Origin of the sequence: Paraburkholderia tropica, assembly GCF_900109265.1 — a bacterium.
GTDB classification, from domain to species: domain Bacteria; phylum Pseudomonadota; class Gammaproteobacteria; order Burkholderiales; family Burkholderiaceae; genus Paraburkholderia; species Paraburkholderia tropica.
This window is the reverse complement of record NZ_FNZM01000003.1, coordinates 1-57,671: the sequence shown is the minus strand read 5'-3', so window position 1 is coordinate 57,671 and position 57,671 is coordinate 1. Positions and strand designations below refer to the sequence as shown.

Annotated in this window: 49 protein-coding genes (1 of these 49 running past the window's edge); 28 read left to right on the top strand and 21 right to left on the bottom strand. The window is 64.4% G+C overall.

All coding sequences use genetic code 11. The features are described from left to right. From BMY06_RS04835 to BMY06_RS04810, 6 genes are all read left to right on the top strand, one after another. Positions 1-580: the 3' portion of a molybdopterin-dependent oxidoreductase gene (locus BMY06_RS04835; protein ID WP_074981827.1), read on the top strand. It extends 206 nt beyond the left edge of the window; only the last 580 of its 786 coding nucleotides appear in the window; its start codon lies beyond the left edge, outside the window; it ends in the stop codon at positions 578-580. A gap of 85 nt (positions 581-665) precedes the next feature. Then, on the top strand, positions 666-941 hold the full coding sequence (locus BMY06_RS04830) for a pentapeptide MXKDX repeat protein (RefSeq protein WP_074981826.1): 276 nt from the start codon (positions 666-668) through the stop codon (positions 939-941). 283 nt (positions 942-1,224) lie between these two features. Next, positions 1,225-2,319: an LLM class flavin-dependent oxidoreductase gene (locus BMY06_RS04825; protein ID WP_074981824.1), complete on the top strand. Its 1,095-nt coding sequence runs from the start codon at positions 1,225-1,227 to the stop codon at positions 2,317-2,319. Positions 2,320-2,339: 20 nt separating this feature from the next. Further along, a complete protein-coding gene (locus BMY06_RS04820; RefSeq protein ID WP_074982159.1) occupies positions 2,340-3,152 on the top strand; it encodes a class II aldolase/adducin family protein in 813 nt (270 codons plus the stop codon). Beyond that, positions 3,152-3,748: a cysteine dioxygenase family protein gene (locus BMY06_RS04815; protein WP_074981822.1), complete on the top strand. Its 597-nt coding sequence runs from the start codon at positions 3,152-3,154 to the stop codon at positions 3,746-3,748. The genes BMY06_RS04820 and BMY06_RS04815 overlap by 1 nt, the downstream gene beginning before the upstream one ends. Further along, positions 3,745-5,352, top strand: a complete 1,608-nt coding sequence (locus tag BMY06_RS04810) for a rhodanese-related sulfurtransferase (protein ID WP_074981820.1) — start codon at positions 3,745-3,747, stop codon at positions 5,350-5,352. The genes BMY06_RS04815 and BMY06_RS04810 overlap by 4 nt, the downstream gene beginning before the upstream one ends. Positions 5,353-5,401: 49 nt before the next feature. On the opposite strand, the gene BMY06_RS04805 is transcribed toward BMY06_RS04810, so the two are convergent. After that, positions 5,402-6,313 (bottom strand): LysR family transcriptional regulator, encoded by a 912-nt coding sequence (locus tag BMY06_RS04805; protein WP_065061509.1) that lies wholly within the window; start codon positions 6,311-6,313, stop codon positions 5,402-5,404. Positions 6,314-6,493: 180 nt separating this feature from the next. On the opposite strand from BMY06_RS04805, the gene BMY06_RS04800 reads away from it, so the two are divergent. Both BMY06_RS04800 and BMY06_RS04795 read left to right on the top strand, forming a co-directional pair. After that, positions 6,494-7,453 carry an ABC transporter substrate-binding protein gene (locus BMY06_RS04800; RefSeq protein WP_074981818.1) on the top strand — a complete coding sequence of 320 codons (960 nt, stop codon included), beginning with the start codon at positions 6,494-6,496 and terminating at the stop codon, positions 7,451-7,453. 232 nt (positions 7,454-7,685) lie between these two features. Then, the gene (locus BMY06_RS04795; RefSeq protein WP_065061507.1) at positions 7,686-8,771 is read left to right on the top strand and encodes a porin; all 1,086 of its coding nucleotides are present in this window, start codon (positions 7,686-7,688) and stop codon (positions 8,769-8,771) included. A 109-nt stretch (positions 8,772-8,880) separates the two neighbouring features. Here the strand turns inward: BMY06_RS04795 and BMY06_RS04790 are convergent, their stop codons facing one another. Together BMY06_RS04790 and BMY06_RS04785 are read right to left on the bottom strand one after the other, a co-directional pair. Beyond that, a complete protein-coding gene (locus BMY06_RS04790) occupies positions 8,881-10,437 on the bottom strand; it encodes an amino acid permease (protein ID WP_074981816.1) in 1,557 nt (518 codons plus the stop codon). A 560-nt stretch (positions 10,438-10,997) separates the two neighbouring features. Continuing rightward, on the bottom strand, positions 10,998-12,233 hold the full coding sequence (locus tag BMY06_RS04785) for a DUF1444 family protein (RefSeq protein WP_074981814.1): 1,236 nt from the start codon (positions 12,231-12,233) through the stop codon (positions 10,998-11,000). 238 nt (positions 12,234-12,471) lie between these two features. On the opposite strand from BMY06_RS04785, the gene BMY06_RS04780 reads away from it, so the two are divergent. After that, positions 12,472-12,960, top strand: coding sequence for a cupin domain-containing protein (locus BMY06_RS04780; protein ID WP_065061504.1), 489 nt, complete (start codon positions 12,472-12,474; stop codon positions 12,958-12,960). A gap of 129 nt (positions 12,961-13,089) precedes the next feature. Beyond that, the gene (locus BMY06_RS04775; RefSeq protein ID WP_065061548.1) at positions 13,090-13,521 is read left to right on the top strand and encodes a MarR family winged helix-turn-helix transcriptional regulator; all 432 of its coding nucleotides are present in this window, start codon (positions 13,090-13,092) and stop codon (positions 13,519-13,521) included. Here BMY06_RS04775 and BMY06_RS04770 read toward each other — a convergent pair whose 3' ends face one another. After that, entirely contained in the window at positions 13,522-14,304 is a 783-nt protein-coding gene (locus BMY06_RS04770) for an enoyl-CoA hydratase (RefSeq protein WP_074981813.1), read from the bottom strand. A gap of 207 nt (positions 14,305-14,511) precedes the next feature. On the opposite strand from BMY06_RS04770, the gene BMY06_RS04765 reads away from it, so the two are divergent. The 3 genes from BMY06_RS04765 (at position 14,512) to BMY06_RS04755 (ending at position 16,746) form a co-directional block, all read left to right on the top strand. Next, positions 14,512-15,234, top strand: a complete 723-nt coding sequence (locus BMY06_RS04765; RefSeq protein ID WP_065061502.1) for a GNAT family N-acetyltransferase — start codon at positions 14,512-14,514, stop codon at positions 15,232-15,234. After that, positions 15,231-15,689 carry a GNAT family N-acetyltransferase gene (locus tag BMY06_RS04760; protein WP_065061501.1) on the top strand — a complete coding sequence of 153 codons (459 nt, stop codon included), beginning with the start codon at positions 15,231-15,233 and terminating at the stop codon, positions 15,687-15,689. Before BMY06_RS04765 ends, BMY06_RS04760 begins: the two co-directional genes overlap by 4 nt. A gap of 202 nt (positions 15,690-15,891) precedes the next feature. Further along, positions 15,892-16,746 carry an alpha/beta fold hydrolase gene (locus tag BMY06_RS04755; RefSeq protein ID WP_074981811.1) on the top strand — a complete coding sequence of 285 codons (855 nt, stop codon included), beginning with the start codon at positions 15,892-15,894 and terminating at the stop codon, positions 16,744-16,746. A gap of 52 nt (positions 16,747-16,798) precedes the next feature. Here BMY06_RS04755 and BMY06_RS04750 read toward each other — a convergent pair whose 3' ends face one another. The 5 genes from BMY06_RS04750 to BMY06_RS04730 all read right to left on the bottom strand — a co-directional run bounded on the left by BMY06_RS04750 (position 16,799) and on the right by BMY06_RS04730 (position 21,404). Beyond that, positions 16,799-17,845 (bottom strand): ABC transporter substrate-binding protein, encoded by a 1,047-nt coding sequence (locus BMY06_RS04750; RefSeq protein WP_065061499.1) that lies wholly within the window; start codon positions 17,843-17,845, stop codon positions 16,799-16,801. A gap of 50 nt (positions 17,846-17,895) precedes the next feature. Beyond that, positions 17,896-18,762, bottom strand: a complete 867-nt coding sequence (locus BMY06_RS04745) for an ABC transporter ATP-binding protein (protein ID WP_065061498.1) — start codon at positions 18,760-18,762, stop codon at positions 17,896-17,898. Then, a complete protein-coding gene (locus tag BMY06_RS04740) occupies positions 18,756-19,793 on the bottom strand; it encodes an ABC transporter permease (protein ID WP_080180892.1) in 1,038 nt (345 codons plus the stop codon). The genes BMY06_RS04745 and BMY06_RS04740 overlap by 7 nt, the downstream gene beginning before the upstream one ends. A 25-nt stretch (positions 19,794-19,818) precedes the next feature. Further along, positions 19,819-20,820, bottom strand: a complete 1,002-nt coding sequence (locus BMY06_RS04735) for an ABC transporter substrate-binding protein (protein WP_074981809.1) — start codon at positions 20,818-20,820, stop codon at positions 19,819-19,821. A 158-nt stretch (positions 20,821-20,978) separates the two neighbouring features. After that, positions 20,979-21,404 (bottom strand): VOC family protein, encoded by a 426-nt coding sequence (locus tag BMY06_RS04730; protein WP_065061495.1) that lies wholly within the window; start codon positions 21,402-21,404, stop codon positions 20,979-20,981. A 113-nt stretch (positions 21,405-21,517) separates the two neighbouring features. On the opposite strand from BMY06_RS04730, the gene BMY06_RS04725 reads away from it, so the two are divergent. Then, the gene (locus BMY06_RS04725; RefSeq protein ID WP_074981807.1) at positions 21,518-22,393 is read left to right on the top strand and encodes a LysR family transcriptional regulator; all 876 of its coding nucleotides are present in this window, start codon (positions 21,518-21,520) and stop codon (positions 22,391-22,393) included. 113 nt (positions 22,394-22,506) lie between these two features. On the opposite strand, the gene BMY06_RS04720 is transcribed toward BMY06_RS04725, so the two are convergent. Next, positions 22,507-24,618, bottom strand: a complete 2,112-nt coding sequence (locus BMY06_RS04720; protein WP_074981805.1) for a phosphocholine-specific phospholipase C — start codon at positions 24,616-24,618, stop codon at positions 22,507-22,509. A gap of 92 nt (positions 24,619-24,710) precedes the next feature. Next, positions 24,711-25,076 (bottom strand): hypothetical protein, encoded by a 366-nt coding sequence (locus BMY06_RS04715; protein WP_124263265.1) that lies wholly within the window; start codon positions 25,074-25,076, stop codon positions 24,711-24,713. Positions 25,077-25,471: 395 nt separating this feature from the next. On the opposite strand from BMY06_RS04715, the gene BMY06_RS04710 reads away from it, so the two are divergent. From BMY06_RS04710 to BMY06_RS04700, 3 genes are all read left to right on the top strand, one after another. Next, positions 25,472-26,731 (top strand): DUF2252 family protein, encoded by a 1,260-nt coding sequence (locus BMY06_RS04710; RefSeq protein ID WP_065061491.1) that lies wholly within the window; start codon positions 25,472-25,474, stop codon positions 26,729-26,731. A 180-nt stretch (positions 26,732-26,911) separates the two neighbouring features. Beyond that, on the top strand, positions 26,912-27,976 hold the full coding sequence (gene zapE / locus BMY06_RS04705) for a cell division protein ZapE (protein WP_074982158.1): 1,065 nt from the start codon (positions 26,912-26,914) through the stop codon (positions 27,974-27,976). Between the two features lie 97 nt (positions 27,977-28,073). Then, on the top strand, positions 28,074-28,676 hold the full coding sequence (locus tag BMY06_RS04700) for a flavin reductase family protein (RefSeq protein WP_065061490.1): 603 nt from the start codon (positions 28,074-28,076) through the stop codon (positions 28,674-28,676). 2,485 nt (positions 28,677-31,161) lie between these two features. On the opposite strand, the gene BMY06_RS04695 is transcribed toward BMY06_RS04700, so the two are convergent. Beyond that, positions 31,162-32,157, bottom strand: a complete 996-nt coding sequence (locus BMY06_RS04695) for a ParB/RepB/Spo0J family partition protein (protein ID WP_065061546.1) — start codon at positions 32,155-32,157, stop codon at positions 31,162-31,164. Then, positions 32,154-33,362 carry an AAA family ATPase gene (locus BMY06_RS04690; RefSeq protein ID WP_065061489.1) on the bottom strand — a complete coding sequence of 403 codons (1,209 nt, stop codon included), beginning with the start codon at positions 33,360-33,362 and terminating at the stop codon, positions 32,154-32,156. Before BMY06_RS04690 ends, BMY06_RS04695 begins: the two co-directional genes overlap by 4 nt. Before the next feature lie 1,414 nt (positions 33,363-34,776). Between BMY06_RS04690 and BMY06_RS04685 the strand changes: the two genes are divergently transcribed. After that, entirely contained in the window at positions 34,777-36,105 is a 1,329-nt protein-coding gene (locus tag BMY06_RS04685; protein WP_234774693.1) for a replication initiation protein, read from the top strand. Between the two features lie 279 nt (positions 36,106-36,384). Here BMY06_RS04685 and BMY06_RS04680 read toward each other — a convergent pair whose 3' ends face one another. The 3 genes from BMY06_RS04680 to BMY06_RS04670 form a co-directional block, all read right to left on the bottom strand. Continuing rightward, positions 36,385-36,867, bottom strand: coding sequence for an SET domain-containing protein (locus BMY06_RS04680; protein ID WP_074981800.1), 483 nt, complete (start codon positions 36,865-36,867; stop codon positions 36,385-36,387). 158 nt (positions 36,868-37,025) lie between these two features. Then, complete coding sequence (locus BMY06_RS04675; RefSeq protein WP_074981798.1) at positions 37,026-37,418, bottom strand: YybH family protein; 393 nt, start codon at positions 37,416-37,418, stop codon at positions 37,026-37,028. 1 nt (position 37,419) lies between these two features. Further along, positions 37,420-38,316, bottom strand: coding sequence for a helix-turn-helix domain-containing protein (locus BMY06_RS04670; protein WP_074981796.1), 897 nt, complete (start codon positions 38,314-38,316; stop codon positions 37,420-37,422). Between the two features lie 149 nt (positions 38,317-38,465). On the opposite strand from BMY06_RS04670, the gene BMY06_RS04665 reads away from it, so the two are divergent. From BMY06_RS04665 to BMY06_RS04635, 7 genes are all read left to right on the top strand, one after another. Beyond that, positions 38,466-39,317: an SDR family NAD(P)-dependent oxidoreductase gene (locus BMY06_RS04665; protein ID WP_065061484.1), complete on the top strand. Its 852-nt coding sequence runs from the start codon at positions 38,466-38,468 to the stop codon at positions 39,315-39,317. A gap of 40 nt (positions 39,318-39,357) precedes the next feature. Further along, positions 39,358-41,142, top strand: coding sequence for an FAD-dependent oxidoreductase (locus BMY06_RS04660; protein WP_074981793.1), 1,785 nt, complete (start codon positions 39,358-39,360; stop codon positions 41,140-41,142). A 23-nt stretch (positions 41,143-41,165) separates the two neighbouring features. Beyond that, positions 41,166-41,501, top strand: a complete 336-nt coding sequence (locus tag BMY06_RS04655) for an NIPSNAP family protein (protein WP_074982156.1) — start codon at positions 41,166-41,168, stop codon at positions 41,499-41,501. Between the two features lie 384 nt (positions 41,502-41,885). Further along, entirely contained in the window at positions 41,886-42,434 is a 549-nt protein-coding gene (locus BMY06_RS04650) for an acyloxyacyl hydrolase (protein WP_065061482.1), read from the top strand. A gap of 416 nt (positions 42,435-42,850) precedes the next feature. Further along, positions 42,851-43,672: an acetoacetate decarboxylase gene (locus BMY06_RS04645; RefSeq protein ID WP_080180891.1), complete on the top strand. Its 822-nt coding sequence runs from the start codon at positions 42,851-42,853 to the stop codon at positions 43,670-43,672. Positions 43,673-43,718: 46 nt separating this feature from the next. Then, positions 43,719-44,501, top strand: a complete 783-nt coding sequence (locus tag BMY06_RS04640) for a 3-hydroxybutyrate dehydrogenase (RefSeq protein WP_065061481.1) — start codon at positions 43,719-43,721, stop codon at positions 44,499-44,501. Between the two features lie 18 nt (positions 44,502-44,519). Then, a complete protein-coding gene (locus tag BMY06_RS04635) occupies positions 44,520-45,791 on the top strand; it encodes a DUF3734 domain-containing protein (protein ID WP_065061480.1) in 1,272 nt (423 codons plus the stop codon). A 53-nt stretch (positions 45,792-45,844) separates the two neighbouring features. Here BMY06_RS04635 and BMY06_RS04630 read toward each other — a convergent pair whose 3' ends face one another. From BMY06_RS04630 to BMY06_RS04610, 5 genes are all read right to left on the bottom strand, one after another. Further along, the gene (locus BMY06_RS04630) at positions 45,845-47,077 is read right to left on the bottom strand and encodes a mechanosensitive ion channel family protein (protein WP_074981791.1); all 1,233 of its coding nucleotides are present in this window, start codon (positions 47,075-47,077) and stop codon (positions 45,845-45,847) included. Between the two features lie 179 nt (positions 47,078-47,256). Next, complete coding sequence (locus BMY06_RS04625) at positions 47,257-48,135, bottom strand: crotonase/enoyl-CoA hydratase family protein (protein ID WP_074981789.1); 879 nt, start codon at positions 48,133-48,135, stop codon at positions 47,257-47,259. Continuing rightward, on the bottom strand, positions 48,132-48,995 hold the full coding sequence (locus tag BMY06_RS04620) for a crotonase/enoyl-CoA hydratase family protein (protein WP_074981788.1): 864 nt from the start codon (positions 48,993-48,995) through the stop codon (positions 48,132-48,134). The genes BMY06_RS04625 and BMY06_RS04620 overlap by 4 nt, the downstream gene beginning before the upstream one ends. Positions 48,996-49,026: 31 nt before the next feature. After that, positions 49,027-52,377 (bottom strand): acetyl-CoA carboxylase family protein, encoded by a 3,351-nt coding sequence (locus BMY06_RS04615; protein ID WP_244144265.1) that lies wholly within the window; start codon positions 52,375-52,377, stop codon positions 49,027-49,029. Continuing rightward, entirely contained in the window at positions 52,374-54,065 is a 1,692-nt protein-coding gene (locus tag BMY06_RS04610) for an AMP-binding protein (RefSeq protein WP_074981786.1), read from the bottom strand. The genes BMY06_RS04615 and BMY06_RS04610 overlap by 4 nt, the downstream gene beginning before the upstream one ends. A gap of 284 nt (positions 54,066-54,349) precedes the next feature. Here BMY06_RS04610 and BMY06_RS04605 point away from each other — a divergent pair, with 284 nt between their 5' ends. The 3 genes from BMY06_RS04605 to BMY06_RS04595 all read left to right on the top strand — a co-directional run. Further along, positions 54,350-55,312, top strand: a complete 963-nt coding sequence (locus BMY06_RS04605) for a cyclase family protein (RefSeq protein WP_074981784.1) — start codon at positions 54,350-54,352, stop codon at positions 55,310-55,312. Positions 55,313-55,461: 149 nt separating this feature from the next. Then, the gene (locus BMY06_RS04600; protein WP_074981782.1) at positions 55,462-57,165 is read left to right on the top strand and encodes a class I adenylate-forming enzyme family protein; all 1,704 of its coding nucleotides are present in this window, start codon (positions 55,462-55,464) and stop codon (positions 57,163-57,165) included. A gap of 131 nt (positions 57,166-57,296) precedes the next feature. Then, positions 57,297-57,671, top strand: a 375-nt coding sequence (locus BMY06_RS04595; protein WP_143064405.1) for an electron transfer flavoprotein subunit beta/FixA family protein, incomplete at its 3' end; no start/stop codon positions are given.

Sequence of the window (57,671 nt, the reverse complement as noted above, 5' to 3'; positions counted from 1 at the left end):
GAACGACCGCGTGCAGGCGTTCATCTTCAATCCGCACCAGCTCGCGCCGACTTATAGCGAAGCGCAGATCACGCGGCCGTTTCCGTTCAACGCGTTCTATAGCGAGGATCAGGCGCCCGTGGTGGATGGCGGCAGCTACCGGCTCAAGCTCGGCGGGCTCGTGAGCGGCCAGCGCGTGTGGACGCTGCCCGAACTCTACGCGTTGCCGCGCGCCGATCAGATCACGCGGCATATCTGCGTGGAAGGCTGGAGCGCAATCGGGCGCTGGGGCGGCACGCCGTTCGGCGACTTCCTGCGCCGCGTGGGCGCGGACACGAGCGCGCACTACGTGGCCTTTCGCTGCGCCGACGATTACTACGAAAGCATCGACATGGCCACGGCGCTGCATCCGCAGACGCTGCTCGCGTTCGATTATGACGGCCAGCGTCTGCCCGCCAAATACGGCTATCCGATGAAGCTGCGCATGCCGACCAAGCTCGGCTACAAGAACCCCAAGCACATCGTCGAGATTGTCGTCACGAACACATATCCGGGCGGTTACTGGGTCGACCAGGGCTACAACTGGTTCGGCGGTTCGTGACGCTTCGCTATTTTCGCCTCGTTTTTTTCACCTCGTTTTTTCACTCCGCTTTGCGCGGTACATTTCACTCACCAGGAGCACGCTCATGAAGAAGATCACGATCGCCGCACTCGCCGCCGTTTCCCTCGCCGCCACGCTGGGCCTGAGCGCGGGCAGCGCCTTCGCGCAAAGCAACGGCGCGATGTCGAACGACGCCATGTCGAAAGACAGCATGCAGAAGGACACGATGGGCAAGGACGCCATGTCGAAGGACGACATGGGCAAGGGCGGCGCGATGTCCCACGACAAGGCCAGCAAGCCGATGAAGAAGGACAGTGCCATGGGGATGGACCACGGCGCATCGGGCGCGATGTCGAAGTAAGTATCGAAATAAGCGCCACGCGCAGGTCACGTCGCCAGCCGCGCTCCCCGCTCACGCGGGAGCGCAGTTTTTTTTGCCCGCTTGATCGCCTGGCCGGGCCTCCCGCGGGGCATCCTTAACATGCACATCTGAAATCTTTATACGAAATCACTATTTAAATTGCGCATGACGCGGTGATAGGCTGCATTCGATCGGCGGCGTGGCGTTCGTGCGCGCCGCGCTCTCCCCCAACACGACAATGCGCGCCGGCGGCGATCCGGCGTCCGCCAGCCCAGGAGTCACGATGAGCGTCGAATTCATAGGCATGATCCAGCAGCGCAAGGTATCTGAAACCCATCTTGCGCAAGGCCCCGCAATCGACGTCGACTATGTGCGCCAGTTCGCGCAGGCGCACGAAAACGCCGGATTCGACCGCATTCTCGTGCCGCACAGCTCCGTGAGCCCGGACGCCACGCTCACCATCGCCTACGCCGCGAGCGTGACCTCGCGCGTGCATTTCATGCTCGCGCACCGTCCCGGCTTCGTCGCGCCGACGCTCGCCGCGCGCCAGCTTGCCACGCTCGATCACTTCTCGGGCGGCCGTCTCGCGGTCCACTTCATTTCGGGCGGCAGCGACACCGACCAGCGCCGCGACGGCGACTTCCTCACGCACGACGAACGCTACGCGCGCACCGACGAGTATCTGCAGATCCTCAAGCGTGTCTGGACCGAGGAGAAGCCGTTCGATCACACGGGCCGCTTTTATCGCTTCGAGCAGGCGCATTCGGAAATCAAGCCGCGCCAGCAGCCGCACGTGCCGATCTATTTCGGCGGCGCGTCGGCGGCCGCGCTCGAAGTCGCGGGCAAGCACGCCGACGTCTACGCGCTGTGGGGCGAATCGCAGCAGCAAGTGAAGGAACTGATCGATCGCGTGCGCGGCGAAGCGGCCAAACATGGCCGCAGCGTGCGCTTCTCGGTGTCGTTCCGCCCGATTCTCGCCGACACGGAAAAGGCCGCGTGGGCGCGCGCCGAGCACATCCTCGAAGCAACGCGCCGTCTGCGCGCCGAACAGGGCGTCGCGGCCGGCGGCCCGTTGCAGAGCGAAGGCGCGCGGCGTCTGCTCGCGGCGAGCGGCGACGGCGTGCGCGCCGACGATCGGCTGTGGACCGCCGTCGCGAAGGAAATCGGCGGACGCTCGAATTCGACCGCGCTCGTCGGCACGCCCGAGCAGGTCGCGCAGACGCTCGCCGAGTATCACGCGCTGGGCGTCACGACCTTCCTGATTCGCGGCTTCGATCCGCTCGAAGACGCCATCGACTATGGCCGTGTGCTGATTCCGGCCACGCGCGAACTGACCTCGCGCTTGACCGCTTCAAAAGCGGTGTCGAAGGCGGCTTGATCGACGAACCGGAACGCATCATGACCACCACGCTCGATATCGCCCAGGATTTCCGCCAGCCGCCCGTGCGCCGCTTCTGGTTCGACGACGACACCGCCGCCAGCGCGCGCAGCGTCGCCGAAGAACGCCGTCATCGCCAGGAACGGCTCGCGGGCGCGTTTCGCCTGTTCGCACGCTACGGCTTCGATCAGGGGCTCGCGGGCCACATCACCGCGCGCGACCCCGAATGGCCCGACCACTTCTGGGTCAATCCGCTCGGCCTGCACTTCGGGCGCATCCGCGTCTCGGACCTGCTGCTCGTGAACCGGCACGGCGAGATCGTGGTCGGTCACGGCCCCGTCAATCAGGCCGCCTTCGCGATTCACGCCGCCATCCACGAAGCGCGCCCCGACGTGGTAGCCGCCGCCCACACGCACTCGCTCTACGGCAAGGCGTGGTCGACGCTCGGCCGCACGCTCGATCCGCTGACCCAGGACGCCTGCTCGTTCTACGAGGACCACGCGCTGTTCGACGATTTCCAGGGCGTCGTGCTCGATACCGGCGAAGGCGCGCGCATTGCCGCCGCGCTCGGTCAGCACAAGGCCGCGATCCTCAAGAATCACGGCATCCTGACCGCCGGCCCGAGCGTGGAGGCCGCCGCGTGGTGGTACATCGCGCTCGACAACGCCTGCCACGCGCAACTGCTCGCCGAAGCGGCGGGCACGCCGCAGCGCATCCCGCACGACGTGGCCGCGCTCACGCATCAGCAGGTGGGCCGCCCCGGCGGCGCGCAATACGCGTTCGAGAGCCTTTACGCGGGCCTCGTCGCCGCCGAACCGGAGTTGCTCGACTGATGGCGATCCACAAACTGCGTCACTTCGTCGGCGAGATCGCGTGTCTCGTCGACGAAGCGCCCGAAGAACCTGCGCTGATCGAACGCGGCCTCACCGCCTTGCGCGATCTCGTACGCGACGACGACTGGCTGCCCGACGCGTTCGCGCAACCTTCGCCCGAGCGCTATTGCCAATATCTGCTGCACGCCGACGCGCGCGAACGCTTTTCGGTCGTGAGCTTCGTCTGGGGGCCGGGTCAACGCACGCCCGTGCACGACCATACGGTGTGGGGGCTCATCGGCGTGCTGCGCGGCGCGGAGTATGCGCAGGCGTACCGGCGCGACGCGCAGGGCGCGCTGCGCGAAGACGGCGCGGAAGTGCGTCTCGCGCGCGGCGACGTGGAAGCGGTCTCGCCCGCCATCGGCGACATTCATCGCGTGCGCAACGCCTTCGACGACCGCGTGTCGATCAGCATCCACGTGTACGGCGCGAACATCGGCGCGGTGCGCCGCGCGACCTATCCCGCCGACGCGCCGCCCAAACCGTTCATCTCCGGCTATTCGAACGACCTTCTCCCGAACCTCTGGGACCTCAGCAAGGAACACCCCGTCACATGAAGTCATTTCCCACGCGCAGCCTTCACGACGTGCGCGCCGCCCTGCTCGCGAAACGCGAAATCGCCCTGCTCGACGTGCGCGAGGAAGATCCGCACGCGCAATGCCACCCGTTGTTCGCGGCGAACCTGCCGCTCGCGAAACTCGAACTCGATGCGTGGACCAAACTGCCGCGCCGCAACGTGCCGATCATCCTGCTCGACGACGGCGAAGGCTTCGCCGAACGCGCGGCGCAGCGGCTCGACGCGCTCGGTTATACCGATGTCGCGCTGCTCGAAGGCGGTCTGCGCGGCTGGATCGATGCGGGCGGCGAGGTGTTTCGCGACGTCAACGTGCCGAGCAAGGCGTTCGGAGAATTCGTGGAAGCGCAGCGTCATACGCCGTCGCTGTCCGCCGAGTCCGTCGATGCGCTGCTGCGCAGCGGCGCCGACGTGGTGGTGCTCGACGCGCGCCGCTTCGACGAATACCGCACCATGAACATTCCCGGCAGCATCAGCGTGCCGGGCGCGGAACTCGCGCTGCGCGCCCGCGCGCTCGCGCCCAATCCGGCCACGCGCGTGATCGTCAATTGCGCGGGGCGCACGCGCAGCATCATCGGCGCGCAATCGCTCGTGAATGCGGGGCTGCCGAATCCGGTCGCCGCGCTGCGCAACGGCACGATCGGCTGGACGCTCGCGGGACAGACGCTGGAGCACGGCAGCGCGCGCCGCTTCGACACACACGCGGGCCGCGACGACGCCACGCTCGACACGTCGCAACGCGCGGCGCGCACGCTGGCCGACCGCGCGGGCGTGGGCCGCACGACGATCGCCGAAGCCGCGCGCTGGGCGGCGGACACGCAGCGCACGACTTATCGCTTCGACGTGCGCACGCCCGAGGAATACGAACACGCGCATGCGGGCGGCTTCGTCGGCGCGCCCGGCGGTCAGCTCGTGCAGGAAACGGAAATGTTCGCGCCGGTGCGCGGCGCGCGCGTGGTGCTGTTCGACGACGACGGCGTGCGCGCGAACATGACGGCGTCGTGGCTCGCGCAGATGAATCACGATGTGTATGTGATCGACGATGCGTCGTCCGCCGACCTCGATGCGCACGGCGCGTGGCAAGCACAAAAACCGTTACCCGCGCCCGTGACGTCGATCACGCCCGAGGCACTCGCGGCGCGGCTCGCCGAAGCGGATCACGGCACCGTGGTGCTCGATTTCACGTCGAGCGCGAATCACGTGAAGGCGCATATTCCGGGCGCGTACTGGACGCTGCGTTCGCATCTCGCGCCCGGTTTCGCCGATCTGCGCGCGTTGCCCGACGCGAAGCGTTACGTGGCCGTGTGCATGACGAACGCGCTTGCGCCGTTCGCGGCGCCCGACATCGCCGCGCTCACGGGCAAGCCCGTCGAGGTGCTGGAAGGCGGCACGTCGGCGTGGATACGCGCGGGGCTGCCGGTGGAGGAAGGCGAAGCGACGCTGGCCTCGCCGCGCATCGACCGCTATCGGCGTCCGTATGAAGGCACCGGCAACGCCCGCGAGGCGATGAACGCGTACCTCGAATGGGAGTACGGACTCGTCGATCAACTCGGGCGCGACGGCACGCACGGGTTCTTCGTGATTTGAGCAGTGTGTTTTGAGGCTGGAAAACAAGGCTCGAAATGAGCCTTGTCCGTCATGCCGCTTTAGCGATGCGCGCCGCCTTGAAGCGGCGCGCGATACTTTGTGCAAGCACCGCAAGCGCCGATTCCATACGCCCGATTGCGCGCGAACGCACGATCCACACTGCGATTTCCGGCTTGAAATCGGCGATCTGCACGACATCGAGTCGATCCGCGTGCGCGCTCGCGGTCACGAGCGGCTGCGGCACGAGGCCGAGACCCACGCCGTCGGCGACCAGCCCGAGCTGCAATTCCGCGCCCAGCGTTTCAAGGTTCAGCCGCAGCGAATGGCCCTGCGCGGCGAGCGCGTGCTGCAAGCCCGCGCGAAAGCCGCAGCCGTCCGGATTGAGCACCCAGCCATACGCCTGGCACTCCGCCAGCGTATGCGCGCGCCGCTTGAGCAAGCCTTTTTGCGCGACCACGGCGAGCTTGAGCGTGCCGAGCATCTCGCCCGCCAGCGTCTCGGGCAGCGCACGATTCGCGGGCAGCAGCACCACGGCGGCATCGAGTTCGCCGTCTTCCACTTTTTGCAGCAGCGGTGCGCCCCAGCCGGTCGACACCCGCGCCTGCAATTCGGGATGCGCCGCGCGCAGCGCCTGCAGCGCGTCGAGCATGGCGATGTCGGCGACCGTTTGCGCGACGCCGAGGCGCAGCACGCCCGCGAGCGGCGCGCCGTCGTTCACGAGCTGGCGCAGCGCGTCGACTTCGCGCTGGATCGCGCGGCATTGTTCGTAGACCGTGCGGCCCATCGGCGTGGCGCGCAACGGCTTGGTGTTGCGGTCGAGCAGCGCGACGCCCAGCGCTTCCTCGAAGTTCTGGATGCGGCGCGTGACGGCGGGTTGAGTCAGTTCGAGCGCTTCGGCGGCCTGGCTCAGCGATTCGCTGCGCACGACGGCCACGAAGGCTTCGATCTCGTCGAGTTTCATGAATGGAGTTCCTGCGAAATGCATCTGACGTGCACAAGCTTAGCCGCAATGACCGCTCGGGTTCAAGCTCGGCCTACCGCTTCTTGCATATTTAGATAGAAGAACAATGCGTTTGCGTTATGACGATGCGCTGCTTATCGTGGGGCCATTCCCATCTGTTCAGCTATCGAGGATCGCTCCATGCGCCGTTCCGCTTCACGCTTTCGCTTCGTTCACACCGCGGTCGCCGCGCTCGCGGCGTCGTTCGCCTGTTTCGCCGGCACGGCGCATGCGCAGACCACGCTCAAGGTCGGCGATCAGCAATTGCAGACGCGCGGCATTCTGGAAGCATCGGGTCAATTGAAGGACGTGCCGTACAAGATCGAGTGGTTCAACTTTCCGGCCGCGCAAACGCTCGGCGAAGCGCTCAACGCGGGCGCGATCGACGTGGGCGGTCTCGGCGACGCGCCGCTCATCTTCGCGTACGCCGCCGGGGCGCGCATTCGCGCGGTCTCCGCCACGCGCTCGGTACCCGTCGATCTCGCGATCCTCGTGAGCGCGTCGTCGCCGATCCGCGATGCCGCCGATCTCAAGGGCAAGCGCATCGCCACCACGCGCGGCTCGATCGGCCATTACCTCGCCGTGGCCACGCTGGAGCGCGCGCATCTGAAACTCAGCGACGTGACGTGGGCCTTCATGCAGCCCGCCGACGCGAAAGCCGCGCTTGCTTCCGGCACCGTCGACGCATGGTCCACGTGGGACCCGTACGTGGCGCTGGCCGAGTCGCGCGATCACGACCGCAGCATCGCGAACGGCGTGGGCGTCTCGTCGGGCCTGAGCTTCGAGGCCGCGACCGACGAAGCGATCCGCACCAAACACGCCGAAATCGCCGACTTCGTGCAGCGCGTGGCGGCAGGCCAGCGCTGGGCGCTCGCGCATCCGGACGAAGTCGCGGCCATTCAGTCGCGCGTGACGGGCCTGCCCGCCGACGTGCTCAAGACCGTTTATCAGCGCGCGCAACTGCAACCGGTGGCCATCGACAGCAGCCTGATCGCCGAGCAGCAGCGCACCACCGACCTCTATCACCGCGCCGACGTCATCAAGACCCGGATCGACGTCGCGCCAGGTTTCAATCAGCAATTCCCCTTAAACACGCATTAAAACGGCTTTAAAAGCGGACCCTGGCAGCGCGCCGAAAACCGTCAACCCCGCGGCAGGGCCTTGTTGCAGAAGGGCGACAGCGCGTCGATTTCATTACAGGAATTTAAATTGTTCGAAATATCATTGCGCCACTTTCAGCGCGCTGGACTCCGCCGGCGCGCACGGGTTATCCAGATCCGACCGCTAGCGCGCCTGCCGCGCGGCGATCCAGACGAATAGAAACGGGGAAGACATGAAAAAGACCACCGCGGCGCTCGGCGTCGCACTGCTGGCCGCATCGGCCCAATCGGCATTCGCACAGAGCTCGGTCACGCTCTACGGTCTCGTCGATACGGCGGTGCGTTACCAGACCAACGCCAATTCGAACAACGACGGCCTCGTCGAAATGCGCGAAGGCGTCGTGACGCCGAGCCGCTGGGGCCTGAAGGGCACGGAAGATCTGGGCGGCGGCACGTCGGCCATCTTCAAATTGGAAAACCAGTTCAATCTGTTCAACGGCAAGCTCGCGAACTCGAACAACCAGTTGTTCCAGCGTAACGCGTACGTCGGCCTTTCGAACACGAAGTACGGCACGCTGACCTTCGGTCGCCAGCAAACGCCGTTCTTCGACGAAATGGGCAACACGTTCGACCCGCTGACCGTCGCCGACTACTGGCAGGACAGCTGGGCATACAACCCGGTCGGCCCGTTCCTCTTCACGAACAACTCGGCGAAGTACACGAACACGATCGCCGGCCTGCACGTCGAAGCGATGTACGGCTTCGGCGGCGTCGCGGGCAGCACGGGCGAGAACTCGATGTACGGCTTCACGGCTTCGTACGCGTTCGGTCCGGTGCAAGGTCTCGTGGGCTTCCAGCAGAACGACGTCTCGGGCAAGAAGTTCAACATCGCCAACGTGGGCCTCGTCTACACGGTCGTGCCGTCGGTGCGTCTGCTGGCCGGCTGGCTGCATTCGCAGGACAACACGGGTACGGTCGACCAGGCGCAGCAACAGGTCAGCGGCGCGCCCGCCCTGATTTCGAGCCAGAACCGTATCGACGACAACTTCTACGTCGGCTCGACGTGGCAAGCCACGGCGCCGCTGGCGATCACGCTGGCCGGCTACTACGGTCACGCGCGCAATGCCGCGCTGGCTGACGGCGGTTACGGCGTCGGTATCAACTACTCGGCCACGCTGCTCGCCGAGTACTCGCTCTCGAAGCGCACGGAAGTCTACGGCACGGTCGACTTCACGCGCGGCACGGGCGCTTACCTCGCCGACTACCCGGGTCGCAACAACCAGACCGGCGTTGCAATCGGTCTGCGCAACATCTTCTGATGACGCGGCGCCCGCGATGGGCGCCGGGTTCGAAGACGTAAAAAAACCGCCCGCGTTGCAAAACGCGGGCGGTTTTTCTTTGGGCTTTTCTTTTGGCTTTGCGCTCGGCTTACTGCACCGCGCTGTCACGCTGCACAACCACCGTGTCGTTCGACGTCGCCGAGCGGGCGGCGCGTTCGGCGAAGGCCTGAATATCCATCTCGTCGTAACCGATGAAGCGGCTCTTCTTCACGAGACGATAGCCGAGCCACATCAGCGCGAACAGCGGAATGCCGATATACGTGGCCAGCACGCTCGCCCAGTCGATCCTGTCGGCGACGAAGGCCTGATAGTCCTGGCCGAGCATGATGACCAGACACACCACGAACGCGAAGATCGGCCCGATCGGAAACCACTTCGACGTATAAGGCAGTTGCTTGAGCGAGTAACCCTGCGCGACGAAGCCCTTGCGGAAGCGGTAATGGCTCACGGCAATGCCGAGCCACGCGATGAAGCCCGTCATGCCCGAGGTATTGAGCAGCCACATGTAGACGGTCTTGTCGCCGTACATCGACGAGAGAAAACACAGCGCGCCCACGGCCGTCGTGGCGTACAGCGCGTTGCGCGGCACGCCGCTCGACGACAGCTTCGCGAACACCTTCGGCGCGCGATTTTCGACCGCGAGGTTGTAGAGCATCCGCGTGGACGCGTACATGCCCGAGTTGCCCGCCGACAGCACGGCCGTCAGGATGACCGCGTTCATCACGCCGGCCGAGACGGCCAGACCCGCGCGGCGGAACACGAGCGTAAACGGGCTCACGCCGACATCGGTGACGTCGGACTTCAGCAGGTTCGGATCGGTGTGCGGAATCAGCAGGCCGATGACGAAAATCGCCAGCACGTAGAACAGCAGAATGCGCCAGAACACCTGACGCACCGCGCGCGGAATGGTTTGGCCGGGATTCTCCGATTCGCCCGCCGCCACGCCGATCAGTTCGGTGCCCTGGAACGAGAAGCCCGCGATCATCGTCACGCCGAGCAAGGCCGGCAGGCCGCCCGTGAACGGTCCGCCTTCGAGCATGAAATTGCCCCAAACGTGATCGGCGCCGCCCTTGAGAATGCCGACGATCATCAGCAGACCCACGCCGATGAACGCAATCACGGTAATCACCTTGATGAGCGAGAACCAGTATTCCGCCTCGCCGAAGCCGCGTACGGACAGCGCGTTGAGCAGGAACATCACGCAGAGGAACCCGGCGCTCCACCAGACGCCCGAGACATGCGGGAACCAGTAGCCCATCACGAGCTGCGAGGCGACCAGTTCGACGGCGATGGTCACCGCCCAGTTGTACCAGTAGTTCCAGCCGAGCGCGAAGCCGAAGCCCTCGTCGACGAACTTTGCGCCGTAGGTCGCGAACGAGCCGGAAACCGGCATGAACGCGGCCATTTCGCCGAGGCTCGTCATCAGGAAGTAGACCATCAGGCCGATCACGAGGTACGCGGCCATCGCGCCGCCGGGACCGGCCTGCGAAATGGACGCGCCCGACGCGACGAACAGGCCCGTGCCAATCGAGCCGCCGATGGCGATCATGGTGAGGTGTCGGGCTTTGAGACTGCGATGCAGGGACGGTGCGTTGTCCCGGGCGCCGGAACCACTTTCCGGGGCGCGATGCGGATGCGAATCCATATAAATCTGCTTGAGTTCTAACGTGTGTTGCTGGGTAATGAGCTGCTAGCTAATGAGCTGCCGGCGTATGCCTCGAGGCTCCCGGAAAGCCCGTTGACCCAAGCGATTACGCAAGAAGCTGGCCGCCCGTTGCTGGGCGGTAAGCGGCGCCGAAGTCGCCGCGAAAAGCAGAGCACTTGACACTACATCTTGACGCAACGCCCGGACAGGCGTGCCGATTGATCGAGCGGACCGAACGGATCCAGCACTGACGCCGCTCGTCTCGAAGACTGGAGCCGCGATTCTATAGCAGTGGCCGCCGCGCGTCGCTAAGGTCGCTGAAGTTCGAGGCGGGTTGGGCGGGTGGGCGTGCGCGGATTTATGCGCGGATGAAGCGCGGGAGGCGGTGAGTTATCGGGGCGCGAACGCATACGGCGCGTTCGTGTAAACGATGGGGACATAACGCGCGGCCGTGCGGTTGCAGGCCGCGCTTTGGAATCGACGTGGACGTGTCTCGGGCGCTTTGGCTCCGAGCGAGAGCCTGAATTGGCTGTTAGTTGCAGTAATGCAGATAGCGCCGATCAACCGCCCGACGGCAACTTTTCGTAGCTCGCGAGCATTTCCTCGAATTCCGTCTGGTCGGGGAAGCTCACCACTTCATGCCGCACCGGCAAATACGACGTCGGCTTCAGATGATCGGCGAAACGCGCCATGACCACGGCGCGCGGCACGAACGCGGTCTGCTTCGTCGCCGCGCGCACCAGCACGAAGAAGTCGGTATCGGGCAGCAACGCGTGGACGCCCTCGCTCCACGCGCACACGCTGCGCTGCTCGCCATCGGCGCTTTGCAGAACCGTGTGCTTCGCGACGAATACGTCGCGACCTTCGCGCGCGTGCAGCGCAACGAGCGCATCCTGCTGGTCCTGATAATCGGCGTCGCGTTCGCGCAGACGCATGCGATGCAGCCGCGCCGCGAGCGCGGGCGGCACGAAGCGCTCCCACGCCTCGCCGTTCCAGCGCAGCATGAGCGGCGGCAGCGGACGCGATTGCGCGTACGCCTGCTCGGCCAGTTCCACCAGCGTCTGCAAGCCCGCTTCGTTGCGATCGCCCGTCAGCAGCAGCACCGCGCGGTTCGGGGCCATCACCACGGGCGCGCCGGAGATCGACTGGCGATACAGCAGGTCAGTCAGCAACAGGCGCGAGGCGTCGTAGAAGTCGCCGAACTGCGAGAGAAACACGCCGTTCTGCAAGGCCAGCCATGGCGTGGACGAAGTCTCGCGCAGATTGTCGATGGCGAAGGCAAGCGCCTCGTCGAAACTCACGCCCCACGTCGCGAGCTGCGCATGGTTCAGCCGCATCACGTTGAACTCGCCGTCGCAGGCAATGCCGATTTCGAGGTTCTCGCACAAGGTGCGGTACGCGAGATCGGGGCGCTTCGCGTGGCCGTGCGTCTGCAGATCGAGATAGCCGCGCTCGGTCGCGCTGCGGATCACAGGCCGCAGTCGCGCCTTCGCCTCGGCGAGCGTGGCGGGCACGTCTTGATGCATCATCCCCGCCACCGCGCGGCGCATCGTGGCCTCACGCGCGTCGGGCGCGGCATCGGCGTAATCCCGGTGCATGTTCGGCAAATTGATGAAGGCCGGCTGCTCGCCTTCGGCAAGTCCCGTCTGCACGAGACGCGAGTGGGTCAGCTCCGTGCGCCACGTGCGCGTGTCGCCCGCTGCGCGCAACGCGGCCATGAACAGCTCGGCGAATTCCGCCAGGGTCGGCGGCGGCGGCGGAGCCGGCGTTTTGCGGAAACGGTCGAAGAATCCCATGGTCTTTGAGTATTGTTGTCGAGGAAACGGGTGCCGCCTTGACGGTCCGGCCCTGCGCGAAGTGCCGTCGATCTCACGGCTAACGGCGCGTTTCACGCATTCTGAAGGCTATTCGCGCCGCCAACACAGGAAACTCGCGCGCAATCGTTTGCCGTTTATTACCGCACTTTTTAAATCGATGGACACCACCGCAGGTCGATGGTGTCATACGCGGATTCTCTTCTCTGGGAGCCCCGTCATGCAACGCCCCGCGTTTATCCGGCACTGGACCGAGCTTGAAGGGCCGGACGACAGCCATTACAGCGGCGACACCGAACTCATGGGCATCGGCGCGCCGCTGGCCCGCACGTTCGGGCTCACGCGCATCGGCATTCATCATGTGCGGCTGCTGCCGGGTCGGCGTACGTCTTATCCGCATGCGGAAAGCGCCGAAGAAGAGTTCGTGTACGTGCTCGAAGGCACGCCCGATGCGTGGATCGACGGTCATCTGCATCGGCTCGCGCCCGGCGATTCGGTGGGCTTTCCGGCGGGCACGGGCATTTGCCATACCTTCCTGAACAACACGCGCGAGGAAGTGCGGCTGATGGTGATCGGCGAAGCCACCAAGCCCGAAAACCGCCTTCACTATCCGCTCAACGCCGAGCATCAAGCCACCCGCGACGATAGCTGGACCGACTGGCCCGAGCGCCCCATCGGCCCGCACGACGGCAAGGCGCGCAGCGAATAACGCACGCGACGCCTGCCGGAAAGCCCGCCTGACCCGCATGTTAATATTCGCACGCGAACTATTAACTCAAGCCATGCCCGCGCGCCAATGCGCAGCGCGGGCGTGGCGAGGCAACGCGAGGTGCGGGGAATGGATCATCGGCTCGTCTATCTGCTGAACGTGGGCCAGCGGCGTCTGCATCGCTGGTCGCAGGCGCGGGCGGCGTCGGGCGGCGCGACGGCGGCGCAGGTCGGGCTGCTGTTCTTTCTCGCGAAGCACGACGGCGCGTTGACGAGTGAAGCCGCCGCCGCGCTCGACCTCAAGGCGCCGGGCATGAGCGGCCTCGTGGATCGCGCGGAACGCGCCGGCCTCGTCGAGCGCCATGCCGACGAAAACGACCGCCGCGCCTCGCGGCTCTGGCTTACGAAAGACGGACGCGCGGCCGTCAAGCGTTCGAAAGCGGGTCTCGCCGATCTGAACGCGCGTCTGACCGAAGGTTTCAGCGAGGCGGAAATCGACGTCGTCGCGCGCTGGCTCGGCAGCTTGCAGGACAAATTCCCCGCCCTCGACGACGACGCGTAATCACCGCCGCGAAAGTTTCGTGAAATCCGGCGCGCGCTTCTGTGCGAACGCCATGAACGCTTCCTTCGCTTCGGCGCTCGCAAGTCGCTCGACGAAAATCGCGCTTTCGCTGTCCATCTGCCCGACCAGCTTTTCCGCGTCGCGCATCAGCCGCTTCATGGCGGTGAGCGAACCCGCCGGCCGCGCGGCGATTTTTTCGGCGATACGGCGTGCCTCCGCGCGCAATTCCGCGACCGGCACCGTGCGGTTCGCGATGCCCCATGCCACGGCGGCATCGGCGGGAACGGGGTCGCCGAGCGCGAACATCTCGAAGGCGCGCGTGTGCCCGATGCGCAGCGGCATCAGATAACTCGACGCCGCTTCCGGCACCAGCGCGAGGTTCACGAACGGCGTGATCAGTTGCGCGTCGTCGGCGAGCAGCACGTAATCGCAGTGGAGCAGCATCGTCGTGCCGACGCCCACGGCCTTGCCCTGCACCGCGGCCACAATCGGCACCGTGGCCGTGGCCAGCGCGCGCAGAAAGCGCAGCACATGGCGCTCCTCGGGGGCGTTGCCCATCGCCTGCGCGGCGAATTCCGATACGTCGTTGCCTGCGGTGAACAGGTCGCCGTCGGCCTGAATCAGCAGCACGCGGATGGCGTCGTCTTCGTTGGCGCGCGCGATGGCGTCGGCGAGCGCGCCGTACATCGCATTGGTCAGCGCGTTCTTCTTGTCGATCCGCGTAATCGTCGCGGTCAGCACGCCCACCTCTTCCGCCAGTTGCAGCTGAATTTCCGGGGCCATCGTCTCGTCTCCTGATTGGTGCGTCAAATTTCGCATGCGAAGTATAGTTTTGTTCGCATACGAAGTAAACGCATCTGGCCATCGATCGTGGCCCCAACGAACCCCATTTCCGTGGATCTTTGCAAGGAACCACCACTGCGCTACCTTATTCATCCTGTCGCGCCTTATCGCTCGATCACGCACGCAACGGACCTCAGGAACGCACTCATGGCCTCCCGCCTCAACGAATACCAGCAGCCCATCGGCCCCGCCGTCGACAACTGGACGCCGCGCGAGCGCCCCGCGCGCGTGACGATCGAAGGCGTGCGTTGCCGCATCGAACCAGTCGATGTCGAGCGTCACGCCGCCGATCTCTTCGAAGCCTATTGCCAGGCCGCCGACGGCCGCGACTGGACCTATCTCTTCACCGGCCCGTTCACCGACTTCGCCGCCTTCCGCGAGTATCTGGTCAAGGCCGCCGCCTCCCCCGATCCGCTGCACTACACCATCGTCGACCGCGCGACCGGCAAGGCCGTCGGCACCTTCGCGCTCATGCGCATCGATCCCGCGCATGGCGTGATCGAGGTGGGCAGCGTGACGTTCTCGCCGCGGCTCAAGCGCACCGCGCTCTCGACCGAGGCGCAATATCTGCTGATGCGCTACGTATTCGACGATCTCGGTTATCGCCGCTACGAGTGGAAATGCGACAGCCTCAACGCGCCCTCGCGTCAAACCGCGCTGCGACTCGGCTTCCAGTTCGAAGGCATCTTCCGGCAAGCGGTCGTTTATAAGGGCCGCAGCCGCGATACCGCCTGGTTCGCCGTCATCGATCAGGACTGGCCGCAGGTGCGCGCCGGCTTCGAGCAATGGCTCGCGAGCAGCAATTTCGACGCCGACGGCAATCAGCGCGCGTCGCTGGCGAGCCTGCGCGAAGGGAGCCCGCGCGCATGACGCCGATTCACACTGAAGCCATCGTGATTCGCGACGTCGCGCCCGCCGACCGCGACGACTGGCTGCGCCTCTGGGCCGGCTACACGGCGTTCTACGAAACCGAAGTCGCGCCGGAGGTCAGCGCGCGCACGTGGGAACGCCTGCTCGATCCGGCCAGCCCGATGCTCGGCCGCGTCGCGCAACTGGGCGATCGCGTGGTGGGTTTCAGCATTGCCGTGCTGCATGAGGGCACGTGGGTCGTGGCGCCCATCGGCTATCTGGAAGATCTGTTCGTCGATCCGTCCTGTCGCGGCCGGGGCGTCGGCCGGCGGCTGATCGAAGATCTCGTCGCACTCGGACGCGCACGCGGCTGGTCGCGTCTGTACTGGCACACGCGGCGCGACAATCCCGCGCGCAAGCTGTACGACACTTTCGTTCAGGCCGACGACTTCGTGCGCTATCAACTCGCGCTGTAAGGCGCACCCACGGCGGCATGGTGATGCAGGGGCGCATCGCGCACCGCCCGGCTCGTCTGCGCCTTCGCTGGAATCGGTTCCAATTCCGTCGTGAAAGGCCCGTTATCAATCAGAAAACCTTATTGCAACGTTCAATTAATTTCGTTTCCCTTAAGCGTTGACCTGCGGCAAAGTGTCATCTCCGCGACTGGAGTGCATCTCCGTGAACCAACGCATCGATCCGTCCCTTCTTGCCCCGCCCGACCTGTCGTTCGCCACGCTGCATTCGGGTGTCGTCCTGCCGTATCTCGAACGCGGGGAAGGCGAACCGCTCCTGTTCGTGCACGGCTCGCTGTGCGACTACCGCTACTGGGCGCCCCAACTGGACGGACTCGCGGACGATTTCCGCTGCATCTCGCCGAGCCTGAGCCATTACTGGCCGGCCGCCGACGCCTGCATTCAGGGCGATTTCGGCTGGGAAAGCCATCTGCACGAACTGGCTGACTTCATTGAGGCGCTGGGGCTCGAATCGGTTCACGTCGTCGGCCATTCGCGCGGCGGCTCGATTGCCTATCACCTCGCGCGCCGTTATCCGCGCCTCGTGCGCACGCTCGTGCTCGCCGATCCGGGCGGCCCGCTGCGCCGTCTCGAAGACGACGAAGACGTGCTGCCGCCGGCGACCAACGCGCTGCGTACGCGCGCCGCAAATCTGATCGAAGACGGTCTGCTCGAAGAAGGTCTCGAACTGTTCGTCGACTCCGTGAGCATGCCGGGCGCGTGGCGCAAGAGCCCGCAGGCATTCCGCGAGATGGCCATCGCCAACGCCACGACGCTGCCCAAGCAGCTCGACGATCCGCTGCCCGCCTACATGCGCCGCCCCGCCGCCGACATCAAATGCCGCACGCTGCTGATCGACGGCCAGCGCAGCCCGCTGATGTTCCGCAACAACGTGGAAGCGCTCGAAGAATGGATCGAGTTCGCGCAGCGCGTGACCATGAAAGGCGCGACGCACGGCATGAACGGCACGCATCCCGACCTCTTCAACACCTACGTGCGCAACTTCATCGCGCAAGTCTGATCGGTCTGACGCAGGCGTTCGGCGCTCGCCGAACGCTTCGCCGTTTGCTCCGCTACGCGAGCACGTCCGCGAACACGCGCGACGCGAACTGATTCGAATCGGTGCTCGCGTTCACCACGCCCACGGTCTTGAGATCGTCGGCGTACAGCGCGATTTCCTTCCTGAACGCCGCGCCCACCGGATGATGACCGTCCGTGTGGCTCTTGAGCATGGCCGTGAGCTGGTTCACATCGGCGTTCGGCGCGTAAGCCGAAAACACCTTCGCCGCCTCCGCCGGATGATCAGCGGTCCATTGCGTCGCTTCCAGCAGCGCCGCCGTGAGCGCCTGCGCCGTCGCGCGATCGCGGCGCACGAGCGTGCCGCGCACGCCCAGCACGCAGCAGACACGATTCGCGTACTCGCCGCACAGATTGTTCGACACCTCGTACAGATGATCCGATTCGCGCAGCGTCCAGATGGTCGGGTCGCCGTCCGCGATCGCCTGCACCTCGCCCTTTTTCAGCGCCTCGCCGAGCAGGTTGGCCGGGTACTGACGCCAGCGCACGTCGCTATCGGGATCGATGCCGATCTTCTTGAGCGTGATCGCAAAGAAGTTCTTCGCCGGACTCGCCATGTCGCTCACGCCCACCGCGCGGCCCTTGAGCCCGGCGAGATCCACGATGCCCGACTGCTTCGTCGCGAGCAGACGCATGCAGCCGCCGTGAATGCCCGCCGTGAGCTTCACGTCGAAACCCTGTTCGAGCGGCTTGATCCAGCGTAGCGCCATGCCGACGCCCGCATCCGATTTGCCCGTGGCGATCGCCTCGAGCAGTTGATCGGTCGAGCCTGCGAAGTTCACGAGTTCGACGTCGAGGCCGTGCTTGCGGAAAAAGCCTTGCGTCGCGGCCACTGGCACGGGCGCGGTGCAGATCGCGCCCGCGTTCCACGAGAGCTTGAGGTGTTTGGCGTTCTCATCGGCGCGCGCGCGGGACGCGGGCAGCCCGAACGCGAGTCCGCCCAGCGCGGCCGCGCCGGTTGCGAATGCGGTGTTGCGCAGCCACGTGCGGCGTGCGGGTTGAACGGGTTGATCCGGCGTGGCGTGTTGGTCGGTCGGGTTCATGGTTTATCGGTATCACAATTATTTAGGCATTCTGATTAATGACGATGCACTCACGCATCGAGACCGAGTTGCGCGAGCACGTCACGCCGCAATTCGACGATCTTCGGATCGTCGCGATGGCGCGGATACGGCGCGTCGTTTTGCACCTGCGCGACGATGCGCGCAGGCCGCGCGCTGAACACCACCACGCGGTTCGCCATCACGAGCGCCTCTTCCACGTCATGCGTAACGAGCAGCACCGAAACACGCGTGCGCTGCCATAGCGCGACGAGTTCCGATTGCATGCGCATACGCGTGAGCGAATCGAGCTTGCCGAACGGCTCGTCGAGCGCGAGCAGCGCCGGATCGTTGACGAGCGCACGCGCGAGCGCCGCGCGCTGCGCCATGCCGCCCGAGAGTTGATGCGGATACGCCTGCTCGAAGCCTTTCAGGCCGACGAGTTCGAGCGCGGCGTCGATACGCGTCTCGGCTTCGCCATGTGCGGACGTCGCGCGGCGTGCGAACCCGCCGCGCCGCGCGCGCTGCGCCTGCGGACCGAGCCCGACGTTCTCGCGCACCGTGCGCCACGGAAACAGCGTCGGGTCCTGAAACACCAGCACGCGCGATGGATCGGGACCGGCAATCGGTACGCCGTTCGCGTGCAGCGTGCCGCTCAACGGCGCATCGAGGCCCGCGACGAGACGCAGCAAGGTCGACTTTCCGCAGCCGCTCGGCCCGAGCAGCGCGACGAACTCGCCCGGTTCGACCGTGAGGCTCACGTCTTCGAGCACGGGCAGCGTTTCCCCGCGCAGCGCGAAACCCTGCGTGACGTTGCGCACGTCGATGCGCGCGCCAATGGGCGTATCCTCCGGCGCTGGGTCATGCGACTCGTACGGCGCGAGGTCTTCGGGTTGCAATGCAAGCGTCGCGGCTACCATTTGAGCAGTCCTTTTTGCCAGCCGAGCAGGCGGTCGCGCACGCGAAAGAGCAGCGTGATGAGGCCCGAGCACATCAGCGCCATCACGAGCAGGCCCGCGTACATGTTCGAATAGGCGGCCCAGCCCTGGGCCCATTGCAGATACCAGCCGAGACCGGCTTTCACGCCCATCATCTCGGCGACGATGAGTACGGAAAACGACGCGCCCAACCCCATGAACAGGCCGACGAACACCGACGGCAGCGCCGCAGGAATCGCCACGCGCACGATCAGGAACGCGGGCCGCGCGCCGAGCGTGCGCGCGACGTCGTAGAACGCGGCATTCACGCTCGCCACGCCCGACCACGTGAGGACCGCCACCGGAAACGCCGTGGCGAGCGCGACCAGAAATACGCTTGCGCTGAAGCTCGACGGAAAAAAGAAGAACGCGAGCGGCAGCCAGGCCGTTGCGGGCAGCGGGCCGACGAGGCGCAGCACCGGATGCAGCCAGTAGCCCACCGCGCGCGACCAGCCGATGCTTACGCCGACGACGAAACCCGTCGCCGCGCCGATCAGATAACCAAACGATAGCAATCCGAACGAATGCGCCACGCTCGATAAAAGCCGCGCGTAATCGTCGAAGAACACAGCGATGAGCGCTTGCGGCGGCGCGAAGAACGGACGCGGCAGGATTTCGAGCTTCGCCGTGACGATCTCCCACGCGCTGATGCCGAACGCGAGCGCCAGCAACCACGGCGCGATGGCGGGCGCCACGCCCGCGCGACCGCCGCGCCAGGCGAGCAGAACGGCCACGACGGCGAGCGCGAGTTCGATCGCCAGCAGCGCATCGGTGTGCGGCCAGTCGTCGAGGCTCGGCCAGGCGCGCGTGACGGCCGCCGCGCCGAGCCATGCGAGCGATGCCGCCCAGGCGGTCCATGTTGTCCAGCGTCCGCGCGCGGCGCGCGTGGTCGATGAAAGCGCGCGCGCTGTCGCGGCCTGTTGCGTCTGTTGCGCCGGTGGCAGCGTCAACGTTCGTGCTGCGCGAGAAGTCATGATCGATCGTCCTCCGTTGCGAGATTCAGGCCGCGCCGATCTGCGTATCGGACACGGCGCGCACATCGATGCGGCGCGGCAGAATGCCGTCGTCCACGGCTTTGTCGGCGACACGCTGCAGCGTCGTGACATCGTCGCCGGTCACGAAGCGCAGCCTGAGCGCGGAGCGCTGCGTGATGGTGAGCGCCGCCGTATCGGGCGTGCGCGTGAGCGTGCCGTAGACGCGCGCGTAGGCTTGCGGATTCGCGAGCGCCCACTGCCCTGCGTGCTGGATGCGCACGAGCACGTCGGCGATGGCGGCGCGCTTGAGCGGGTCGGCGTGCGCCGCGCCTGACGCGGTGATGAAGTTGAGGCCGCTGTTGATGCCCGTGCCGTCGCGCAGCACGCGCGCGCCGCGCGACACCGCGATGCCGTAGTACGGATCGAAGGTCGCCCACACGTCGAGCGCGCCCGAGGCGAATGCGGCGAACGCATCGACGGGCAGGATGTAGCGCACGTTCACGTCGTGGCGCGACAGGCCCGCTTCGGCGAGCGCGCCGTAGAGCTGGAATTCGGAAATGCTGCCGCGCGCCGACGACACCGCGATCGTGCGTCCCTTCAGCTGCGCGACGGTGCGGATCGGCGAATCCTGCGGCACGAGCAGGCCGAGTTGCGTGGGCGAGCCGACGCGCGTCGCCACGATGCGCAGTGACGGATCGCCGGTGGCCGCCGCGAGCACCGGCAAGTCGCCCGCAGGCGCGATATCGACGGCGTTCGCGCGCTGCGCTTCGAACAGCGGCGCGGCGCCCTGAAAATTCGCCCAACGATAACGATAAGACGCGCCGTCGAGCCCTTTCGCGGCTTCGACGAGCGCGCGCAAACCGCCCGCCTGATCGCCGAGCACAAGCGTAACCGACGAAAGATCGGCGGCGGCCGCGCGACGCGGCGCCGTCGCGAGGCCGAGCGCCGCGAGCGGCGCAGCGGCGCACGCGCCGAGCAGACGCCGGCGCAGCAGGAACGACGTGGAAGCGGAGACAGAAGCGGACATAGGCCCTCGCGTGCAATATGGCTGCAAGCGTAGCGACGATATGTACCGCTGAGAATTATTCTATTTCGATATGTTTATATCGAAACACTATTTATGTTTTGCATGCAGGACGCACTGTTTTCGTGCGCCTGCGTTCGGCCAACATTATTCAGCAAACGTCACTTTGCAAACAGTTGGCCGATATCCTTGAACGCCTTGAATTCGAGCGCGTTGCCGCACGGGTCGAACAGGAACATGGTGGCCTGCTCGCCCACCTGGCCCTGGAAGCGGATATACGGTTCGATCACGAACGCCGTGCCGAAGGCGCGCAGGCGCTCCGCGAGCGCTTCCCACTGCGTCCATTCGAGCACCACGCCGAAGTGCGGCACCGGCACGTCGTGGCCATCGACGGGATTCGTGTGTGCGCTTTCCTGCGACGCCGTTTTCGGATGCTCGTGAATCACAAGTTGATGACCGAAGAAGTCGAAATCGACCCAGGCATCGCTCGAACGGCCTTCCGCGAGACCGAACACGCGGCCGTAGAAGTCGCGCGCGGCGGCCAGATCGTAGACGGGAATCGCCAGATGGAAGGGGGAAAGACTCATGACGCGCTCCGGTTTGCGGGGATGGTGTCGTGGGGAAATCGCCTCATCATACGCACGGGTTTGGCTCAATGAAATCAATATATAATTGTCGAATACATAAAGGAAATTTGTGAATGATTCGTGAGCTGAAAACGCTGATTGCTGTCGCGCGCGAAGGTACGTTCGCCGCTGCGGGCAAGCGCATCGGCCTCACGCAGGCAGCCGTCAGCGCGCAGATGCAGCGGCTCGAAGCCGAACTGGGTTTCGCGCTTTTCGAGCGCGAAGGCCGCCATGCGCGCCTGAACGCGCGCGGCGAGCAACTGCTCGTGCAGGCGCAGGAAGTGATCCGTCTCTATGGCAATCTGAGCGCCGTTGCCGTCGATCCGGCCGTCGAGATGCGCGTGACGATCGGCGCAATCGCTTCGGTGCAGCGCGCGCTGTTGCCCGACGCGCTCGCCGCGTTCTACCGGCAATGGCCCGGCGCGCACACGCGCGTAATTCCCGGTTTGTCGATGGAACTCATCAATCTCGTCGATGCAGGCGAAGCCGATCTCGCCGCCATCATCCGTCCGCCCTTCGTGCTTCAGAGCGATTTGCGCTGGACCTCGCTGCGGCGCGAACCGTTCGCGCTGATCGTGCCGCGTGCCGTCAAGGGCAACGACTGGATGGAGCTGATCGCCACGCAACCGTATATCCGCTATGACCGCGCGTCGTTCGGCGGACGTCAGGTCGATCGCTTCTTGCGGCGTATGCAGTTGAACGTGCGCGAGATCTGCGAACTCGACGAACTCGAAGCGATCGTCAAGCTCGTCGAGAATGGCGTGGGCGTGGCGCTTGTGCCGCAAACGGCCACCTACCGGAAATGGCCCGCGAAAGTGCGCGCGCTCGATCTCGGCCATCACGTGTTTCACCGCGACATCGGCATCGTGCATCGCGCGGCGCGGCAGATGAGCGAATCGGCGAAACGCTTGCTCGGCTTGCTGGAAGAACAGGCTCAGCGCGACGCCTGAAGCATTGAAAAAGCCACGGCGCGCCGCGCGGGCGGCACCGTGGCTTCATCTGTTCGAGCGCATGCGTCGGATGACCGATCGACGCACGCGCGCTCAAACGCTGTCGACAATCCTCATGCGCCGAGTGCCGGATCGCTATAGCTCGGACGGCCCGTTTCCACGTGGCCGGCAATGCGGCGCACGAACGTCGCGTCGCTATCGACGGTAATGGTCAGGTCGTACCAGCCGTGCGCGTTGCGCAGGTCGAGATAGAGTTGCTCCGTATCGCCGCCGCGCACCGTGTGCTGGATCTTCGTGCTCGGGTCATACGCGTTGACGATCGTGAACTGGCAGCGCGCGTGGCCCGTGTTTTCCAGACGCAGTTGCAGATTGCCGTTCGCCACGTCGTAGCCTTCCGCCACTTCCGGACGCGCCACGTCGCTGCCGAACCAGCCAGTCTGCACCTGCTTGCCCGCGAAGCGGCGCAGGAAGCCGTTCGGACCATGCACGGTGAAATCGTAGGCGCCGGTCAGGCCAATCGTGAGCTTGTCTTCAAGACGCTTGCCTGATTCCACCGTGTAGGTGCGCGGCGCATCGAGACTGCCCGCCGTGTAGAGCAGGAACACTGCGCCCGCGCGGCCCGTGTTGATGAAGTGCGCGGCCGCCGTGCCCGTCGACACGTTCGCGTTGAAACGCACGAACAGTTCGTACGGTAGCGCGCGTGCGTGACGCACGCCAGATTCCTGCTTCGGCACCGCGCCGACGGCCGGCGGCAGCGGCACGTAATCGGGGTGACGGTTCTGGTCCGGCGGCGCGTAGCCGGTGGTCGGAGGCAGCGTGGGCAGCGCGGCATTCGGCGTGGCGAAGTCGAACGCAGCGGTCAGGTCGCCACACACGGCGCGACGCCACGGCGTGATATTCGCCTCACGCAAATCGTGATGGACTCCGAAGCGTTTTTCGATGAAGCGAATCACCGAGGTGTGATCGAAGGTTTCGGAGCACACCCAGCCGCCGCGCGACCACGGCGAGACCACCAGCATCGGCACGCGCGGTCCGAGACCGTACGGCCCCGACGCGTATTTGCTGCTGCCGGGGAAAATCTCGTTGGTGGTATCGACCGTCGACAGACCGTTCGCGCTCGACGCGGGCGGGAACGGCGGCGCAAGGTGATCGAAGAAGCCGTCGTTCTCGTCGTAGTTCACGAGCAGCACGGTCTTGCTCCAGAGATCGGGATTCGAGGTGAGAATCTGCAGCACCTGATCCACGTACCACGCACCGTAGTTCGCGGGCCAGTTCGGATGCTCCGAATAGGCTTCGGGCGCGACGATCCACGAAACCTGCGGCAGCGTGTTGTTGGCCACGTCCTGCTTGAGCACGTCGAAATAGCCGCCGCCCGCGAGCACGTTCGTGCCCGTGCGCGCGCGATCATAAAGCGGGTTGCCCGGCTGCGCGTTCTGGTATTGCGTGAAGTACAGCAGCGAGTTGTCGCCGTAATTGCCGATATACGGGTTGTCGCCGGTCCAGCCCCACGCGCCCTTCGCGTCGAGGCCCTCGCCCACGTCCTGATAGATCTTCCACGAAATACCCGCGTTTTGCAGCACTTCCGGATACGTGGACCAGCCGTAGCCCGCTTCGGCGTTGTCGACCACCGGGCCACCGCCGCTGCCGTCGTTGCCCACCCAGCCGGTCCACATGTAGTAGCGGTTCGGGTCGGTCGAGGTCAGCGTCGAACAGTGATAGGCGTCGCAGATCGTGAAGGCGTCCGCGAGTTGATAGTGGAACGGAATGTCGTCGCGCGTGAGATACGCCATCGTCGTCGTGCCCTTCGACGGCACCCACTGATCGTAACGGCCGCCGTTCCACGCGGCGTGCGTGGTGGGCCAGTCGTGCGGCAGATCCTGAAGGAACTGCAGGCCGAGATTGGCGGCGGTCGGATGGAACGGCAGCACTTCGCCGACACCCGCTGCGAGCGGCTGATTCCAAACCGGCTTGCCATTGGGCAGCGTGATGGCGCGCGTGTCGCCGAAACCGCGCACGCCGCGCAGCGTGCCGAAGTAATGGTCGAACGAACGGTTCTCCTGCATGAGAATCACGATGTGCTCGACATCCTTGATGCTGCCCGTGCGATTGTTCGCGGGAATTGCGAGCGCGTTGCGGATGCCTTGCGGCAGCATCGTCAGGGCGGTGGCCGAACCGGCGCTCATCGCGGCGGTGCGGAGAAAGTCACGGCGGCTTCTCGAAGTCATGTTCTGGTTTCCATCTTCAGGTTGAGAAAGCGCGCGCGATGCGCCGACGCCGGTTCGTCCGGCAAGCGGCAAACGTCGCGCGGCCGGGGGCGTCAATCGGCGGTGTGAATCTCGGGTGTGGCGAGTGGTTCGTTCTGCGCGCTTTGCGCGCCGTCGCTCGCGGAAGGCTGCGCGGGCGAACGCACGGTATTCGCCGGCAACGCGGTCGCGCTGCTGGTGGTATCGGTTGAATTCGATGCAGTGGAATCGGACGCGGGCGCGAACGTGGCAGCGAGCGGTTGCTGCTGCGACGGCTGCGATGGCTGTGCTCGTTGCGCGGAAGGCTGCACGTCGGCCAGTTCGCGCGCGGCGCCCGACGTGAGTGAGACGCGTGCGTCATCCGCGCGATCGCTGCACGCGCTGAACGCGCAGGCGGTAATCGCACAGACGAACGTCACGGCACGCGCGCGCATGGACATGCGCGCTCCGGGCAAGCTCAAACGTTTGCGCGGCGCGCTCCACCATAGCGGGCGCACCGGCGCGAAATCGACCGTCATCGAAGTCTCCAACCAGAGAGAGGTGCAACAACGGCTCGAGGAGCGGCCCGAGCGATGCCCTCACCGCAGGTAAGCAGCGGTAAGGCAACGCTGAAGTGTAGCGAAACTGCTTTTAATTTTTATGACGGCGCGCGCGGGCGTGCACATTGGCCCACCCTCGCGAGTTCGCGCATTCGCGCGCGGCGTCGCGATTCGCTCATTACAGCCTTTCAATTCGTAATGTCGTGCGGCACGCCGTTTGCTGGGTTTGCTGCCTATGCGCGCACAATGAACGCGGTATTGCCGAGCAACGTCACCCGCGCGAGCGAGGATGCATCATGGCCCATGAAAAAAAATCGAAGAAACCCAGCCGACAAGCCCATCACGCAAAGCGGTCCACGCGCTTTCCAAAATCATCCGAACGCCAGGCAATCCTGACTGAACAGCGACGCCTGAAAATGGCGCGCTCGCCGCATGCGTACGTACGCGGCAACACCGCGCAATTCTATGCATGGATCAACGAATCCAACGGCAGCTCGCTGCCGCATGGCCCGGCGATCTGGATCTGCGGCGACTGCCATACCGGCAATCTCGGTCCAGTCGCGAATCAGGACGGCAAGGTCGAAGTGCATATTCGCGATCTCGATCAGACCGTGATCGGCAATCCGGTGCACGATCTGATTCGCCTCGGCCTTTCGCTGGCGACGGCGGCGCGCGGCTCATCGCTCTCAGGATTGACGATCGTGCATATGATGGAAGCGCTTGCGGCGGGCTATGAATCGGCGTTCGCCATCAAGCATAGGAATCCGAAGCTTCCTGATCGCCCCGAACCCGTTCACCTTGCGATGAAACTTGCCGTGCGTCGATCATGGAAGCATCTCGCGCAAGAACGTATCGAGGATCTCAAGCCGACAATTCCGTTCGGCAAACGCTTCTGGCCGCTCACGCGCGCTGAAAACAAGGCAATCACGGAGATTTTCCGCGACGAAGCGATCGCCAGTTTGCCCACAGGACTGCGCGGGCGCAACGACGCAGGCAAAGTCGAAGTGCTCGACGCGGCGTACTGGGTGAAGGGTTGCAGTTCGCTCGGACGTCTGCGCTATGCGGTGTTGCTCGACGTCGATGGTGGCGTGATCGAAGGCGACGATCTCTGTCTCATGGACATCAAGGAAGGCGTGAAGGCGGCCGCGCCACGTTATGAAGACGCATCGATGCCGCGCGACAACGCCGAGCGCGTCGTCGAGGGCGCGCGTCATCTTTCGCCGTTTCTCGGCGAGCGCATGCGGGCCGCACGCATGCTCGATCGCGCGGTGGTGATCCGCGAATTGCTGCCGCAAGATCTCAAGCTCGAGATCGACGAACTCGACAAGGACGATGCGCGCGCGGTCGCCTTCTATCTTGCGGCGGTCGTCGGTAAAGCGCACGCGCGGCAGATGGACCCGCCCTCGCGACGCGCGTGGCTCGCAGAATTGCGGCGCAATCGTTCGAAGACGATCAACGCGCCGCTCTGGCTCTGGAACAGCGTCGTGCAACTCGCAAGCAGTCACGAAGCGGGCTATCTGGAACATTGCCGACGCTACGCGACAGGTGTCAACTGACGCCGCAATGCACGCGCGACGGACGCACAAAACCAGCACAACGGGGCGCGAACGACTGCCCGCGAGCGGGCGCGCGATTCGGGCCCCCTGTTAAACTGGCGCGGTTGTGTCGTGAGTGCCGTGCGCATTGCGCGTCGTGCGCCGCGCGCGTTTTCCGAAGCCCTTCCCGTTTTTATCCGCATGCTCGATCCGTCCGCCGTCATTCGCGCACTCGCTGCCAAAGCTATTCGTGCGGACGACAGTCAGCGCCTCGCGATCGACGCGTTGCTGGCCATGATCAATCGCGAAGGCACGCAGGGCGTGTACTGTCACGGGCTGCCGGGACGCGGCAAGAGTCTGGTCGTCGATACGGTGTTCGCGCTCGCGCAATGCCCGAAGCGGCGCATTCATTTTCACGAGTTCACGCGCGAAGTGAATCGCCGGCTCGTGCAGGCGCCGCGCAGCGACGATCGTCTTGGCGACGTCTCGCGCGCGTGGCTCGAAGACGTCGATCTGCTCTACTTCGATGAATTTCACGTCCACGATATCGCCGATGCTTTTCTGATCGGGCGCTTTCTCGAAACGGCGCTCGAACAAGGCACGCGCATCGTGCTGACCTCGAATTACAGCCCCGACAATCTGCTGCCCGATCCCGAGTTTCACGCGCGCTTCGAGCCGACCATCGCGTTGATCGCGCGGCACTTCAAGGTGATCGCCTTCGACGGTGCGCGCGATTATCGCGAACTCGGCGCGCAAGCCACGGAGCAGCGCTACTTCGCGCCGCTCGACGGCACGCGCGAGGCGTTGTGGTCGATCTATCGCGAGTATGAGGCACAAGGCGCGGTGCATCCGGCGACCATCGAGGTCGCGGGGCGACCGCTCGCCGTCACGGCTGCGGGCAAGCAACTGGTGTGGGCCGATTTCGATGCGCTGTGCGGCACTCACCGTTCGCACCTCGATTATCTTGCCCTCGCGGAACGCTGGCAGGGTCTGATTCTCGATGGCCTCGACACGTCGCTGCTCAAGCGCGGCGACGTGCTGCAGCGATTCGTCTGGCTCGTCGATATTCTCTACGATCGCAAACACGCGCTGTTCATCGCGTCCGACCGGCCGATTCGCGCGGCGCTTGAAGGACTCGACGGCGCGCACGATGTGTCGCGCACGACGAGCCGCCTCGCCGAGATGCAATCGCGCGGCTATGCGAGCAGCCTGGTGCAACGACACATCGCGGCCGCTTCGTCGCCGGATGCGGAAACGGTCGGTTGATGTCGACAGCGCGCGGGTTGACTCAGCGCGCGCCGCACGGTTTTTTCATCTGTTGTACAGTCCGTCGAATCTTGACTCGATGCGGACAGACAGCACGATGACTTCTCCCTCTTCTTTTCAACCCGCGTTTCAACCCGTCAAGCTCGAGCACGCGAGCCGGCTGATCAATCACGGCCCGACGGTGCTCGTCACGAGTTCCGACGGCAAGCGTCGCAACATCATGGCAGCCGCATGGTCGATGCCGGTCGAATTCACGCCGCCGCGTCTCGCGGTGGTCATCGACAAGAAAACGTTCACGCGCGAGCTCATTCAGGCGAGCGGCACGTTCGGTGTTTGCGTGCCGGGCTTCGCGGCGATGGATCTGACTTTTGCGGTCGGTACGATTAGCGGCCGCGACGCGGACAAGTTCGAACGCTTCGGCATCGATGCGGTGACGGGGCCGGTGCTCGGACTGCCGTTGCTCGAAAAGGGCTGCGCGGCGTGGATGGAGTGCAGGCTGATTCCGGAGAAGCATACCGAGGATGCTTACGACACGTGTTTCTGCGAAGTGGTGTCGGCGGCTGCGGATCCGCGGGTGTTCAACAACGGACATTGGATCTTCGACGATAGCAACACCGACCTGCACACGCTTCATCATTTGGGCGCCGGGAATTTCGCGCGCGCGAGCGGGATGGTGAAAGCGCGGGAAATTGGTGGTTAAATGCGGGATTGGCGTGGTGCGGGCGAGGTTTTGATGGTTTTTTGGCACCGCAGCGCGCTAATTTGGCTTCGATAATTACAAAATACGTAGTGTTTTATACATTGAGGCCTTGCTCTGGGTTTTTTGGGCTCGCAGTGAGGGTCGGCCGGTAGTTTTTAGGTTCGAAAGTTCACCCATCCGTGGAACATTGGGGGTTGAACCCGTAGCTCAATCGCTGAATCGTCCGCCCCACGGGCGTTTCAGCGATTTGGCGATATTTTCTGAAATGTTTCACGCGAGGCGGCGTCTGGATGCTCTAGCGGGCGCGGTGACGCGGTCCCAAGGGTTCTAGCGCCGGATTTAGAGGTGGATATAGCTAGAATTTCGCGCCTATTTGTACCGTTAGTTGCGTTAATGGAATATGGAAGCGGCTCATCTCGACGGGGTGATATGAGACTGTCTGGCCATGCCGAGAGTCTGCAAGATTAGTGTCGAGTCCAATCGCCGTTTGCGCGCGCGCCTGGCGGTCATCCGGTGCGAAAGTCCCGATGGCTCGTGTGCCGTAGTGACCGATAGACCGCCGACTCGAAATCGTTTGTCAGGACAGCCGCTGATGATTGAGGGCCGATCGATTCGCTCGTGCGCCATCATGCTGCGTTCGGCAAACCATTCGCATCAGGCTGGTCTTCGGTTGGTGTGACTTCTGCCGGGCGCCTGGTGCAACGAGCGCAGCCAAAGAAAAATTTCAATTCGGCTCGTCCGCCCTTTTGATGTTCGGTTAAGCAGTCTGAGAGTGCGGCTGGTGAACTTCGTCCAACCCCGTTCGCGAATCGTCATTGTCCCCCGCTAAGCGTACCGAGTATGAAGTCGACACATGTTTCGCCTGGTATTTGCCGAAGCGCTGGATACCTTCCTGCAAACCTCGCAACCCTTCCCCACCACCGCTAAGCGTTCGACACACTTCATTGTGTCGAGTCGACACATCGCAAAGGGCGCGACTTAAGCGATTTGCTGTCGAATATCCGCGTGCGCTCGATGAGTGCGCGGCGCGCGTTCGGCACTGCAATGAGGCTAGTCGGGCGCAGTGCTATTTCCGGGCAGAAGAAAGGTTGGCCTGTGTCGAGTCGACACAGGTTGTGACCCCAGCATGCTGCCGGCACACGTCAGACTGATTTGACTCTGGCGGTTTGGTCGATTCGGCGACGGCGCTGCGAACCGAGCACTCGATGTAGCACTGTGTCGATTCGACACAGTGGGCTCAGTTCGGCGGTGCGCCCCTCCTCATGCACCCGGGGCTCCTTTGAGCGGGTCATTGCGGCCATCATGGCTGCGAATCAGAGGTGATTGATGCGTCGACTCGACACATGAATCGTTAAGTAACCAAAGGGAGACAGAACGTCAACAACTGGTTTTGTGTTGTGTCGTGTCGTCTCGACACAGACTCGCGCATCATCTAGTCGCCACGATTGCCAGTGCCAGTTCTAACAAAGGAGGATGTCGCGGATCCCCCTTGGCGATCACCCCGCCCAGCGATTGTACTTGGGGCAGCAACGGACGCAGATGGTGTGTCAAGTCGACACAATCAAACTCAACGGGCGCTTCACAGGTTGAATGTCTGAAGCCGGTTTGCCAAGTCGTGCAGAGCCGGTCCGTTTGGCTGATCAGAAACCTGTGTCGAGTCGACACACGGCAATGGCCCCCTGTCGCGAGTCACCACGATCGCGCCGGGCCAAGCTACGTAGATCGCGCAGCGAATTTTCCGCGCACGGCGCCTTACGTCGATCTTGTGTCGAGTCGACACAGCAAGCGCCTACTCTTCCCGGCCACTCGGGTGACCTCAACTGATTACCGAAACGGCCAGGTATCCGCCATGAGATATTGCTTCACGGCGAGCGCGCTTCGTGTGTCGACTCGACACACGCTCCTACCCCCGACATCGGATCTGTTCCGTGCAGAGCGCTGCGTTCCCGGCGCTCCACGCCATCAATCAAACGCACGTCACGAAATACCATCGTGTGTCGACTCGGCACATTCGGTCAGACCGGCGAACTTGAAAAGAACTTCTGCTTATCGCGAACAAAGCCAAGATCTTCGTCAGACGCGATACAAGGCGAATCAGCAAGGGTTTTACAAGCTGTGTCGACTCGACACACGTCCGCCCTTTCCTTACCTCGCGGCTATCAACTTTCTCTCCGATCGAGATTGCGTAGAGGGATCTAGATAACCCAGCACTGCGAAAACCTGAAGCGTGTCGACTCGACACATCGAGGCAGACAACCTGATCGCAACCGATTCCATCCCGAGCGAAGCCAGAGCGACATCACCAGCAAACCCTCCCGCCGCGAGTCGCAACGCTGTGTCGACTCGACACAGCTTCAAGCGCCCCAACACCATCCCATCCCCCAGTCCGTGTCGACTCGACACACCCTCCCCTTTCCGCGACAGCAATAAAAAAAGCCCGCATATGCGGGCTTCGAATGTCAGCGTACATCCTACATACCAACCATCAGCCAGGCTTCACGTTAAACAGTTGGCTGATGAGTTCGCGAATCTGCGTCTCCTGCGCATCGGAAAGCACGCCGGTCTTGAGCTTCACTGTGAAGCTATTCGTATCCTTCGTGATGCTGCCCGCGTGACTCTTGCCCGAGAAAATCTTCTCGATGCTACGTTCCGACACGCTGCGCTCATCCACGGTCCGGTTCGACTGAGCGCCGATCGCCGCAGCCAGCTTACCCTGATCGAGCGTCCCTGCCACCACCGCCGGCCAAAGTTCGCGAGCCGACGCGAGCCCTGCCGCGCCGTGCTTCTTGATCGCCGACACAATCTCATCCGCTGCCGATCCACCCAGCAGACGCGGATTCAAATCGAGGTCCCGGCGCACAAAATCCGGCAGGCTTTCGAAGGCGAGAAATCGATACAGCCCTTTACGCGACATACCCAGCGCCTCAGCCATGCGCGTGCGCGTCGGGAATTCGTGCTCGGCACGACGCAGCGATTGAGCGATTTCGTAGTCAGTCAGGTCTTCGCGGCCAACGTTCTCGACGAGCGCCAGCACTGCCATATCCTGATCCGAACAGTCGATCACCGACGCGCGGATCTCTTCCTCGTGCAGCAGCACGTGCGCACGCAGGCGTCGCTCCCCGGCGATCAGTTGATAGCCGTTATCCGAGCGCCGCACGACAACCGGTTCAACGAGGCCCACTTCGCGAATCGATTCAGCCAGCGAAGCCAAACCTTCGTCGCTGAAAATCTTGCGCGGCTGCCACGGGTTCGGCTGGATCGCGTTCACTGGCAGCATGAGCTTGTCGCTCTTGGTCTCCAGTTCCTGAATGCGCTGCTGCGCAACCGCAAGCGCGCCGAGCATACCCGGGCCGGTCTTGAACGCGCTGCTGCGGCGCGGCTCGGGCGGCGGCGCCGCAGGACGCTCGGTGGTCGTCTGACGCTCTGCCGTCGAACCGAGCTCGGCAGTCTTCGCCGCCATCTTGTCGCGGAATGAACTCACTTGCCGGCCCTCCATTGTTCTACGTAAAGATCGTCGATCCAGCGCACGTAATCGGTAAGCGGCTGGCGCACGCGTGCGACCGTTTTATCGGCGAGATCGCCCTTGCTGATGTCGAATACCGTTGCCATGGCAAGCGCGCCGTTACTCATCGCCGAGCTTGCTGGCACTTCGATCGCGCTCAGCCAGTCCTTATAGGTGCGCTGCACCCACGAGCGTACGACCGGCGCCGACGATGTCTTGCCGTAATCCACCTTCGACAGCAGCACTGAGACGAAGTCATAGGTCTTTTCGTCGCCGCGCTCCATGATCGTGTGCGCGAGATCGGAGAACAGACTCCAGAACGATACAGAACTGATGAAGTCGAGACTCTCGGGCACCAGCGGCATGACCATCGCGTCGGCGGCCATCAGTGCGTTGATCGTCAGATACGACAGCGACGGCGCCGTATCGAGAATGATGTAGTCGTAGTGCTGGCGCAGCGTCTCCACGCCCTGACGCAAGAGGTCCCAGAATTTGAAGCCCGGGTTCTTGATCACGGTACCCGGAATATGAAATTCCGCCGAGAACAGCGTGGGGTGCGCCGGAATGACATCGAGGCCATCCCAATAAGTCGGCTGCACGAAATTAAGCAGACCGCCTTCCATGTGCGGATCGTAGATGTACGGCAGGACCGTACTGTCTTCTGTCACTTCCTTTTCCGCGTACAAACCGCACAATTCCGTGAGCGACGCCTGCGGATCGAGGTCGATCAGCAGCACGCGCCGGCCGCGCAGCGTCAGACCTTGCGCCAGGCACATCGTGGTCGTGGTCTTGGTCGAGCCGCCCTTGAAGTTGGCGACGAGCAGCACCTTGCCGTCCGCGTCGCGCACGCCGGTGTGCAGCGGCGTCTGATAAATATCCGAAACCTGCTGGACCCAGGTGCGTGCATCAGGCAACGTAAACACGCGGCTGCGCCCCGAACCTTGCGCCTCGCCTTGCGGCAATCCTTCGCGCGTGGCCAGCAGGTTATTCAGCTTGATGCGGTCGATACCGCACATCTCGGCGACCTGCGCCGACGTGAACGTAGGCGCTGCCTTGCGCGGCTTCGGTGCCAGCATCATTTCCCGAAGCTCTTCTGACAGATGACCGGCTTCCTCCGCGAATTGCGTAACCGTCGAAAGGTCGACGCGCCGATCAATTGATGGGAATTCGATAGTCTTTGCCATTAATACGCTTTTTATCGGAATTTGGATAAAGCGTAGAATACAGGAAAAGCGTTTCAGAACACACTGATTGAGGCCAGTATTTTAAAAAAACGACCTTTTTATTCGTCTTTTGCGGGCTTCCCGGACCTTGGTCAAGGCTCAGGCCTTCGCCGGACCCTCAAGCCCGCTAAGAGGCGTTTAGAGGGGTTTTCGGCGGCCTGCTTAATTCTTCAGCAAATCGTCAGTTGAATGACAGGTGATTTTGCCTGGCTGCCTTCAATTGCGTTCTATTTTCTCGCGCTTTTCTGACTTCTCCTTCGGCGAGTCGCACCGAGGTCACGGTTTTTGTGCGCTTTCCTGAATCGCGGATTCACCGCTTCGCGCCATCGTTCCGCGGTAACGGATTTTGTGCAGCTAATCCGCGATCTATCGCCGCGACGCCCGACCTCGCACAAATTCCGTTACCTCTGAATCCCGGTCTCCAGAGCGGATAAGCCTTGGCGGCGACAAGCGCTCACGCATTGCACAAAAAACGTCACCTTTCCGATGCAGTTCTGCCAAATTGCATTTCTGTGCAGTCGCGTGTGCAGTATCGCGTCGCTACGGGCCGTGCTCCGCCTCTACGAACGCACAAAAACCGTTACCACGATGTCCTTGAGTGACCTCTTTCGATCGACGCAGGCACGTTCCGACCTTTCCGCGATCGCTGCACATTAAACGTTACCCTCGCGATGCCCCACGGCCCTGCACAGAAAACGTGACCTTCAAGGTCGCCCTCCGTCGACGCACAAAAATCGTTACCTCGAGGAGATTTCTCCGGGCTTCATCTCACGTCGCCGCAGCTGAAAACGGTCATGCACAAAAAACGTCACCTCCTGGAATAGCAGACGCACACAAAACGTTGCCTCTCGCCAAGGCTTGTATGCCCGAATCGCTCGATGAGGGATCGAAATACGCCCGTCTGGCTCACACTCCTCCCTGTAAATGGCCAGCAAATCTACCTCTCGCGCAGAAATTCGCCTTCGTGTTGCAAGGCAATCTGCGTCGAAATTTGCGCGAAGCGTCTTTTGCAGCACCGGGTTGGTTTGTTTACTTAAAGATAGAAAACCCACAAACCCACTAACAGCAGGCTCGGGATCGTTCACAATCAAGCACTTGGCATCCAGAAGCATCGGTCTATGTGCAAGAGGCAGCGATTTATGTGCAATGGATTGCCGTTTTTTGTGCAAGTGATGTCGCGTTCTATGTGCAGCAAGGTACGGTTTTTGTGCCGGCCCCCAATCCACACCCTGCATCAGGTAACGTTTATTGTGTTGACTTGTGTTTGAGGAGTGATAGAGTCGCGGCCAATATCGACGGAGAGAGCACGCGAATGTCGGAGGACATCGGTCGAAGGACGACGACCCAGCAAATGTCGCTGGGGCTGTTTGAGGAAATGTCCGGACAGCCCATCAGCGAGAGCACGCGGGAAATCGGCTTTCAGCGCAATAACGTTTTTGTAGCGATCAACGGGCTCGGCCTGTCGTCGCGGCGTTTCATCGACGCCGCGTATTTCATCGCGGCCCAGGAACCGATTGCGCACGAGACCTACGACGTCGACCTGAACTACTTCAAGTGGCTCATGCGTTACGAGAGCCGCAACGTGCGCCACCTGCAGAGCGTGATCAAGGAGGCGCAGCGCGTGCTGATCGAGGTGACCGATACGCCGCCCGACCGCGCCCCCACCGAAGACGATCAGTGGGTGTCCGAGCAGCTCATGGGCAGCGTCAAGATCGGCAAGGGGCGCATCCAGTTCCGCATTCCCCCGCTGATGCTGCGTCACATCACCGGTCCGGAAAAGCATCACTGGCTGAACCTGTGCATCACGGCGGCGTTTTCGCAGACCTTCGCGCGCGCGATCTACGACTACATTCAGCCCTTCGTGACGGCGGGCCTCACCGACTGGATCGAGCTCGACGTCATGCGGCGCTGGCCCGGCAAGCTCGGTTCGAGCGCGTCGGAGTTCAAGCATTTCCGGCCGAAGTATCTCGATCCGGCGGTCAAACAGATCAACGAGCTTTCCGACCTCGACATCAGCTACGAGACGCGCGCGGACGGCGAAAGCTCGCGCAAGATCAACAAGATCCGCTTCCGGCTGAAGCGCAAGGACACGGTCGCGGCCATGCTCACGCGGCAGCCGAACGCGCACGACCTGCTGCTCACGCTCAAGGAGGAGTTCGGCCTGAGCAACAAGCAGTTCGACGTGATCGCCGAGCACCGCATGAGCTGGAACGACGAGCGCATCCAGCAGGCGATCGAGTACACGCGCTTCCGTCTGAACCAGGGCAAGGTCACCAAGAGCCCAGCCGGCTATCTGATGAAGGCGCTGAGCCACAACTGGCAGGTGTCCGAGGCCGAGCGCAAGATGGTCGCGATCCAGACCGAGATCGCCACCGCGGAAACGGCGAAGGAGGCGGCGAAGGAAGCCGCCAAGGCCGAGGCGGGCGCTGCAGTGAAGCAGAGCATCGCCACGCGCGACGAAGAGGCGCGCACGCGCCGCAACGACGAAGTGCAGCGCGGCCGCGAGCACTTCGAGTCGGCCGACGACAAGACGCGCAAGGAGCTCGTGCGCCTCTACATCGCTTCGCAGGCGGGCAAGCTCATGCTGCGTCGTCTGAAGCTCGAGGCCGGCGCGCTGTCCGACGCCAACATCCTCAATCACTCGGATTTGTCGTGGTATTTCGGTCAGTTCGTGTACGGCAAGCTCAAGCAGAACGCAGCGTAAGCGGGCGGATATCGCGCGCCGCCAGGGCCTGAAATCGCCGATTTCGGGCTGGTTTGCTCATTGTGTGTTCGCCCCGAAACGGGGCGTCGCGCTATCTGCGAATTAGTTGCAAAATCAGTCGCTTAGTTGATTCGTCCCTGGGCGTGTCCACAGAGTTTTCAACAAAATCTGTGGATAAATCAGACGTGAACCGGCGCGCTGATCCGCACAGTCCCGCAAGTCCGAAAATGCGGTTTTATCGACCGTGATTCCATCGGATTCCTGATTAATGTTGACCGTTCAGACGGTCACAGCCACCGGCGCCGCCGCCGTCATGGCGGCGGCGGCCAGCACGCCCAGCATCGTCCCCCGGCACAACGACGACCCGCATCGGCACGCATACTGGCGCTGCGCTTCGTCGGCCTCGCACTGCTCAATCACCAGCGCATAGTCGATGAACAGTTCCTCGCCGGGCGCGATGTCGCGAACGGCTTCGATGAAGACGCGTCCATCGTCCTCGATCGCCTCGCAATTCGCGGCGCATGCGTGATTGAGCCAGCGTGCGCCGTTGCCGCCGCGCCCGCCGTCGATCACGCGTCCATCGGAAAGTCCGAACAAAAACGTGTGCCCCGACTCGTCGCGACGCGCGTTCCAGCGCGTCGCCTCGCGCCACGTCGTCACCTTGCCCTTGTATTCGAAGATGCGCTCGCCGGCACGCAACGCGCGCAGTGCGAAGACGCCTTTGCCATGCACCGGCGATTGCCGGACGGTCATACGTTTCATAGTCGCCGCCGTGGGGAAGATGGAAGTGGCGAACTGAGTATAAGTCGAGAAAATGACGGCGAATCATGGATGCGCGATGCGCTGAAAAATAACGGACGCAAGTGGCGGGCGACGCCGAGCGGCCACCGTTCTGGTGCAGCGAGCGAGCGCGAACAAGCCTATGCGTCGGTCTGGAGCGTGAGCAGATTCGCGTCGCGCGCGAGCACCCAACTTCCCGCTTCACGTCGATAGATCGAGAGCACGTTGCCTGCACGGCGCATGGTTGCGCCGCCCGCACGCGGGATCACGCGCACGTCGAGCGCGTTCCAGCAGTACGCGAAACCGCCCTCCACCACCAGCTCGCGGATCTCGCCCGACGACGTCATGCTGTGCGTCACGAGCAACGCCGAGAGCGCATCGGCAAATGCCTCGCGGCCGCGCATGGGCGGCTGACCGGCAACGAGGAACACGACGTCGGCCGCCATCAGGCCGCGCAAGGTGTCGATGTCGCCGGCGGCCGTCGCGGCGTGCCAGCGCGCGATCAGATCGCGAATCTGCGTTTCGTCGTTCATCTCAAGGCTCCTGGGTCCATTGACGGTGCGCGGCCGCGCGGAACGCCACCGGCGTGAGGCCCGTCTGCTTGCGGAAATAGCGGCTGAAATAGGCGCTGTCCTCGAAGCCCATCGCGTGCGCGATCTGCTTCACGCTCAGCGCCGAATAGGCGAGCTCGCGCTGCGCCTCGCGAATCAGATGCTCGTTGACGACGGTCGTGGGCGACTGCGCGAGCGCCTCGCGGCAGACACGCGCGAGCTGGGCCGCCGCGACGCCCAGACGCTGCGCGTAGAACGCCACGGGCCGATGCTCGCGTCCATGGGCCGCCACGAGCTCCCGGAAGCGTCGTAGCAGCTCGGCGCGGCGATTGCCACCCGCACCGGCGGGCGCCGCCGCGAGGTCGCTCAGGCGCGCGACATGCACGAATAGCGCGGCCATCAGCGCCATGCCGGCCGCGGCGTGCCCGCGCCCGCCGCTGCGGTACTCCTGTTCGAGCAGCGCAAAGAGCGGCGCAAGCATGCCGACGCTCGGATCGGCCCCGCGTACCGGAATGACGGCGGCGCGCGCGCAGATCGCGGCGATACCCGGCGCGGTGACCTCCACGAGCGCTTCGAGTGGCCGCTGCGCCGCCGTGATGACGAGGCCGTCGATCTGCGGGGAGAACGCGAAGGCATGCACGGTTTGCGCGGGCAGCACGACGAGGCAGGGCGGATCGAACGCGTGCCGGACGCCTTCGATGGTGACGTGACCGCCGCCGCCGCGTATGTAGAGCAGTTGCAGCAGCGCGTCGTGCCGATGCGCGGCGATCTGCCAGTCGTTCGGGCGGCTGCGCTCGGGAATCCACTCGAAGTTGAACGCGCCGTATCCGGGCGGCTGTGCCGACTCGCCGTACAGATCGTAGTTAGGGATTCTCCGCATGCGGTCTTGCCTCCTGTGTACAAATTGTCCTGTTCATCGACACGTTTGTCCACTTCGCGCGCAACCCCCGCCTCTATACTTCTTCGCAGATCGACGCAGCCACGGTGAATGCCGTCGCTAGCGTATCGTCAATTCAATCAGGATTCCAGATGAATAATGAAAGATCGAAAAAACCGAGCTCGGGATGGCTGCAACTCGATGGTCAGGTCTGCGTGATAACCGGCGCGGCGGGCGGTATCGGCGCGGCGATTGCGCAGACGCTCGCGGCTGCCGGCGCGCGAATCGCATTGCTCGATCGCGACCTCGATAAAGCCCAGGCGCTCGCCGCACAATTGCAGAATCAAGCTGAAAAACAGGCACAAAACGCGATCATCGCCATCGGTTGCGATATCGGCGATGCGGCAAGCGTGGCAGCCGCCGCCGCGCGCGTGGCAAGCGAATTCGGCACAGCCGACGTGCTGGTGAACAACGCAGGACTGCTGCGTCCGGGTGGAATCGAATCGCTGTCGCTCGACGACTGGAACGCGATGCTGCGCGTGAATCTCACGGGCTACATGCTGTGTTCGCAGGCGTTCGGCAGGCCGATGCTCGCACGCGGGTCGGGCGCGCTCGTGCACGTGGCGTCGATCGCGGCGCGTTATCCGCAGACGCATAGCGGCGCGTACAGCGCGAGCAAGGCGGCCGTCGCGATGCTGGCGCGTCAGCTTGCGGCGGAATGGGGGCCGCGCGGCGTGCGCAGCAATACCGTCTGCCCCGGCATGATCCGCACGCCGCTGTCCGCAGCGTTTTATACGCACGGCGATATCGAGGCGCGGCGTAGCGCGATGACCGCGAGCCGCCGTATCGGCGAGCCGCAGGATATCGCCAACGTGGTGGCATTTCTCGCAAGCGATCGCGCGGCGTATGTGAACGGCGCTGAACTTGTCGTCGACGGCGGCCTCGACGCGATGCTGATGGATCTCGTGCCGCGTCCAGGCTACGAAGGCGCGGCGGCGCGCTAAAGCATGTGCCTATCGACATGAAGACATGAAGGAGACAAACATGAAGCAGCGAAATAGCACGAATACGCCGCCGATTCCCGCGACCTGCGATGTGCTCGTGATCGGCGCGGGCGCGGGCGGACTCTCGACGGCCATCACGGCGCGCAAGGCGGGACTCGACGTGGTCGTGGTCGAAAAAGCCGAAGTTTTCGGCGGCACGACGGCGTTTTCGGGCGGCGTGCTCTGGATTCCGGGCAACCGTCACGGCATGCGTTCCGACGCGCGCGAAGCGCCGGACACACGCGAAGCCGCACGCACGTATCTGCGCGGCGAACTCGGTGCGTTCTACGATGAAGACGCGATCGAAGCGTTCCTCGAACACGGTCCGCGCATGCTCGAATTCTTCGAACGCGAGACGGATGTGCAATTCGCGCCGACGCTTTATCCCGACTATCATCCGGATGCGCCCGGCGGCGTCGATGTGGGACGCTCGGTGGTCGCCGCGCCATACGACGCGAGTCGCCTCGGCCGCGATCTCGCGCGTCTGCGGCCGCCGCTCCGGAGCATTACCTTTGTCGGCATGATGTTCAATTCGTCCAATGCCGATCTCAAGCACTTCTTCAACGCCATGCGCTCGCTGGCGTCGGCGTGGTACGTGGCGAAGCGGCTCGGATCGCATCTGAGGGAACTGGCGATACACGGACGCGGCGTGCAGGTCACGAGCGGCAACGCGCTGGCCGCGCGCCTTGCGAAGTCCGCGCTCGATCTGCGTATTCCGATTCTCACGGCCACGGCGGCGCGCGAATTGATCGTCGAAGCGGGGCGCGTGACGGGCGCGGTGGTCGAACGCGCGGGCGAGGGCGGGCAGCGGATTGCAGCGCGCCGCGCCGTGGTGCTCGCGGGCGGCGGCTTCTCGCACGACGCTGTGCGCACCGCGCAAACCTACGCGCATCTGCAACGCGGCGGCACGCACGCCTCGCCGGTTCCGGAGGACAACACCGGCGACGGCGCGCGGCTGGCCGAGCGTGCCGGCGTGCGCGTGACGCCGCGTTATCCGCAGCCCGCCGCGTGGATGCCGGTCTCGCGCGTACCGCGCGGCAAGGGCCGCTTCGCGGTGTTCCCGCATCTGCTCGATCGCTACAAGCCGGGCATCATCGGCGTGACGCGTCGCGGCGAGCGCTTCACCAACGAAGCGAATTCGTATCACGACGTGGGCGCGGCGATGATCGAGGCGTGCCGCGGCGACGCGCAGACCGCGATGTGGCTGATCTGCGATCACGCGACGATTCGCCAATACGGCCTCGGCTACGCGAAGCCCGCGCCGGTGCCGCTCGGCCCGATGCTGCGCAACGGCTATCTCGCGAAAGGGCGCACGCTCGCCGAACTCGCGCAGCGCGCAGGCATCGACGCGCACGGACTCGAAGCGACCGTGCGCCGCTACAACGAGCATGCGGTGCGCGGCGAAGATCCCGCGTTCGGGCGCGGCACGACGTCGTTCAACCGCTATCTGGCCGACCCCGCGCAGCGCCCGAACCCGTGCGTCGCGCCGATCGGCGACGGCCCGTATTACGCGCTGAAGGTCGTGATGGGCGACCTCGGCACCTTCGACGGTTTGCGCACGAGCGTGGAGGGCGCCGTACTCGCCGACGACGGCCGCGCCATCGCCGGCCTCTACGCGGTGGGCAACGACCGCGCGAGCATCATGGGCGGCAACTATCCGGGCGCGGGCATCACGCTCGGCCCGATCATGACCTTCGGCTACCTCACGGGCCGCCATCTCGCCGGACTCGACAACGCCGTCGATTCCTCCGCAGACGCTGCGCGCGCGACGCGCGTAGCGGCATGACTTTTCATCAGGCGGAGAGCCGCATGAGCAAGCCTTTTATCGATCACCGCACCTACACGATCCGTGCGCGCGGCATGGCCGAATTCATCGACGTATTCGACCGCCTCGCCATGCCGATCCAGCTGAAGTATCTGGGCGCGCCGGCCGGTTTCTATATGAGCGACATTGGCGCGCTGAATCAGGTCGTGCATCTCTGGGCGTACGAAAGCATCGCCGATTACGACGCGCGCCGTACCGCACGCGATGTCGATCCGCATTGGCCCGCGTATTTGCAGGCGTCCGCGCATTTGATCGTGGCGCAGGAAAGCCGCATCATCCGGCGCGTGGAATTCAAAAGTCTTACGCGTTTTGCGGACTGACTCGCGTAACGACCTGCTTAACAAAGCCGCATTGCTGCTGCATTCGAAAAGGATTGATGCGCGGTGCCGCGTTTATCGCAAGCGTTTCGCGCATTAAGATTGGCACGCGTCGTTCAGGCGATGAACGATGCTGGTCTCCAAACCGACTTGACCTCCGTTTGCGCAAAACGGAGGTCTTTTTTTATCGAATTTATTTCGCGAAACGCAATAGCGCATTGTGCTTTCCGGCGGTAAGGATTTTGCCTGTTTTGGTAATGCTTCATTGCATTGATGCAACGTTAACAAATGTGATTCAGCTCTTATAATCCGCGAGCATTCGATTCAGCGCACTCCTTATTCAAGGCATGCGCGGACCCACAATCGAATAACGAAAAGAGAGAAGAAATGCGAAAACGAAAGCTGCCGGTAGCGGTTCTCTTCGCAGGACTGCTCGCGGGCTCGACGGCGGCGCACGCCGATCAATGGGGCATTCAGTTCGCGGGCGGCGTTGCGGATCATGACGTGAAGAAAGCGGATCTTGGCATCGTGTGGGATCCGGGCTGGCAATGGTGGGCGATAGGCGGCTATCACTTCACCGTGGTAGGTGAAGGACACGTGGCGTACTGGGACACGCGGGAGAATCCGGCGTCGCATGCGAACATCTGGGAGTTCGGTTTTACGCCGGTTCTCCGCTTCGTGAAGAACTCAGGCTTCATTCGCCCGTTCATCGAAGCGGGCGTGGGCGTGCGTCTGCTGTCGCACGTCGACGAAACGCCGGACCGCAGCTTTTCGTCGTCGTTTCAATTCGCGGATATGGTGGGCGTGGGCGCAATCTTCGGCGAGCACCAGAACTATCAGGCGGGCTTTCGCTTCCAGCATCTGTCGAATGCGGGACTCAAGCATCCGAACCCCGGCATCAACTTCAGCCAGGTCTACGTACAGTACAACTTCTGACCGGGCAGGTCCGGTTCGATATCTCGCAGGCGCTTCGCCGCACGGTCGCTCGACTCGTTGCGCGACGCGCCTTTTTCATTGGAATTTCGCTACTCGCATTACCGCCGCGCGGGCGCATTGCAAACATTGCAAGCGCCGTGTTGTTGCGACGTTCGACATCAATCTATTGCGTCATTTGAATCGTAAGCAAAATGTGGGGTGCGCCGCTTACAGAAATGCCATGAAATGCCGATGAAGAAAGGCTTTCGGAATGACCGGTTCATCTCATAAAAACCCGAACTGTTAATTAATGCTTTCAGATGGCTTGTTAATTAACGGAATCGCAACGGTGTATATTCACCAAAAATGCGAACGCGCTACCGTTTGCCTCTATGATTAGTCGCGACGTTTTACCGCAGCTCAGCCATGAGGACAAAATGGATCTAGCCCAAATCCGCCGCGAAGCCTTCGCGATGCCTGTGCACAATCCCGCGTATCCGCGCCCGCCGTTCCGCTTCGTCAATCGCGAATACTTCATCATTTCCTACGAGACCGATTCCGACGCGCTGCGCGCGATCGTGCCGGAACCGCTCACGCCGGAAAACAATCTCGTCCATTACGAGTTCATTCGCATGCCGGACTCGTCGGGTTTCGGCGATTACACCGAAAGCGGCCAGGTCGTCTCGGTGCGCGACCCGCAAGGCCGCCTCGGCAACTACACGCACTCGATGTATCTCGACGACGAAGGCCCGATCGCGGGCGGTCGCGAAATCTGGGGTTTCCCGAAGAAGCTCGCGCGCCCGGTGCTCGCCGTGGACGGCAACGACACGCTGCTCGGCACGCTCGACTACGGCACGCAGCGCATCGCCACGGGCACGATGGGCTACAAGCATCACGTGCTGAACAACGAAGACGAGCGCCGCAAGCTCGCCGACACGCCCAACTATCTGCTCAAGGTGATTCCGCACGTGGACGGCAGCGCGCGCATCTGCGAACTCGTGCGTTTCTATTTGCGCGACGTGACGGTGCATGGCGCGTGGAGCGGGCCGGCCGCGATCGAACTGCATCCGCATGCGCTCGCGCCGGTCGCCGACCTGCCGGTGCGCCGCGTGGTGGGCGCGCGTCACGTGATCGCCGACCTCACGCTCGATATCGGCGAAGTGGCGTACGACTATCTCGCCGAACCGGCCGGCCATGCGAATGCCGCCGCGTCCACGCGCCAGACCGGTCTGGACGAACGCGAAGCCGAACTGGCCTGATGCACTGTGCATTTCTAACATTTGTCTAAACCAATAAGGATTACTTATGTCGTTGCAGAACAAGGTTGCAGTCATCACGGGGGCCGCGAGCGGCATCGGCGAACATTGCGCGCGGACGTTTGCCAGCCAGGGCGCGGCGGTCGTGATCGCCGACCTGAACCTCGCGGCGGCGGGCAAGGTGGCCGACAGCATCGTGTCGGCCGGCGGCAAGGCGCTTGCCGTGGCGATGGACGTGACCAATGAAGAAGCCGTGAACGCGGGCATCGAAGAAGCGGTGAAGGTGTTCGGCGGCATCGACGTGCTGGTGTCGAACGCGGGCATCCAGATCATCAGCCCGGTCGAGGACTTTCCGTTCGCCGACTGGAAGAAGATGCTCGCGATCCATCTGGACGGCGCGTTTCTCACCACCAAAGCGGTGCTCAAGCACATGTACGGCAGCGGCAAGGGCGGCTCGATCGTCTATATGGGTTCGGTGCATTCGCACGAGGCGTCGAAGCTGAAGTCGGCCTACGTGACCGCGAAGCACGGCCTGCTCGGCCTCGCGCGCGTGGTGGCGAAGGAAGGCGGCCCGCGCGGCGTGCGCGCGAACGTGGTGTGCCCGGGCTTCGTGCGCACGCCGCTCGTCGACAAGCAGATTCCCGAGCAGGCGAAGGCGCTCGGCATTTCGGAAGCCGACGTGGTCAGGAACGTCATGCTCAAAGACACCGTCGACGGTGAATTCACCACGCTCGACGACGTGGCGAACACGGTGGCGTTCCTCGCCGGATTCGGGTCGGCGGCGTTGACGGGGCAGTCGGTGCTCGTCACGCACGGCTGGTCGATGCACTAAATCACGCGAGGAGAACGTATGCGCAGCAGCACGAAAATAGACGCAACCGCACGCAAGGAGCGCAAGCCGGTCGAGCTGCCGCGCTACGACGAAATCGCCCTTGTTTTGCAGGGCGGCGGCGCGCTCGGCTCGTATCAGGCCGGAGTGTTCGAAGGGCTCGCCCAGTCGGGCGTGGAACCGCATCGCATCGCGGGCGTGTCGATCGGCGCGCTCAACACGGCGATCATCGCGGGTAACGAACCGGGCAAGCGTGTCGCAGCGCTGCGCGGATTCTGGGAGTCGATCTGCCATCCGCTCGACTGGTTCGGCAACCTCGGCGCACTGGCGCTGCCGCTGTTCGGTCATCAGGCGCTGTCGCGCCGCTGGGCCAGCATGTGGGCCGCGAGCCGCGCGCTTACCGAAGGCCAGCCGGGCTTCTTCGCGCCGCGCCTGCCGCTGCCGGTGGCGGGCTGGCACAAGGCGCCGCCCACGGCCGTGAGCTATTACGACACGGCCGCGCTCAAGGCCACGCTGCAACGTTTCGCCGATTTCGACCGCATCAACGACGGCCCGATCCGCGTGTCGGTCGGCGCGGTGAATGTGCGCAGCGGCAATCTGATCTATTTCGACAACGCGAAGATGCGTCTCGAACCCGAGCACTTCATGGCCTCGGGCGCGCTGCCGCCGGGCTTTCCGGCCGTGGAGATCGACGGTGAGTTCTACTGGGACGGCGGACTCGTCTCGAACACGCCGCTCACCGAAGTGCTGCGCGACGCCGATCACAAGGACACGCTGGTGTTTCAGGTCGATCTATGGAGCGCGAACGGCAGCGTGCCCGCCGACTTTCTCGACGTGGCCGAACGCGCGAAGGACATCCAGTATTCGAGCCGCACGCGCGCGATCACGAACATGCTCGCCGATCGCCAGAAGCACGCGCGTTTCATCAAGGAACTGCTCGAGCATGTGCCGCCCGAAACGCGCCGCGGCGACCCGCTGTTCCGTCTCGCCGAGCGTGTGGCCGACGGTTCGTCGATCAACGTGGTGCATCTGATCTACAAGAACAAACCGTATGAAGGCCACTACAAGGATTACGAATTCAGCGTCGATACGATGGAAGAGCACTGGGCGAGCGGACTCGAAGATATCCGCGCGTCGTTTGCGCATCCAGACTGGTTCGCGGTGCCTAGCCGCGAACAGGGTTTTGTCACGCACGATATCCATCGCCGCGCTGGCGAAGTGCCGGAGTCGGACCGCGACGAACTGACGACCGGCGCGAGCGGCCAGACCGAAACGCCGCGCGTGACGGCTTGATCGTTCGAGGCAGGCAGCGGGCGCGCGAACTGTCGCGGGAACCGCTGCCTGCCTCACGCGGCGAGCGAAGTCTCGCGCGCCGCGTGCCAACCCTGCTGCATGTCGTAGCCCGACGGCTGCTGATAAACGCGCAAGCCGAACTCGGGCAGCACGGCAATCAGGTGATCGAACAGGTCGGCCTGAATCGCCTCGTAATCGCTCCACTTCGTGGTGTTGGTGAAGCAATAGAGTTCGAGCGGAATGCCGTCGGCGCCGCTCGCCAGTTGCCGCACCATGCAGGTCATCTCGTGATGAATCTGCGGATGGCGTTCGAGATACGCCTGCACGTAGGCGCGGAACGTGCCGAGATTGGTGAGCTGCCGACGGTTCGCCGCGCAGTCGGCCGCGCTGCCGAGCGCACCATTGAACTGCGTCAGTGCGTGGCGCTTGTCGTTCAGATAATCGGTGAGCAGCGTGAGGCGTTCGAGCCGCGCGATTTCGCCGGCGTCGAGAAAACGCACGCTCGTTGCGTCGAGCATGAGCGCGCGCTTGATCCGCCGCCCGCCCGATTCCGTCATGCCGCGCCAGTTCTGGTAGCTCTCGGTGATGAGCTTCCACGTCGGAATCGTGATGATGGTGTTGTCGAAATTCACCACTTTCACGGTGTTCAGCGTGATGTCGACGACGGTGCCGTCCGCGCCCGAGCTTGGCATCGTGATCCAGTCGCCGATGCGCAGCATGTCGTTCGACGAAAGCTGCACGCCCGCCACGAGCCCGAGCAGCGTGTCCTTGAAGATCAACATGAGCACCGCCGACATCGCACCGATGCCCGAGAGCAGCAGGCCGATCTGCTTGCCGGTGGCGTCGCCGATCACGACCAGCGCCGCGGTGATGAACATCACGAGCTTGACGAGTTGCATCGCGCCCTTGAGCGAGAGGCGCGGCTGATCCTGGCGCGCGGTGCGATGACTGTGTTCGAGCGCGGAGAGCGTGGCGCTGATCGTCATCGTGACGAGGAAGACGATCAGCGCGAAGACGATCTTGTCGGCGAGTTGCAGCGCGTTGTCGGGCAGACCCGGCACCAAGCCGAGACCGAGCTTGATGACGACGAAGGGCGCGACGCGGCTGAGCCAGGTGAACGCGCCGAATTCGAACAGGGCGTCGTCGATGCGGGTGGTGGAGCGCCGCGCCAGACGCGCGACCACGCGGAACAGCAGGAAGTGAGCGATGGCGGCCACGGCGAAGGCGGCGGCCAGCAAGACGAGCGCGCCGACCAGCGGCGCAAACCAGATTTCATGCACGGTCATGGGGTAATGCGGGTTCCTTTTTCAAGCGTTGAAACAAGCGTTCAAACACGCGCCGCGCGCGGCGCCTGCCCTGCGGGCAGACCCGTAGGGTACTTGAAAGGGACATCGCGTGCGAGTCGGGGCTCCGCGCGCCGCGTGCGCCTCGCTCACAGGCGCAGGCGCACGGCAGGCCGCATCGATCAGATAAACGGCGGCTCGCTCTGCCAGTCGAAGAAGTCCGGCATGTCAGTGGAAACGCGATTGGGGAACGCCGCCGCGCGCTTGTCGAGGAACGCGCTCACGCCTTCGGCCGCATCCGCCGAGCGCCCGCGCGACTGGATCGCGCGGCTGTCGAGGCGGTGCGCTTCCATCGGATGCTGCGCGCCCGCCATGCGCCAGATCATCTGCCGCGCAATGGCGGCGGACACCGGCGCGACGTTGTCGGCGATCTCGCGGGCGAGCGCGTAGGCCGCGGGCAGCAGGTCCTCCGCGGCGTGAACGGAGCGCACGAGCCCGCGCGCCAGCGCTTCCTGCGCGCTGAACACGCGTCCTGTGAAACACCATTCGAGCGCCGACGAGATGCCCACCACGCGCGACAGAAACCACGACGAAGCCGCTTCGGGCGTGATGCCGCGCCGCCCGAACACGAAGCCGAATTTCGCGTCGGCGGACGCGAGGCGGATGTCCATCGGCAACTGCATGGTCACGCCGATGCCGACCGCCGCGCCGTTGATCGCGCCGATCACCGGCTTGAGGCTGCGGAAGATGCGCAGCGCGACGCGGCCACCGCCGTCGCGATGCACGGTGTCCACGCTCGTGCCGAGGCGTTTCGCGTAGTCGAAAGTTTCGCCGCCCGAGGACAGGTCCGCGCCCGCGCAGAACGCGCGTCCCGACCCGGTGACGATCACGCAGCGCACGGCGTCGTCGGCGTCGGTGGCGTCGAAGGCGGCGATCAGCTCCTGCATCATCGTCGCGGTGAATGCGTTGAGTTTTTCCGGCCGATGCAGCGTGATCGTGGCGATGCCGTCCTCGACCGCGTAGCGCAGCGTTTCGAATTGCGGCAATTGCGGTGCGTTCATGACGGTTCCTCCACGCGATGCGGCGTGGCCGCGACGAAGCGCGGCGCGCGTTGCTCGACGTTCGCGAGCACGGCTTCACGCTGATTCGCGCCGCCGATCAGCGCATCCTGCTCGACCGATTCGGCGATCAGCGTGGCCGCCGCGTCGCCGCGCGAGGCCACGTGCAACAGACGCTTCGCGGCGCGGATCGCGTCGGGGCTTTTCTGCGCGATCTCGCGCGCCGTTTGCAAAGCGAGCGCAAGCGGATCGTCGCTCACGCGCGTGGCGAGACCGATCTCGACGGCCTCCGGTCCTGCCACCACACGCGCCGTATAGATCAGCTCGCGCAGACGGTCGTCGCGCACGAGGTCGCGCGTGAGCACCATGCCGCCCATATCGGGCACGAGGCCCCACTTCATTTCCATCACGGAGAGCCGCGCGTCGGGCGTCACGTAGCGCATGTCCGCGCCCAGCGCGAGTTGCAGCCCGCCGCCGAACGCCACGCCATGCACGGCCGCGATCACCGGCACCGGCAGCTCGCGCCAGAGCGTGCAGATGTACTGGAAGTCGTTGCTCAGCCCGCGCGTGCGCACGGCGATGGGCGTCGTGCGCGTGGTCTGCGCGAGCGCGGCCATGCTTTGCATGTCGAGGCCCGCGCAAAACGCCTTGCCGTTGCCCGAGAGCACGACGGCGCGCAGATCGGCTTCGCTCGCGAGCCGCTCGCCCGCGGCGATGAGCGCCGCGAACAGGCCGGGGTTCAGCGCGTTCATCTTTTCCGCGCGATTGAGCCGCACGTCGGCGACGCCGTCCGCGATGGCGATCTGCACGAGTCCTTCGCCGCTCTCTGCGCCTGCTGCGTCTACTTTACTGCCTGGATTCATTGCCCTTGCTCCTTGAGTGAAGATTCGCGCGTCACCACGTATCGACGAAACGCCGCTTCGCGTCGTGCGCCGCCGCCGTCGAACCGTTCGCGGGCGGCGGGCTCGCGTTGAGTCCGCGCATGAGCCAGCGGCGCGTGTCGGCGGGATCGATCACGCCGTCGATTTCGAGGAAACTCGCCATGTTGATGGCCTTGCCGTTGCGATACGCGTCGGCGACCATGCGTTCGAACAGCGCTTGCCGTTCGGCGGGATCGTCGATGGCCGCGAGTTCCTTGGCGTAGCCGAGCCGCACCGCGCCTTCGAGCCCCATCGCGCCGAACTCGCCGCTCGGCCACGCGATGGTGAACAGCGGCGCGTGGAAGCTGCCCGCCGCCATCGCCTGCGCGCCCAGCCCGTAGCCCTTGCGCAGCACGACGGTGAAAAACGGCACACGCAGGCTCGCGCCCGCGACGAACATGCGCGATACGTGGCGCACCGTGGCCTGCTTTTCCGAATCGGGGCCGACCATGAAACCGGGCGTGTCGCACAGCGAGACCAGCGGGATGCCGAAGGTGTCGCACAACTGCATGAAGCGCGCGGCCTTGTCGCCCGCCTGCGCGTCGATCGCGCCGCCCAGATGCATCGGATTGTTGGCGAGCAATCCGAACGGCTTGCCTTCGATGCGCACGAACGCGGTGATGAGGCCCGGCGCAAAGTCGCGACGCAGTTCGAGCGCGGAGCCGGTGTCGGCGAGCGTGTCGATCACGCGGCGGATGTCGTAGACGCGCAGCCGGTTCTCCGGAATCGCCTCGCGCAGCAGCCGCTGATCGGCGCAATCGCCATCGCCTTCCTGTGCGAATGACGCAAACGGCCCCTGAAAATACGAGAGATACTGCTTCGCGACGCGCACGGCGGCTGCTTCGTCGTCGACCAGAATATCGATCACGCCGTTGGGCGACTGCACGCTGGTCGGGCCCACTTCCTCGGGCGAAAACTTGCCGAGGCCGCCGCCTTCGATCATCGCCGGACCGGCCATGCCGATGCTCGCGTTGCGCGTGGCGATGATCACATCGCAGCAGCCGAGCAGCGCCGCATTGCCCGCGAAGCAGCGTCCCGACACCACGCCGACGAGCGGCACCTGGCCCGAGAGCCGCGCCATGCTCGCGAAGGTGCGGCAGTCGAGGCCCGCGACGCCCACATGGTCGGTGTCGCCGGGACGCCCGCCGCCGCCTTCCGCGAATAGTACGAGCGGCAGCCGCCATTGCTCCGCGAGTTGCAGCATGCGGTCGGTTTTCTTGTGGCTCATCATGCCCTGCGTGCCCGCGAACACCGTGTAGTCATAGGCGATCGCCATGCAGCGCGCGGCCTGTGCGCCGAAGCGCGCGGCGTTCACGGTGCCGATGCCGGCGATCAGGCCGTCGGCGGGACTCTGCGCGATGAGCTCGTCGAGCGGACGGCGGCCGCGTTGCGCCGCGAGCGCAAGCGCGCCGTATTCGACGAAGCTGTCGGCGTCGAGCAGATCGTCGAGATTTTCGCGCGCGGTGCGCTGGCCGGTCTTGCGCCGCTTCGCGACCGCGTGCGGACGGCGTTCGTCGCGCGTGAGCGCATGGCGTTCGAGCACTTCGGCGAGGTCGGCGCGAATGTGCGCGAGGTCGCGGCTCGCTTCGGTCTCGATGCCGGCCGCGGCCACCTCGGCGGGTTCGATGAACAGCAGCGGCGCGCCTTCGAACACGCTGCCGCCCGGTTCGAGCGCGAGCGCGCGCACGATGCCGCTTTGCGTGGCCTGCACGACGAACTCCATCTTCATCGCTTCGAGCACGGCGACTTGCTGGCCGACGGCGACAGCGTCGCCGGGCTGCACGTCGAGGCTCACCAGCACGCCCTGGCTCGGCGCGACGAGCGGCACGCAGCCTGGCGGCGCGCTATCTGCGCTTTGTGCATCGATGTTGGATGGCGAATGCGCGCCGCCCGGCTGATCGGCGCGGAAATGCAGCTGCGGGTGCGCCTGCCCGCCCGACGCGATCAGTTCGCCGATATGACGTTCGATGAAGCGCGTATCGATGTCGTAGCCCGGCAGTTCGGGGCGCTGCAACACCGTCTGCAGAAACGGCAGCGTGTTCGCCACGCCTTCGAGCCGGAATTCGCTCAGGCCGCGATACGCGCGGCGCAGCGCGCCTGCGAAGTCGTCGGCGTGCGCGATCACTTTCGCGAGCAGCGAGTCGTAGCTCGGGCTCGTTGTGTAGCCGGCATAGCCGTAGCCGTCCACGCGCAGGCCCGCGCCGCTCGGCGGCTCGTAGGCGCTCAGCGTGCCGCCCGCCGCGCGCGCGCTGCCGTCGGGCTGCATCGTTTCCAGATTGACGCGCGCCTGCACCGCGAAGCCGCGCACCGGCGGCGGATCTTGCAGCCGGAGGTCGGCGAGCGTCGCGCCTTCGGCGAGGCGCAACTGCGTGCGGACGAGATCGACGCCGGTGACGGCTTCCGTCACGCAATGCTCGACCTGCACGCGCGGATTCGCCTCCATGAACACGAAGTCGCCGCGCGCGGTATCGACGAGAAATTCGAACGTGCAGATGCCGCGATACTGCACGGCGCGCGCGAGCGTGAGCGCCGCGTCGATGATCTTGCGCCGCAACGCGCCGTCAAGATGCGGCGCGGGCGCGATCTCGATCACTTTCTGATGACGCCGTTGCACACTGCAATCGCGTTCCCAGAGATGACTCACGTGCGTGCCGTCGCCGACGATCTGCACTTCGACATGACGCGCATGCTCGATCAACCGTTCGACGTACAGCGCGCCGTTGCCGAAGGCCGCGCGCGCTTCCGATTCGCAGCGCGCCCAGGCGTCGGCGAGATTGGCCGCGTCGCGCACGGCGCGCATGCCGCGTCCGCCGCCGCCCGCGAGGGCCTTCACCATGATCGCGCCGTGTTCGGCGAGCAGGGCGCGCGCTTCGTCGAGCGTGGCCGCGCGATTGCTGCCCGCCGCGAGCGGCACGCCGCAGCGCGTCGCGAGTTCGCGCGCGCGGGCTTTGTCGCCGAAAGTGTCCAGCACGAGCGGCGACGGCCCGACGAAGCGCAAACCAGCCGCCGCGCAGGCGCGCGCGAATTCGGCGCTTTCGCTCAGGAAACCGTAGCCGGGATGCACGGCGTCGCAGCCGTTCGCGCGCGCGGCCTCGACCAGTTGCGCGATGTCGAGATACGCGGCGGCGCCGCGTCCGGCGAGCGGCACGGCGAGGTCGGCACGGCGCACGTGCAGCGACTGCGCGTCGTCTTCGGCATAGACCGCGACGCTGCGCAGATTCGCTTCGGCGGCGGCGCGCGCGATGCGCACGGCAATCTCGCCGCGATTGGCGATCAACAGTGAGCGCAGCGCAGCGTGGGGAGCAGGGGAGGCGGAGTTCGTCACAGCAGCTTGTCCAGTTCCTGTTTTCTGACCTTGCCGGTCGCGGTCATCGGCAATGCGTCGATCACGCGGATTTCCGGCACCTTGTAGACGGCCATCGAGGCGCGGCACCACGCGGCGAGTTCGTCGCCGCTCGCTTCGCTGCCCGGTTTGAGCACGACGAAGGCAACCGGCTGCTGGCCGCGCGCGGCGTCCGCCTTGCCGATCACCGCGCTGCCCGCAATCGCCGGATGCTGGCCGAGCAGCGCTTCGAGTTCGCTCGGAAATACGCTCATGCCGTTCACCTTGAGCATTTCCTTGCGCCGTCCGAGATAGCGGATGAAGCCTTCTTCGGTGATCGTTGCGAGGTCGCCGGTATGCAGCCAGCCGTCGCGCAGCGCGTCGGCGCTGGCCGCCTCGCGCTGCCAGTAGCCTTTGAACAGCGACGGCGAGCGCACGCACAGTTCGCCTTCGCCGCCCGGCGGCAGCAGCGCGCCGCTCGCGAAATCGCAGACCTTGAATTCGGTGCCCGGCACCGGCAGACCGACGAAGGTCGGCTGCGCGCGCAGGTCGCGGTCGTCGTCCTGAAGGCCGAGCGTGAAGGTGTCGCAGGTGTGCGTCTCGGTCATGCCGTACGCGAATTCGTAGAGCGTGCAGCCCGTGAGTTCGCGCCAGCGGCGGCGGTAATCGGGCGTGAGCTTCTTGATGAACGAGATCGCGCCCACGCGTTGCAGCGAGCCGTAATCGAAGTCGCGCACGTTTGGCTGATCGAGCACGTCGGCGACGCTGTCGACGAGCATGCCGCAATGCGTCACGCGATAGTGCTGCACGGCGCGCATCCAGGCGAGCGCGTCCCAGCGCGCGAGCAGCACGAGCGCGGCGCCCGCGAATACCGGAAACAGCAGGCCCGCGTTTTCGCCCGCGATCCAGAACTCGGGCAGGAAGTTGAGGAAGACGGTGTGCTCGTCGGTGTGCAGCGCGACCGGCGTGAAGCTCGCGCAGGTGTAGAGCATGTCGCCGTGCGTGTGGATGCAGCCCTTCGGCAAGCCCGTCGTGCCGCCCGTGTAGTTGAGTGCGGCGATGTCGTCGAGTTGCGGTTCGTCGTCGGGCACCGGGCCGTTGGCCGCTTCGAGCGCGGGCAGAAAGTCGATGGCGCGAGCGCTCGTCACCTTGGGCGCGAGCACGATATCGGGCAGCGGCACCGCCGATTGCGCGCCGCGCATCTCGCCCACGCCGGTCGCGATCACCTCGCGCAACGCGCACTCGTCGCGCACCTGATCGACCACGGACAGCAGCTGATCGGCGCAGATCACCACGCGCGCGCCGCTGTCCTTGAGCTGATAACCAAGTTCGAGCGCCTTCGAGAGCGGGCTCACGGGCGCATGCACGGCGCCGAGCTTGAGGATGCCGTAGAACGCCACGTGCATCTGCGGACAGTTGGGCATGAAGACGGCGACGCGGTCGCCGCGCTGCACGCCGAGCGACGCAAGCAGCGCCGCGCAACGGTCGCTCAGGCGGTCGAGTTCGCCGTAGCTGAGCGTGCGGCCATAGAAGTGCACGGCGCGACGTTGCGGCGCGCGACGCGCCCACTCGCGCAGATAGGCCGTCAAAGGCCGCTGGCCGAGCGGATACTGCGGCTCGCGCGGCGCATCGGCGGGCCAGGCGTGCGCCCACTTTCGATGCAGATCGTCCAGATACTCGCGTTCGTTCATGGAAAGCCTCGCGGAACGCACCCAGGTGCGCCGGTTTGCAATGCGCATTGAATCGCGGCGCGGAAACGACACAACCCTGAATCGGTGATTCAGCGCGCCGCGCGGGAGAGAGAGGTCGCCGACCGTCCATGATGTGCACGAACGCACTTTTCTGCGCCTGCTGTTTTTCCCGGTTGACTTTGCCGCACGGTCGTGCGATTTATTTCGATACCCCGAACGCGCACCGCGTTCGCGTCGTTCCATCTGCATCACCCATCAACGTGTGAGAGGAAAGGAGACAGCGCATGGAGTCGAAGAACGTTCCGGAAGTGGCCGAACTGCTGCAGGATTCGCCGAAGAATTGGGGCAAGTGGGGCAGCGACGACGAAGTGGGCTCGCTCAACTATCTGACGCAGGCCGAGGTGTTGCGTGGCGTGGCGTCGGTGCGATCGGGCAAGACCTTCACGCTGCAGATCCAGATGGGGCATCCGAAGGGCGATCCGGTCTGGCCGGGGCGTTCGCAGGCGCGCCGCATGAACGTGATGGACAAGGGCCATTACCTGTGCGGGAAAGGCCCGCTGTTTCCGGGGCTCGCCGAATACGCCGACGACATGATGATCATGTATCTGCAAGGCTCGACGCAGTACGACGCGCTCGGCCACGTCTGGTACGACGATCAGCTCTGGAACGGCTACGACGCGAAGTCGACCATCGGCGGGCTGGAAAAAGCGAGCGTGCTGCCGATCGCCGAGCGCGGCGTGGTGGGGCGCGGCGTGCTGATCGACATGGCGCGCCATCGCGGCAAGGCCGTGCTCGATCCGGGCGAAACCTTCACGCACGAAGACCTGCTCGCGGCTGCGAAGGCGCAGGGCGTGCAGATCGAAAAGCGCGACATTCTGGTGATCCGCACGGGCTGGATCGGTTCGTTCTACGAGCGCGATCAGGCCGAGTTCTATCAGAACTTCGTCGAGCCGGGGCTCACGTACAGCCGTGAACTCGTCGAGTGGTTCCATCGCATGGAGATCCCGAATCTCGTCACCGACACGATTGCAAACGAAGTCACCGTCGATCCCGTTTCGGGCGTGGCACTGCCGCTGCATAACGCGCTGATGCGCAATCTGGGCGTGACGCTCACCGAAATCGCGCAACTCGATCCGCTCGCCGCCGATTGCGCGGAAGACGGCCAGTGGAATTTCCTCTACACCGCCGCGCCGCTGAAAGTGGTGAACGGCAGCGGCGCGCCGGTGAATCCGGTGGTGGTGAAGTAGGCGTAGCATCGCCTGCATCGCTTCCGCTGCGGCATCTTTCGTCGATTGATTGAGAACCGGTCCGCCTGCGCGGCGCCGCGATGCCGTCGTGTCGCGTTGAAAAATCGCCCCGCGGCGGCCGTTTTTTTGCTGGAATTGCTGGAGCGCTCATGACGCCCTATGAAAGCAAACCGTGGCTCGCGCATTACGCGGCGGGTCACGCGGCCACCATCGACCCGCAATACGGCGATGCCCTGAGTCTCTTTCGCGCGGCTGTGGCGCGCGCGCCCGAGCGGTCCGCGCTGCTGTATTTCGACGGCGCGCTCACCTACGCCGAACTCGATGCGCAATCGGATGCGCTCGCCTGCGCGTGGCGCGAACGCGGCATCGCGCGCGGCGAGCGCGTGGCGATCTATCTGCAGAACGTGCCGCAATTCGTGATCGCGCTGGTGGCCGCGTGGAAACTCGGCGCGATTGCGGTGCCGGTCAATCCGATGAATCGTGCGCGCGAATTGCGCGTGCTGCTCGCGGATTCGGGCGCGCGTCTGCTCGTGTGTCATGGCGCGCTGCACGACGAGGTGGTGCGTCCGCTGCTGGCCGAAGAAGACGCGCGCGTGGCGAACGGCGAGATCGCGGCGAGTGCGCGCGTGCACCCGCAGGTGATGACGACTTCGGCGCTCGATTATCAGCAACGCCACGACGAGCGCCTGTTCGCGGGCATGGACCGCGCGCGCGAAACTCAACCGCGCGACGACGCCGAAGACTTCCGCACCGTCATCGACGCGTATCGCGGCCAGACGCCGCCCGCGATCGACCTCCACAGCGACGACGTCGCCATGCTCGTCTACACCTCGGGCACCACGGGCGTGCCGAAGGGCGCGATGAACACGCACGGCAACGTGGCCTTCAACGCGCAGGTCTATCGCGACTGGGTGGGCTTGCGCGAAGGCGCGCCGCTGCTCGGCGTCGCGCCGCTCTTTCATATCACCGGGCTGGTCGGCCATGTGGGCGCGGCCTTCATCTGCGCCGCGCCGCTCGTGCTGGCGTTCCGCTTCGAACCGGGTGTGCTGCTCGACGCCATCGCCGAACACAAGCCGGAGTTCACCATCGGCGCGATTACGGTGTTTATCGCGCTGATGAATCATCCGCGCGCAACGCGCGAACACTTCGCCTCGCTGCGCCGCATCTATTCGGGCGGCGCGCCGATTCCGCCGAGCGTGATCGAAGCGTTCCGTTCGCGCTTCGGCCACTACATCCACAACGGCTACGGTCTGACCGAAACGAATTCCCCCACGCACGTCGTGCCGGTCGGCAGCGAAGCGCCCGTCGATGCCGCGTCGGGCACGCTGGCCATCGGCGTGCCGGCGTTCAACGTGGAGTCGTATATCGGCGACGATGCGGGTCAGCCGCTGCCGGCGGGCGAAGTGGGCGAGATCATTTCGCGCGGGCCGATGATCGTGCCCGGCTACTGGAACAAGCCGCAGGAAAGCGCGAAGGCGATCGTCGACGGTTACTTCCGCACCGGCGACGTGGGCTTCATGGATGCGCAGGGCTGGTTCTATCTCGTGGATCGCAAGAAGGACATGATCAACGCGGGCGGTTACAAGGTCTGGCCGCGCGAAGTGGAGGACGTGCTGTACACGCATCCGGCCGTGCGCGAGGCGGCCGTGGTGGGCGTGCCGGACAGTTATCGCGGCGAGACCGTGAAGGCCGTGGTGAGTCTCAAGCCGGGCGCGAATGTGACGCCCGACGAGCTGGCCGCATACTGCAAGGAACGCATGGCGGCGTATAAATATCCGCGCATCGTGACGATCATCGACGAGTTGCCGAAGACCGTGACGGGCAAGATTCTGCGCCGCGAATTGCGGGGTTGAAACCGCGTTGAGACCTCGCCAATAGGTCTGGGCTATGACCGGTAGAGTTAATCGATAGTGGCCGATTTCGCTGATCCCACGTGTAATGCGTCAATCGTGCAATTCGAATGATGCAATGGAGGAGATCGAAAGTGAAAATCGTGGTGCCGGTCAAACGCGTGGTCGATTACAACGTGAAGGTTCGTGTGAAGTCGGACGGCACGGGCGTGGATGTCGCGAACGTCAAGATGTCGATGAATCCGTTCGATGAAATCGCGGTCGAGGAAGCGGTGCGCTTGAAAGAAGCGGGCATCGCGACGGAAGTGATTGCGGTTTCGGCGGGCGTTTCGCAGGCGCAGGAAACGCTGCGCACGGCACTGGCGATTGGCGCGGATCGCGCGGTGCTGATCGAATCGAATGAGGAATTGCAACCGTTGGCTGTTGCGAAGCTTTTGAAAGCGCTCGTCGATAAAGAGCAGCCTTCGCTGGTAATTCTCGGCAAACAAGCCATCGACGACGATTCGAAT

Coding starts and splice junctions, on each gene's coding strand:
- BMY06_RS04720 (WP_074981805.1), bottom strand. CDS start 24,618: ATGACTTCGAGAAGCCGCCGTGACTTTCTCCGCACCGCCGCGATGAGC.
- BMY06_RS04785 (WP_074981814.1), bottom strand. CDS start 12,233: ATGGGATTCTTCGACCGTTTCCGCAAAACGCCGGCTCCGCCGCCGCCG.
- BMY06_RS04640 (WP_065061481.1), top strand. CDS start 43,719: ATGTCGTTGCAGAACAAGGTTGCAGTCATCACGGGGGCCGCGAGCGGC.
- BMY06_RS04775 (WP_065061548.1), top strand. CDS start 13,090: ATGGATCATCGGCTCGTCTATCTGCTGAACGTGGGCCAGCGGCGTCTG.
- BMY06_RS04770 (WP_074981813.1), bottom strand. CDS start 14,304: ATGGCCCCGGAAATTCAGCTGCAACTGGCGGAAGAGGTGGGCGTGCTG.
- BMY06_RS04815 (WP_074981822.1), top strand. CDS start 3,152: ATGGCGATCCACAAACTGCGTCACTTCGTCGGCGAGATCGCGTGTCTC.
- BMY06_RS04690 (WP_065061489.1), bottom strand. CDS start 33,362: ATGGCAAAGACTATCGAATTCCCATCAATTGATCGGCGCGTCGACCTT.
- BMY06_RS04600 (WP_074981782.1), top strand. CDS start 55,462: ATGACGCCCTATGAAAGCAAACCGTGGCTCGCGCATTACGCGGCGGGT.
- BMY06_RS04685 (WP_234774693.1), top strand. CDS start 34,777: ATGTCCGGACAGCCCATCAGCGAGAGCACGCGGGAAATCGGCTTTCAG.
- BMY06_RS04790 (WP_074981816.1), bottom strand. CDS start 10,437: ATGGATTCGCATCCGCATCGCGCCCCGGAAAGTGGTTCCGGCGCCCGG.
- BMY06_RS04710 (WP_065061491.1), top strand. CDS start 25,472: ATGGCCCATGAAAAAAAATCGAAGAAACCCAGCCGACAAGCCCATCAC.
- BMY06_RS04795 (WP_065061507.1), top strand. CDS start 7,686: ATGAAAAAGACCACCGCGGCGCTCGGCGTCGCACTGCTGGCCGCATCG.
- BMY06_RS04650 (WP_065061482.1), top strand. CDS start 41,886: ATGCGAAAACGAAAGCTGCCGGTAGCGGTTCTCTTCGCAGGACTGCTC.
- BMY06_RS04780 (WP_065061504.1), top strand. CDS start 12,472: ATGCAACGCCCCGCGTTTATCCGGCACTGGACCGAGCTTGAAGGGCCG.
- BMY06_RS04665 (WP_065061484.1), top strand. CDS start 38,466: ATGAATAATGAAAGATCGAAAAAACCGAGCTCGGGATGGCTGCAACTC.
- BMY06_RS04730 (WP_065061495.1), bottom strand. CDS start 21,404: ATGAGTCTTTCCCCCTTCCATCTGGCGATTCCCGTCTACGATCTGGCC.
- BMY06_RS04825 (WP_074981824.1), top strand. CDS start 1,225: ATGAGCGTCGAATTCATAGGCATGATCCAGCAGCGCAAGGTATCTGAA.
- BMY06_RS04760 (WP_065061501.1), top strand. CDS start 15,231: ATGACGCCGATTCACACTGAAGCCATCGTGATTCGCGACGTCGCGCCC.
- BMY06_RS04750 (WP_065061499.1), bottom strand. CDS start 17,845: ATGAACCCGACCGACCAACACGCCACGCCGGATCAACCCGTTCAACCC.
- BMY06_RS04660 (WP_074981793.1), top strand. CDS start 39,358: ATGAAGCAGCGAAATAGCACGAATACGCCGCCGATTCCCGCGACCTGC.
- BMY06_RS04700 (WP_065061490.1), top strand. CDS start 28,074: ATGACTTCTCCCTCTTCTTTTCAACCCGCGTTTCAACCCGTCAAGCTC.
- BMY06_RS04830 (WP_074981826.1), top strand. CDS start 666: ATGAAGAAGATCACGATCGCCGCACTCGCCGCCGTTTCCCTCGCCGCC.
- zapE (WP_074982158.1), top strand. CDS start 26,912: ATGCTCGATCCGTCCGCCGTCATTCGCGCACTCGCTGCCAAAGCTATT.
- BMY06_RS04625 (WP_074981789.1), bottom strand. CDS start 48,135: ATGAACGCACCGCAATTGCCGCAATTCGAAACGCTGCGCTACGCGGTC.
- BMY06_RS04735 (WP_074981809.1), bottom strand. CDS start 20,820: ATGTCCGCTTCTGTCTCCGCTTCCACGTCGTTCCTGCTGCGCCGGCGT.
- BMY06_RS04645 (WP_080180891.1), top strand. CDS start 42,851: ATGGATCTAGCCCAAATCCGCCGCGAAGCCTTCGCGATGCCTGTGCAC.
- BMY06_RS04620 (WP_074981788.1), bottom strand. CDS start 48,995: ATGAATCCAGGCAGTAAAGTAGACGCAGCAGGCGCAGAGAGCGGCGAA.
- BMY06_RS04610 (WP_074981786.1), bottom strand. CDS start 54,065: ATGAACGAACGCGAGTATCTGGACGATCTGCATCGAAAGTGGGCGCAC.
- BMY06_RS04740 (WP_080180892.1), bottom strand. CDS start 19,793: ATGACTTCTCGCGCAGCACGAACGTTGACGCTGCCACCGGCGCAACAG.
- BMY06_RS04630 (WP_074981791.1), bottom strand. CDS start 47,077: ATGACCGTGCATGAAATCTGGTTTGCGCCGCTGGTCGGCGCGCTCGTC.
- BMY06_RS04810 (WP_074981820.1), top strand. CDS start 3,745: ATGAAGTCATTTCCCACGCGCAGCCTTCACGACGTGCGCGCCGCCCTG.
- BMY06_RS04675 (WP_074981798.1), bottom strand. CDS start 37,418: ATGAACGACGAAACGCAGATTCGCGATCTGATCGCGCGCTGGCACGCC.
- BMY06_RS04805 (WP_065061509.1), bottom strand. CDS start 6,313: ATGAAACTCGACGAGATCGAAGCCTTCGTGGCCGTCGTGCGCAGCGAA.
- BMY06_RS04800 (WP_074981818.1), top strand. CDS start 6,494: ATGCGCCGTTCCGCTTCACGCTTTCGCTTCGTTCACACCGCGGTCGCC.
- BMY06_RS04745 (WP_065061498.1), bottom strand. CDS start 18,762: ATGGTAGCCGCGACGCTTGCATTGCAACCCGAAGACCTCGCGCCGTAC.
- BMY06_RS04715 (WP_124263265.1), bottom strand. CDS start 25,076: ATGTCCATGCGCGCGCGTGCCGTGACGTTCGTCTGTGCGATTACCGCC.
- BMY06_RS04605 (WP_074981784.1), top strand. CDS start 54,350: ATGGAGTCGAAGAACGTTCCGGAAGTGGCCGAACTGCTGCAGGATTCG.
- BMY06_RS04765 (WP_065061502.1), top strand. CDS start 14,512: ATGGCCTCCCGCCTCAACGAATACCAGCAGCCCATCGGCCCCGCCGTC.
- BMY06_RS04655 (WP_074982156.1), top strand. CDS start 41,166: ATGAGCAAGCCTTTTATCGATCACCGCACCTACACGATCCGTGCGCGC.
- BMY06_RS04670 (WP_074981796.1), bottom strand. CDS start 38,316: ATGCGGAGAATCCCTAACTACGATCTGTACGGCGAGTCGGCACAGCCG.
- BMY06_RS04680 (WP_074981800.1), bottom strand. CDS start 36,867: ATGAAACGTATGACCGTCCGGCAATCGCCGGTGCATGGCAAAGGCGTC.
- BMY06_RS04820 (WP_074982159.1), top strand. CDS start 2,340: ATGACCACCACGCTCGATATCGCCCAGGATTTCCGCCAGCCGCCCGTG.
- BMY06_RS04635 (WP_065061480.1), top strand. CDS start 44,520: ATGCGCAGCAGCACGAAAATAGACGCAACCGCACGCAAGGAGCGCAAG.
- BMY06_RS04725 (WP_074981807.1), top strand. CDS start 21,518: ATGATTCGTGAGCTGAAAACGCTGATTGCTGTCGCGCGCGAAGGTACG.